47 protein-coding genes and 3 pseudogenes (1 of these 50 running past the window's edge) are annotated in these 57,671 nt (G+C 65.7%); 12 read left to right on the top strand and 38 right to left on the bottom strand.

Annotation, left to right across the window (positions count from 1 at the left end; translation table 11 throughout):
- The 6 genes from truB to rimP all read right to left on the bottom strand — a co-directional run.
- A protein-coding gene (truB, locus tag RX327_RS00255; protein WP_317249103.1) for a tRNA pseudouridine(55) synthase TruB crosses the window boundary here: on the bottom strand, positions 1 to 18 show its 5' end (the start). 1,089 nt of this gene lie to the left of the window's left edge; 18 of the gene's 1,107 nt are visible here — the first part of the coding sequence; the start codon lies at positions 16 to 18; its stop codon lies beyond the left edge, outside the window.
- Positions 18 to 428 (bottom strand): 30S ribosome-binding factor RbfA, encoded by a 411-nt coding sequence (gene rbfA / locus RX327_RS00250; protein ID WP_317249102.1) that lies wholly within the window; start codon positions 426 to 428, stop codon positions 18 to 20. The genes truB and rbfA overlap by 1 nt, the downstream gene beginning before the upstream one ends.
- A 173-nt stretch (positions 429 to 601) precedes the next feature.
- Positions 602 to 3,298, bottom strand: coding sequence for a translation initiation factor IF-2 (infB, locus tag RX327_RS00245; protein ID WP_317249101.1), 2,697 nt, complete (start codon positions 3,296 to 3,298; stop codon positions 602 to 604).
- Between the two features lie 107 nt (positions 3,299 to 3,405).
- On the bottom strand, positions 3,406 to 4,092 hold the full coding sequence (locus RX327_RS00240; protein ID WP_317249100.1) for an RNA-binding protein: 687 nt from the start codon (positions 4,090 to 4,092) through the stop codon (positions 3,406 to 3,408).
- A gap of 15 nt (positions 4,093 to 4,107) precedes the next feature.
- Positions 4,108 to 5,724, bottom strand: coding sequence for a transcription termination factor NusA (gene nusA, locus RX327_RS00235; RefSeq protein ID WP_317249099.1), 1,617 nt, complete (start codon positions 5,722 to 5,724; stop codon positions 4,108 to 4,110).
- A gap of 2 nt (positions 5,725 to 5,726) precedes the next feature.
- The gene (rimP, locus tag RX327_RS00230; protein WP_317249098.1) at positions 5,727 to 6,503 is read right to left on the bottom strand and encodes a ribosome maturation factor RimP; all 777 of its coding nucleotides are present in this window, start codon (positions 6,501 to 6,503) and stop codon (positions 5,727 to 5,729) included.
- Positions 6,504 to 6,851: 348 nt separating this feature from the next.
- Between rimP and RX327_RS00225 the strand changes: the two genes are divergently transcribed.
- Both RX327_RS00225 and RX327_RS00220 read left to right on the top strand, forming a co-directional pair.
- Positions 6,852 to 7,922 carry a DUF2336 domain-containing protein gene (locus tag RX327_RS00225; protein ID WP_317249097.1) on the top strand — a complete coding sequence of 357 codons (1,071 nt, stop codon included), beginning with the start codon at positions 6,852 to 6,854 and terminating at the stop codon, positions 7,920 to 7,922.
- Between the two features lie 205 nt (positions 7,923 to 8,127).
- A complete protein-coding gene (locus RX327_RS00220; RefSeq protein WP_050383426.1) occupies positions 8,128 to 8,973 on the top strand; it encodes a phytanoyl-CoA dioxygenase family protein in 846 nt (281 codons plus the stop codon).
- A gap of 88 nt (positions 8,974 to 9,061) precedes the next feature.
- On the opposite strand, the gene trmB is transcribed toward RX327_RS00220, so the two are convergent.
- The 16 genes from trmB to murJ form a co-directional block, all read right to left on the bottom strand.
- Positions 9,062 to 9,802: a tRNA (guanosine(46)-N7)-methyltransferase TrmB gene (trmB, locus tag RX327_RS00215; RefSeq protein ID WP_410712131.1), complete on the bottom strand. Its 741-nt coding sequence runs from the start codon at positions 9,800 to 9,802 to the stop codon at positions 9,062 to 9,064.
- Positions 9,799 to 10,923 carry a M20 family metallopeptidase gene (locus RX327_RS00210; protein WP_317249096.1) on the bottom strand — a complete coding sequence of 375 codons (1,125 nt, stop codon included), beginning with the start codon at positions 10,921 to 10,923 and terminating at the stop codon, positions 9,799 to 9,801. The genes trmB and RX327_RS00210 overlap by 4 nt, the downstream gene beginning before the upstream one ends.
- A 178-nt stretch (positions 10,924 to 11,101) precedes the next feature.
- Positions 11,102 to 11,518 (bottom strand): helix-turn-helix transcriptional regulator, encoded by a 417-nt coding sequence (locus RX327_RS00205; protein WP_317249095.1) that lies wholly within the window; start codon positions 11,516 to 11,518, stop codon positions 11,102 to 11,104.
- 261 nt (positions 11,519 to 11,779) lie between these two features.
- Positions 11,780 to 13,390, bottom strand: coding sequence for an apolipoprotein N-acyltransferase (lnt, locus tag RX327_RS00200; RefSeq protein WP_317249094.1), 1,611 nt, complete (start codon positions 13,388 to 13,390; stop codon positions 11,780 to 11,782).
- Positions 13,387 to 14,499, bottom strand: a complete 1,113-nt coding sequence (locus RX327_RS00195; protein ID WP_317249093.1) for a hemolysin family protein — start codon at positions 14,497 to 14,499, stop codon at positions 13,387 to 13,389. The genes lnt and RX327_RS00195 overlap by 4 nt, the downstream gene beginning before the upstream one ends.
- A gap of 1 nt (position 14,500) precedes the next feature.
- On the bottom strand, positions 14,501 to 14,998 hold the full coding sequence (gene ybeY, locus RX327_RS00190) for an rRNA maturation RNase YbeY (RefSeq protein ID WP_317249092.1): 498 nt from the start codon (positions 14,996 to 14,998) through the stop codon (positions 14,501 to 14,503).
- Between the two features lie 68 nt (positions 14,999 to 15,066).
- The gene (locus RX327_RS00185) at positions 15,067 to 16,062 is read right to left on the bottom strand and encodes a PhoH family protein (protein ID WP_317249091.1); all 996 of its coding nucleotides are present in this window, start codon (positions 16,060 to 16,062) and stop codon (positions 15,067 to 15,069) included.
- Between the two features lie 64 nt (positions 16,063 to 16,126).
- Positions 16,127 to 17,515, bottom strand: coding sequence for a tRNA (N6-isopentenyl adenosine(37)-C2)-methylthiotransferase MiaB (gene miaB / locus RX327_RS00180; protein ID WP_317249090.1), 1,389 nt, complete (start codon positions 17,513 to 17,515; stop codon positions 16,127 to 16,129).
- A 235-nt stretch (positions 17,516 to 17,750) separates the two neighbouring features.
- Positions 17,751 to 18,431 carry an HAD family hydrolase gene (locus RX327_RS00175; protein ID WP_317249089.1) on the bottom strand — a complete coding sequence of 227 codons (681 nt, stop codon included), beginning with the start codon at positions 18,429 to 18,431 and terminating at the stop codon, positions 17,751 to 17,753.
- Between the two features lie 5 nt (positions 18,432 to 18,436).
- A complete protein-coding gene (locus RX327_RS00170) occupies positions 18,437 to 18,889 on the bottom strand; it encodes a Fur family transcriptional regulator (RefSeq protein ID WP_317249088.1) in 453 nt (150 codons plus the stop codon).
- Positions 18,890 to 18,966: 77 nt separating this feature from the next.
- Positions 18,967 to 19,452 carry a ribosomal protein S18-alanine N-acetyltransferase gene (gene rimI, locus RX327_RS00165; protein ID WP_317249087.1) on the bottom strand — a complete coding sequence of 162 codons (486 nt, stop codon included), beginning with the start codon at positions 19,450 to 19,452 and terminating at the stop codon, positions 18,967 to 18,969.
- On the bottom strand, positions 19,449 to 20,144 hold the full coding sequence (gene tsaB / locus RX327_RS00160) for a tRNA (adenosine(37)-N6)-threonylcarbamoyltransferase complex dimerization subunit type 1 TsaB (RefSeq protein WP_050383418.1): 696 nt from the start codon (positions 20,142 to 20,144) through the stop codon (positions 19,449 to 19,451). The genes rimI and tsaB overlap by 4 nt, the downstream gene beginning before the upstream one ends.
- A gap of 88 nt (positions 20,145 to 20,232) precedes the next feature.
- Entirely contained in the window at positions 20,233 to 20,802 is a 570-nt protein-coding gene (locus tag RX327_RS00155; RefSeq protein WP_317249086.1) for a NifU family protein, read from the bottom strand.
- Between the two features lie 201 nt (positions 20,803 to 21,003).
- Entirely contained in the window at positions 21,004 to 21,498 is a 495-nt protein-coding gene (locus RX327_RS00150; protein ID WP_317249085.1) for a universal stress protein, read from the bottom strand.
- 88 nt (positions 21,499 to 21,586) lie between these two features.
- The gene (gene trpS / locus RX327_RS00145; protein ID WP_317249084.1) at positions 21,587 to 22,639 is read right to left on the bottom strand and encodes a tryptophan--tRNA ligase; all 1,053 of its coding nucleotides are present in this window, start codon (positions 22,637 to 22,639) and stop codon (positions 21,587 to 21,589) included.
- Positions 22,640 to 22,705: 66 nt separating this feature from the next.
- Positions 22,706 to 24,244: a murein biosynthesis integral membrane protein MurJ gene (gene murJ / locus RX327_RS00140; protein ID WP_317249083.1), complete on the bottom strand. Its 1,539-nt coding sequence runs from the start codon at positions 24,242 to 24,244 to the stop codon at positions 22,706 to 22,708.
- 291 nt (positions 24,245 to 24,535) lie between these two features.
- Between murJ and RX327_RS00135 the strand changes: the two genes are divergently transcribed.
- Positions 24,536 to 25,537, top strand: coding sequence for an adenosine kinase (locus RX327_RS00135; protein WP_317249082.1), 1,002 nt, complete (start codon positions 24,536 to 24,538; stop codon positions 25,535 to 25,537).
- Positions 25,538 to 25,709: 172 nt separating this feature from the next.
- Here RX327_RS00135 and RX327_RS00130 read toward each other — a convergent pair whose 3' ends face one another.
- Both RX327_RS00130 and RX327_RS00125 read right to left on the bottom strand, forming a co-directional pair.
- Positions 25,710 to 27,422, bottom strand: coding sequence for an AMP-binding protein (locus RX327_RS00130; protein WP_317249081.1), 1,713 nt, complete (start codon positions 27,420 to 27,422; stop codon positions 25,710 to 25,712).
- A 314-nt stretch (positions 27,423 to 27,736) separates the two neighbouring features.
- Positions 27,737 to 28,930 carry a serine hydrolase domain-containing protein gene (locus RX327_RS00125; protein WP_317249080.1) on the bottom strand — a complete coding sequence of 398 codons (1,194 nt, stop codon included), beginning with the start codon at positions 28,928 to 28,930 and terminating at the stop codon, positions 27,737 to 27,739.
- 346 nt (positions 28,931 to 29,276) lie between these two features.
- Between RX327_RS00125 and RX327_RS00120 the strand changes: the two genes are divergently transcribed.
- Both RX327_RS00120 and RX327_RS00115 read left to right on the top strand, forming a co-directional pair.
- The gene (locus tag RX327_RS00120; protein WP_317249079.1) at positions 29,277 to 29,600 is read left to right on the top strand and encodes a hypothetical protein; all 324 of its coding nucleotides are present in this window, start codon (positions 29,277 to 29,279) and stop codon (positions 29,598 to 29,600) included.
- Between the two features lie 157 nt (positions 29,601 to 29,757).
- Entirely contained in the window at positions 29,758 to 31,254 is a 1,497-nt protein-coding gene (locus tag RX327_RS00115) for an NAD-dependent succinate-semialdehyde dehydrogenase (RefSeq protein ID WP_317249078.1), read from the top strand.
- 64 nt (positions 31,255 to 31,318) lie between these two features.
- On the opposite strand, the pseudogene RX327_RS39190 reads toward RX327_RS00115, so the two are convergent.
- Positions 31,319 to 32,216: pseudogene (locus RX327_RS39190) on the bottom strand (transporter substrate-binding domain-containing protein).
- 140 nt (positions 32,217 to 32,356) lie between these two features.
- Here RX327_RS39190 and RX327_RS00100 point away from each other — a divergent pair.
- Complete coding sequence (locus RX327_RS00100; RefSeq protein ID WP_050383412.1) at positions 32,357 to 33,058, top strand: GntR family transcriptional regulator; 702 nt, start codon at positions 32,357 to 32,359, stop codon at positions 33,056 to 33,058.
- 60 nt (positions 33,059 to 33,118) lie between these two features.
- On the top strand, positions 33,119 to 34,489 hold the full coding sequence (locus RX327_RS00095) for an NAD(P)/FAD-dependent oxidoreductase (protein ID WP_050383608.1): 1,371 nt from the start codon (positions 33,119 to 33,121) through the stop codon (positions 34,487 to 34,489).
- 108 nt (positions 34,490 to 34,597) lie between these two features.
- On the opposite strand, the gene RX327_RS00090 is transcribed toward RX327_RS00095, so the two are convergent.
- The 4 genes from RX327_RS00090 to RX327_RS00075 all read right to left on the bottom strand — a co-directional run bounded on the left by RX327_RS00090 (position 34,598) and on the right by RX327_RS00075 (position 40,153).
- Positions 34,598 to 36,751, bottom strand: coding sequence for a SulP family inorganic anion transporter (locus tag RX327_RS00090; RefSeq protein ID WP_082190483.1), 2,154 nt, complete (start codon positions 36,749 to 36,751; stop codon positions 34,598 to 34,600).
- A 337-nt stretch (positions 36,752 to 37,088) separates the two neighbouring features.
- Positions 37,089 to 37,889, bottom strand: coding sequence for a crotonase/enoyl-CoA hydratase family protein (locus tag RX327_RS00085; RefSeq protein ID WP_050383411.1), 801 nt, complete (start codon positions 37,887 to 37,889; stop codon positions 37,089 to 37,091).
- Positions 37,890 to 38,181: 292 nt separating this feature from the next.
- Positions 38,182 to 39,096, bottom strand: a complete 915-nt coding sequence (locus RX327_RS00080; RefSeq protein WP_317249077.1) for a phosphoribosylaminoimidazolesuccinocarboxamide synthase — start codon at positions 39,094 to 39,096, stop codon at positions 38,182 to 38,184.
- Positions 39,097 to 39,235: 139 nt separating this feature from the next.
- Positions 39,236 to 40,153 (bottom strand): pirin family protein, encoded by a 918-nt coding sequence (locus RX327_RS00075; protein WP_317249076.1) that lies wholly within the window; start codon positions 40,151 to 40,153, stop codon positions 39,236 to 39,238.
- 269 nt (positions 40,154 to 40,422) lie between these two features.
- On the opposite strand from RX327_RS00075, the gene RX327_RS00070 reads away from it, so the two are divergent.
- The 4 genes from RX327_RS00070 (at position 40,423) to RX327_RS00055 (ending at position 44,261) form a co-directional block, all read left to right on the top strand.
- Positions 40,423 to 40,998 (top strand): GNAT family N-acetyltransferase, encoded by a 576-nt coding sequence (locus tag RX327_RS00070; RefSeq protein WP_050383409.1) that lies wholly within the window; start codon positions 40,423 to 40,425, stop codon positions 40,996 to 40,998.
- Positions 40,999 to 41,029: 31 nt separating this feature from the next.
- The gene (locus RX327_RS00065; protein ID WP_317249075.1) at positions 41,030 to 42,103 is read left to right on the top strand and encodes an AraC family transcriptional regulator; all 1,074 of its coding nucleotides are present in this window, start codon (positions 41,030 to 41,032) and stop codon (positions 42,101 to 42,103) included.
- Between the two features lie 299 nt (positions 42,104 to 42,402).
- Positions 42,403 to 43,830, top strand: a complete 1,428-nt coding sequence (locus RX327_RS00060; protein ID WP_317249074.1) for a serine hydrolase — start codon at positions 42,403 to 42,405, stop codon at positions 43,828 to 43,830.
- 140 nt (positions 43,831 to 43,970) lie between these two features.
- Positions 43,971 to 44,261 (top strand): DUF1330 domain-containing protein, encoded by a 291-nt coding sequence (locus tag RX327_RS00055; RefSeq protein WP_050383407.1) that lies wholly within the window; start codon positions 43,971 to 43,973, stop codon positions 44,259 to 44,261.
- A 206-nt stretch (positions 44,262 to 44,467) separates the two neighbouring features.
- On the opposite strand, the pseudogene RX327_RS00050 reads toward RX327_RS00055, so the two are convergent.
- Positions 44,468 to 45,837: pseudogene (locus RX327_RS00050) on the bottom strand (MmgE/PrpD family protein).
- 160 nt (positions 45,838 to 45,997) lie between these two features.
- On the opposite strand from RX327_RS00050, the gene RX327_RS00045 reads away from it, so the two are divergent.
- The gene (locus RX327_RS00045; protein WP_317249073.1) at positions 45,998 to 47,137 is read left to right on the top strand and encodes an FUSC family protein; all 1,140 of its coding nucleotides are present in this window, start codon (positions 45,998 to 46,000) and stop codon (positions 47,135 to 47,137) included.
- 68 nt (positions 47,138 to 47,205) lie between these two features.
- Here RX327_RS00045 and RX327_RS00040 read toward each other — a convergent pair whose 3' ends face one another.
- The 8 genes and pseudogenes from RX327_RS00040 to dnaA form a co-directional block, all read right to left on the bottom strand.
- Positions 47,206 to 47,679: a DUF2867 domain-containing protein gene (locus RX327_RS00040; RefSeq protein WP_050383404.1), complete on the bottom strand. Its 474-nt coding sequence runs from the start codon at positions 47,677 to 47,679 to the stop codon at positions 47,206 to 47,208.
- Entirely contained in the window at positions 47,676 to 49,073 is a 1,398-nt protein-coding gene (locus tag RX327_RS00035) for an MATE family efflux transporter (RefSeq protein WP_317249072.1), read from the bottom strand. Before RX327_RS00035 ends, RX327_RS00040 begins: the two co-directional genes overlap by 4 nt.
- Before the next feature lie 141 nt (positions 49,074 to 49,214).
- A complete protein-coding gene (murA, locus tag RX327_RS00030; RefSeq protein ID WP_317249071.1) occupies positions 49,215 to 50,507 on the bottom strand; it encodes a UDP-N-acetylglucosamine 1-carboxyvinyltransferase in 1,293 nt (430 codons plus the stop codon).
- 165 nt (positions 50,508 to 50,672) lie between these two features.
- Positions 50,673 to 53,108 carry a DNA topoisomerase (ATP-hydrolyzing) subunit B gene (gene gyrB / locus RX327_RS00025; protein WP_317249070.1) on the bottom strand — a complete coding sequence of 812 codons (2,436 nt, stop codon included), beginning with the start codon at positions 53,106 to 53,108 and terminating at the stop codon, positions 50,673 to 50,675.
- 228 nt (positions 53,109 to 53,336) lie between these two features.
- Positions 53,337 to 54,473, bottom strand: a complete 1,137-nt coding sequence (gene recF / locus RX327_RS00020; RefSeq protein WP_317249069.1) for a DNA replication/repair protein RecF — start codon at positions 54,471 to 54,473, stop codon at positions 53,337 to 53,339.
- A gap of 46 nt (positions 54,474 to 54,519) precedes the next feature.
- Positions 54,520 to 54,804 (bottom strand): annotated as a pseudogene (locus tag RX327_RS00015) (GIY-YIG nuclease family protein).
- 52 nt (positions 54,805 to 54,856) lie between these two features.
- A complete protein-coding gene (gene dnaN, locus RX327_RS00010; RefSeq protein ID WP_028178123.1) occupies positions 54,857 to 55,975 on the bottom strand; it encodes a DNA polymerase III subunit beta in 1,119 nt (372 codons plus the stop codon).
- A 265-nt stretch (positions 55,976 to 56,240) separates the two neighbouring features.
- Entirely contained in the window at positions 56,241 to 57,671 is a 1,431-nt protein-coding gene (gene dnaA, locus RX327_RS00005) for a chromosomal replication initiator protein DnaA (RefSeq protein WP_317249068.1), read from the bottom strand.

The following is a 57,671-nucleotide window of genomic DNA, read 5'->3' as shown; positions in this document are numbered from 1 at the left end:
GGTCGTCATCACAGTCATCACTCGTCGTCCGAATCGGGTGCAAGGTCTCGCTGCACCGCAGGTGTTCGCAAAAGCTTCTCGATCCGTTCCGCTTCGTCGAATCGCTCGTCGACGCGGAAGCGAATGTCAGGTGCAAATTTCAGGTTAACGCGCCGCGCGACCTCGCCGCGCAGGAATTTCTTGTTGCGCTCGAGCGCCGCGATCACGATCTCGGTGTCGCGGCCACCGAGCGGCATCACGTAGACCGTCGCGAGCTTCAGGTCGGGCGACATCCGCACCTCCGGCACGGTGATGATGTGACCTTCGAGATCCGCATCGTGGACCTCACCCTGCGACAAAATCTCGGCAACTGCATGGCGAACCGTTTCACCGACGCGCAGCTGACGTTGTGAGCCGCCGGGGCTGGAACTCTTCTTTTGACGGGGCATGACCTTCTTCCAAAACCGTCGCGCCCGCAGGCCTTGGCCGCGGGCATCAATGTCCTAGCTTTGCTTCAATCAGACAATGCGCTGGTGGCCGGACTAAAGTCCGGCCACGCCGTCGCATTTTCAGTCAAATGGACCCAACGCTTAGTAAGATCTGCGCTTCGTAAGATTTGGACTTACAGGGAGCGCTGGATCGTCTCCACGCGATAGCACTCGATCACGTCACCGGCACGCATGTCGTGATAGCTCTCGAAGGCCATGCCGCATTCCTGGCCCGACTGGACTTCCTTCACTTCGTCCTTGAAGCGCTTCAGCGTCGACAGCTTGCCTTCGTGCACCACGACGTTGTCGCGGATCAGGCGCACATTGGCGCCGCGTTCCACGGTGCCGTCGGTGACGCGGCAGCCGGCGACCTTGCCGACCTTGGAGATGTTGAAGATCTCCAGGATCTCGGCATTGCCCAGCATGGTTTCGCGCAAGGTCGGCGCGAGCAGACCGCTCATCGCCTTCTTCACGTCGTCCACGAGGTCGTAGATGATGTTGTAGTAGCGGATCTCGATGCCGTTGCGCTTGGCGGCCGCAGCGGCTTCCTTGTTGGCTCGGACCGAGAAGCCGATGATCGCGGCGTTGAAGCCTTCCGCGAGCGTCACGTCGGATTCCGAGATGCCGCCGACGCCGGCATGCAGGATGCGGGCTGCGACCTCGTCGGTGCCGAGCTTCTCCAGCGAGCCGAGGATGGCTTCCAGCGAGCCCTGCACGTCGGCCTTGACGATCAGCGGGAATTCCTTGCGGCCCGCCGTCTTCAATTGCGACATCATCTGCTCGAGCGAGCCGCGCATGCCGGAGATCGAAGCTGCCGCGTTCTCGCGCTTCTGGTGCGCACGGTAGCTGGTGACCTGACGGGCGCGGGCTTCGTTCTCGACCACCGCGAGACGATCGCCGGCCTCGGGCGGACCGTTGAAGCCGAGCACTTCGACCGGTACCGAGGGACCGGCCTCCTGCACCGTCTCGCCCTGATCCGAGATCAAGGCGCGGACACGGCCCATTTCGGCACCGGCGACGATGATGTCGCCGACGCGGAGCGTGCCGCGCTGCACCAGCACGGTCGCGACCGGACCACGGCCGCGATCGAGCTTGGCCTCGATCACGGTGCCCTCGGCCGGACGCTGCGAATTGGTCTTCAGGTCGAGGATTTCGGCCTGGAGCGCGATCATTTCGAGCAGCTTGTCGAGATTGGTCTTGTTCTTGGCGGACACCTCGACGTCGACGACCTCGCCGCCGAAGGATTCCACCTGCACCTCGTGCTGAAGCAGCTCGGTGCGCACGCGCTCGGGCTTGGCGTCGGGCTTGTCGATCTTGTTGATGGCAACGATGATCGGCACCCGCGCCGCCTTGGCGTGGTTGATGGCCTCGACCGTCTGCGGCATCACGCCGTCATCGGCCGCGACCACCAGCACGACGATGTCGGTGACCTTGGCGCCGCGGGCGCGCATCGCGGTGAACGCGGCGTGGCCGGGCGTATCAATGAAGGTGATCTTCTTGCCGCTTTCGGGCGACACCACCTGATAGGCGCCGATGTGCTGGGTGATGCCGCCGGCCTCGCCGGAGACGACGTTGGCGTGGCGGAGTGCGTCGAGCAGCGAAGTCTTGCCGTGATCGACGTGACCCATCACGGTCACGACGGGCGAGCGCGTTTCGGTATCGGTGGAATCGTCGACGGTGTCGAACAGGCCTTCCTCGACGTCCGACGCGGCAACGCGTTTGACGGTGTGGCCCAGTTCTTCGGCGATCAGCTGCGCGGTGTCGGCGTCGATCACGTCGGTGATCTTGTGCATCGCGCCCTGCTTCATCAGCATGCGGATGACGTCGACCGCGCGCTCGGCCATGCGGTTGGCGAGCTCCTGGATGGTGATCGCTTCCGGAATGACCACCTCGCGGATGAGCTTTTCCTTCGGCTCGTTCGAGGCGTGGCCCTTCAGGCGCTGGGTGCGGCGGCGGAACGAGGCGATCGAGCGCTCGCGCACCTCGTCGGCGTTGAGCGCGGTGACCACGGTGAGGCGGCCGCGCTCCTTCTGCGGGCCGGGCTTGTGGGTGGTCTTCGGGGCCGCGGCGGGGCGCACGGCGCCGCCGGGGCGGCGCACCAGGCGCGGACCTTCATCTTCGTCGGGCCCGGCCGCAACCGCCGCCGGTCTCGGCGCAGAGGCCGGTGTGCGCGCGGTTGTCGTGGTTGTTGGGCGTGCTGCGGGCGCACGGGCGGCCGGAGCAGACGCAGGTGCGGCTCCGGCAGGCTTGGCGGGAGCAGCGACAGGCGCCGCACCGGGCTTGGCCTCGCCTTCGCCAAAGCGGCGCTTGGCCTCGACTTCGGCCTTCCGCTTGGCTTCGTCCTCGTGGCGATGGCGCTCGTCCTCGGCCTTGCGGCGGGCTTCGGCGGCATCGCGCTCGGCGCGTTCCGCGGCCTCGCGGACGGCGCGGCGCTGGGCCTCTTCCTCGGCCTGGCGGCGTTCTTCGACTTCGCGCAGCTTGGCATCGGCCAGCGCGCTGGCGCGGGCCGAACGCTCGTCCTCGGTCAGGGTACGCAGCACCACGCCGGAGCGGGTGTTACGCTGCTGCTGGCCGGGAGGCGGGCCTGACGGGCGGCCGAGCGGCGGCCTGGCGGCCGGCGCCGCCGGCTTTGCAACCACGGGTTCCGGCGCATGCGCCTCGCCGGGGCCATCGCCAATGCGGCGCTTGCCGCGCTTCTCGACCACGACCTGCTTGCTGCGGCCATGGCTAAAGCTCTGGCGCACGGTCCCCGTTTCGACGCGCGGCTTGAGCGATAGCGTCTTGCTCGGAACGCTCAGCTTCTTGTCGCCAGGGGTCTTGGTATCAACCATTCAGCAGTCCTAATCTCGTTTCGCTGTGCGTTTGCCGCACAAATCCTTCAACGTGTCGTCGCTTGCTGAGCATGACCGGTCGGAAAGACGGCGTCCGCCTTCCCGGATCACGCTCTGGAATTTCTGGCCGCTTCGGCAGTCTTGTCATCGTCCGCCATCCGGTATCGGACCAGCATCTGGCTACGTGACAGGAATGACCTGCTCGCCGGGCCCGCGAGCAGCGCAGCATGTATCACATTTGACCGGGTGAGTGCCAAATCCAATTCTACCGACGTCAAAACATTGACGACGGGGATTACCGGCGATTCACCACGTTTTTCGCCCCTTTGCCTCACGATCGCGTCCAATTTGCGGATTCCGTCCGCCGCGCCGTCGGAAGCGTGGATCAGGGCTGCAGTTTCGTTCCGGTTGAGTGCGTCCTCGACCTTGCCGAAGCCCGAAACGACCTGACCGGCCTTGGCGGCCATCGCCAGGGCCTCGGTGACGCTGCGCACCAGGAGGGTGTCGGTGTCGGTGGGGAGGGTCGGCGCGACGCGGACGTCGCGCTTGAATCCCTTGCTAAATTGGTGACGGCGGACCGCTTCCGCAACGCTGCGCCGCGATGCGGAAACCCATAATCCGCGTCCGGGTAGCTTGCGCTTGAGATCGGGAACCACCTCGCCTTGCGGCGATACGACGAAGCGGATCAGCTCGTCGATCGGCCGGACCTCGCGACTGACCGCGCACATGCGCATGGTTGCGGACCTTTCGGTCCGCGGCCCATGATCGAGATCGGGGTCAGCCTGAGCCAGCATCCGTGGGGCATCTCCTTACGAGGCCGTCGTTTCTGCTTCGGCGGCCTCGGCCTCTTCGGCAGGCTTGGCGATATCGGCTTCGGTGATCCAGCCGGCCTTGACGCGGGCCTGCATGATGATCGCTTCGGCATCGTCACGGGAAATGTCGATGCCATCGAGCGCACCGGCGTGCTTGGTCGGCTCGCTGCCTTCCTTGCGCTCGGTCCAGCCGACCAGATCGTCGGTGGCGCAGCCGGCGAGGTCGTCGACCGTCTTGATGTCGTTCTCGCCGAACTTCACCATCATCTTCGAGGTCACGCCGGGCACGTCCTTGAGCGCGTCCTCGACACCGAGCTCCTTGCGCCTGGCCTCGAGCTCGGCTTCCTGCTGCTCCAGATATTCGCGGGCACGGTTCTGGAGCTCTTGCGCGGTCTCCTCGTCAAAGCCTTCGATGCCGGCGAGTTCCTTGACGTCCACCATCGCGAGTTCCTCGACCGAGGTGAAGCCTTCGGACGCCAGCAGCTGGCCGACCACTTCGTCGACATTGAGCGATTCCATGAAGACGCGAGTGGAGTTCTCGAAGTCGGCCTGGCGGCGCTCCGATTCCTCCTGCTCGGTCAGGATGTCGATGTCCCAGCCGGTGAGCTGCGAGGCCAGACGCACGTTCTGGCCGCGGCGGCCGATCGCCAGCGAGAGCTGGTTGTTGGTGTCGGGCACCACGACCTCGATGCGCTCGCGGTCCTCGTCGATGACGACCTTGGAGACTTCGGCCGGCGCCAGCGCGTTGACCACGAAGGTCGCGATGTCGGGCGACCAGGGGATGATGTCGATCTTCTCGCCCTGCAGTTCGTTCACCACGGCCTGCACGCGCGAGCCGCGCATGCCGACGCAGGCGCCGACCGGATCGACCGAGGAATCACGGGAAATCACGCCGATTTTCGCGCGCGAGCCGGGATCGCGGGCAACCGCCTTGATCTCGACGATGCCGTCGTAGATCTCAGGCACTTCCTGCGCGAACAGTTTCGCCATGAACTGCGGATGAGTGCGGGAGAGGAAGATCTGCGGACCTCTCGTCTCGCGGCGGACGTCGAAGATGTAGGCGCGGACGCGGTCGCCGTTGCGGAACACCTCGCGCGGCAGCATCTCGTCGCGGCGGATGATAGCTTCGCCACGGCCGAGATCGACGATCACGCTGCCATATTCGACGCGCTTGACGACGCCGTTGACGATGTCGCCGATACGGTCCTTGAATTCCTGGTATTGCCGGTCGCGCTCGGCCTCGCGCACCTTCTGCACGATCACCTGCTTGGCCGATTGCGCGGCGATGCGGCCATATTCCAGCGGCGGCAGGGTGTCGGCGATGGTGTCGCCGACCTGGGCACCGGGATTGGCGCGCTGCGCGTCCACCAGCGAGATCTGGTTGGAATGATTTTCGACCTTGTCGACCACCAGCATGTGGCGCGACAGCCGCAGCTCGCCCTTTTTCGGGTCGATCTCGGCATGAACGTCAGTTTCGCTGCCGTAACGGGCCCGCGCCGCCTTGGCGATGGCGTCCTCCATCGCGGCGATGACGATGCCGCGGTCGATCGATTTCTCGCGTGCAACGGCGTCCGCGATCTGAAGCAATTCAAGTCGGTTGGCGCTGACTGCCATGGCTAGTCTCCTTCGGATGGATCGATCTCGCCACGGCGCGCGCGCTCGGCCGCCAGGCGGTGCTTTTTGGTGTTGGTCGGAGCCGGCTTCTTGCCGGGCTTGTGAGCAGGCTTGGGTTTCGGCTTCTGGCTCTTCGCCGGATCGCTCTTCTTGGCGTGGGCCGGCTGCGGCGGCGCGAGGCCGAGCTCGCGGCGCAGCTCGCGCTCGGCGGCCTTGCCGCGCCGCATCGATTCCTCGATCAATTCGTCGGTCAGCACCAGCCGCGCGTCCGAGATGTCCTCCATCACCAGGAGAACCTCGACGTCCTCGTCGGGACGCGGATCGTCGCGCCTGATGCGCACCGCATCGCCCTCGACGCCGGCGAGCGTGCCGCGGAAGCGCTTGCGCCCCTCGTGCGCGACCGCCATCTCGATCTTCACCAGATGCCCGGAATAGCGCTCGAAATCGGAGCGGCGCACCAGCGGGCGGTCGATCCCCGGCGAGGAGATCTCCAGCCGGTAGGCGCGATCGATGGGATCGGCGACGTCGAGCACGGGCGACAATGCCCGCGAGATCGCCTCGCAATCCTCGATCTGCATCGAGCCGTCCGGTCGCTCGGCCATGATCTGAACGGTGCAGCCGGCTTCCCCGGAGATGCGGATCCGCACCAGGCGATAGCCCATGCCCTGGAGCACGGGGACCGCGACCGCGGCGACACGCGCCGCGACCCCGGGCTCAACGACGAGACGCGGCTCGGCGAGCAGTTCGGTGTCCACGGACGTGGCGGTCGGTTCGGTCATATCCAGTGTTAAAGGCTGTCTAAGGTCTAAAGGCTGCGGAGGTCTGTTGTGTTGTTCAGGTGGCCTTAAGGGGCCGCTAACGCTACCCAAGCTGGACCCGGCCTCGTTGGGTCCCGTCAGGTAATAAAAAAGAGCGGGTCCTTGCGGGCCCACTCTCACTACGCGGATCGTATGAGATACCATAAGTTGCGTTGGATATAGCTCTTTTGCCTGGGTCCGGCAAGGCCCCCGGGTCCGGCGGGAGGCGATTTTAGGGCTCCCAGGATGCCGGATTGATCTAACCCTCCGTTTACGAACGGGACCATAGATTGCCGAAAATCGGCAGAAGTCGCCGGTCGGACAAGGCTCATGACGACAGCCCCTGCGCTGATCCCGGAACTCGACGACATCGTTCGCCGCGGCGACCCCAAGCGCCGCGCCGAGGCCGCGCGGCGGCTCGGCGAGCTGTTTCTTCAGGGCGCCGCGAGCTTCCGTCCCGACCATATCGACCTGTTCGACGGGGTGCTGACCAGCCTGGTCCCGCATGCCGAGCTTGCTGCGCGGGTCGATCTCGCCGAACGGCTCGCGCTGCTCGCCAACGCGCCGCGGCATCTGGTCGGGCAACTCGCCCGCGAGGACGAGGTCGCGATCGCGGGGCCGCTGCTGCGCCGATCGCCGGTGATTGACGAAAGGGTGCTGGTCGAGATCGCCAATGCCAAGGGCCAGGGCCATCTGCTCGCGATGGCCGAGCGATCGACGCTCTCGACTGCGCTGACCGACGTCCTCGTCCGACGCGGCGATCGCGACGTCATCCGATGCGCGGCCGGCAATGCGGGCGCGGCGTTCTCGGACGCCTCCTTCACGACCTTGGTACAACGAGCCGGCCAGGACGGCGTGCTGACGCTGCGGATCGGCCGCCGCGATGATCTTCCGCCCGAGCATCTGAAGGGCCTGCTCGCCGGCTCGATCGACGTGATCCGCCGCCGTCTGCATGCCGTCGCCAAGCCGGAACGCCAGGCCGAGATCAAGCTGGCGATGAAGGAGATCGAGGGCGTGATCGTTCAGGTCGAGGGCCGCGATTTCACAGCCGCGCAGCGCGCCATCCTGGCGCTGCATCGCGCCGGCGAATTGAACGAGGCCGCGGTGGCCGGCTTCGCAAAGGCCTTCAAATATGAGGAATGCATGGCGGCGCTCGCCGCGATGGCCGGCGTGAAGATCGTCACGCTCGATCGCCTGATCTCCGGCGATCGCTATGATCCGATCCTGATCGCCAGCAAGACGATCGGCTTCGAATGGCCGACCGTGCGCGCCCTGATCCTGATGCGGCTCGGGCCGAACCGCGTGCCGTCTCCTGCCGATATCGAAGGTGCGCGGGTGAATTTCGTGCGCCTGATGCCGTCAACGGCGCAGCGCGTCGTGGAGTTCTGGAAGTCGCGCTAGTTCATGCGGTCGTGGCGGACTCTCTGTCCGTCATTGCGAGGAGCGAAGCGACGAAGCTATCCATATCTCCCCACGCCGAACCATGGATGCTTCGCTTCGCTCGCAATGACGAGCTGAATCAGCTGCGTCATAATACTTCCCAAAAATTGCGTCGGCCCGCTATGCTTTCCGCGAGGCGCGACACAGCGCCAACGGGGAGATTGCCATGCTGACGGACGCCGACATCCAAACGCACGCCGCGCGGATCCGCGACGACGGATACACCGTGATCGAGCGCGCCGCCTCGCCCGATCTGGTCGAGGGGTTGAAGGCGGCGGTGCTGAGAATCGAGCGCGAGCACAGTCTCGCACCTGCCCGAACATCGTTCGAAGGCTTCAAGACGCTGCGCATCAACAACCTCCTGACCTATGACGATCTGTTCTGGGAGGTGCCGCTGCATGACAACGTGCTGCCGGTGGTCGAACGCGTGCTGGACAGGGAATGCCTGCTCTCGTCGTTCTGCTCGCTGGTGCTCGGGCCCGGCCAGGAGGCGCAGCCGGTTCACGAAGACACCCAATTGATCCCGTTGCCGCGGCCGCACATCCCGATCACGATCAATGCGATCTGGGCGCTGTCCGATTTCCGCGACGATAACGGCGCGACGCGGATCATTCCGCGCAGCCACAAATTCGATTCGTCGCCCGAATACGGCAAGGAGTACGATGCGGTCACCGCGACCATGCCGGCCGGCAGCGTGATGCTGTTCGACAGCGCCCTGTGGCATGGCGGCGGCGCAAATAGCAGCGACGCCAGGCGCTTTGCCTTCTCCTGCGCTTATTGCTGGGGCTGGATGCGGCAGCAGGAGAACCTGCAGCTCGGCATTCCGCGCGAGACTGCGGCCCGCTTTCCGCGCCGTTTGCAGGAATTGTGCGGCTACAGCGTCTACAAGGGCCAGTTCGGCCACATCGACAATCACGATCCGATCGAGCTGCTCGGCCGCGAGCGCGGCAAGCGGATGGTGTGGGAGGCGACCGACGTCAGGAAGGCGCGGCTGGCGGAAGCGAAGGGATAGCTATCCGTCATTCCGGGGCTCGCGAAGCGAGAACCCGGAATCTCGAGGTTCCGGGTTCGATGCTCCGCATCGCCCCGGAATGACAGCACTACGGCAACCGCTTGAATCGCAAATACGCCGCCTTGCGCCCTTCGCGCTCGGCCTTGGCGCCGTAGCGCGTCATCGTGTAGTTCGGCCACGGCTGTTGCCAGTCGGTCGCGCGCTCGGCAAGCCAGGCGAAGTCGGGCGAGCGCATCAGATGCGCCAGCGTCCAGGCGCAATAATCATCGATATCGCTGACGAAGCGGAATTCGCCGCCCGGCGGCAGCAATCGTGTCATCGCAGCGACCGTTGCATCCTGGACGAAGCGCCGCTTCCAGTGTCTCCGCTTCGGCCAGGGATCGGGGTGGATCAGGTCGATCCGCGTCAGCGAATCCTTCGGCAACCAGGCCAGGAGCTCGGCGGCATCGCCCGCGAACAGGCGGATGTTGCCGATGTTGGCGGCCTCGATCTGCGCGAGGATTTTCGCCATGCCGTTGACGTAGGGCTCGCAGCCGATGAAGCCCATGGCGGGAAAGTTCTGGGCCTCGGCCGCGAGATGCTCGCCGCCGCCGAAGCCGATCTCGAGCCTGACATTCTCGATGCCGTCATCGAACAACTCGGTCAGCGCCTCGGGCGCGGGCGCCGAGATGTCGACGGCCAGATGCGGCAGCAGAGTGTCGATCAGGTCGGCCTGATGCGGGCGCAGCTTGTGGCCCTTGCGCCGTCCGAAGAACGAGCCGCGCGCATGCGCCATCGCGCCGTCGTCGGGGGAATCGCGATCGCCGCGGTCGCCTGGAGCCGGTGTCATCGCAGCGTCTGATACAGGCGATGGAGCAGCCGCGCGCGCGGCGCGAGCGACGAGACAAAGAGCTGCTCATAATGGGTGTGCGCGCCCTTGCCGTCGACGCCGAGCCCGTCGAGCGTCGCGGTGTAGGCGGCGGTGAAATTGCCGTCCGAGCCGCCGCCTGTGAACACATCCGCCAGCTCGAAGCCGAGCTCGGCGGCCAGCCCCCTGGCGTGCTCGTAGAGTGCGGCGCCGGCATTGCTTTTCTCATAGGGCGGACGGTTCAATTCGCCCGATATCTTCACGCTGACGCCCTCGGTGCGTGAGGTGATCCCGAGGATCTTCGGAACCAGTTCGTCGGCGTCGGCCATGGTCGGCACGCGCATGTCGACTTCCGCATAGGCCTCTTCGGCGATCACGTTCGGCTTGGTGCCGCCGCGGACGATACCGACATTGACGGTGACGCCGCGCGTCAGATCGTTCATTCCTTCCAGCGCCAGGATGATATTGCCGAGCTCGCGGACGGCGCTGCGGCCGTCTTCGGGCCGGGAGCCGGCATGCGCCGGCGTGCCCTTGATGGTGACGTCGAAACGCCCGACGCCCTTGCGTCCGGTGACGATCTTGCCGCCGTCGCGCGCCGGCTCGGTCACCAGCACATATTTGGCCTTGCGTCCTTCCTTCTCAATCAGCGCACGCGAGGTCGGGCTGCCGATCTCCTCGTCGGACACGTAGAGCTGGGTGATGCCGAGCGGCGGGCGCGCGCCGTCGGCGCAGACCTGCCGGAATGCATGATAGGCGATGTAGGCGCCGCCCTTCATGTCGTAGATGCCGGGGCCGAACGCGACGTCGCCTTCGACCTTGAACGGCAGGCGCTCGATGAATCCGATGGGATGAACGGTATCGAGGTGGCTCAGCACCAGGATGCCCGGCGCCTCCTGGCCCCAGGACGAGCGCGTCACCAGGTGATCGCCGCAGCCGTCGCGTCCTGCAATGCGCTCCACCGTGGCCGGCAGGTCGCGATAGCCCGACGCGACGAGATCAGCCAGCTTGTTGACCTGATCGGGCCGCTCGGTCGGAGATTCGATCTCGACCCAGCGGCGGATGCCGTCGAGAATCACGGCGGTTTCGAACGGATTGCTGGACATGCTGTTGTCGTCGCCTGTGAATTCGCTTTGTCATTGCGCGCACGCGCCGAAGCACGATCCGCAATCATGCTCAACGAGGCGCTCAAGCGCGATGATGCTCAAGCTGAGCTCATCGCGTTGGCGCGCGCCGGAATGGCATATTCCAGATTTGACGATCTCTCAAACGGATATGGCTGAATCAGGCCTGCTCGGCTGCCTCGCGCGCCGCAATCTGCTCGACCAGTTCGACGATGCTGCGGCGGAGCTTGGCGTCCGCGATCCGCGTGAAGGCGCGGGTCAGGGCCAGGCCCTCGGCGGTTGCCAGAAAATCGGAGACGTAGGTCGGCGAGGCGCCCTCGCTGAAGCCGTCGGCGGTCTTGACGCCGCTCGGGCCGCCTTCGAACAGGAATGACACCGGCACCTGGAGAATTTCGGCGATCTGCTGGATGCGGCTCGCGCCGACCCGGTTGGTGCCCTTCTCGTATTTCTGGACCTGCTGGAAAGTCAGGCCCAAAGCTTCACCGAGCTTCTCCTGGCTCATGCCCAACATGATGCGGCGCATGCGCACGCGACTGCCGACATATTTGTCAACAGGGTTGGGCGCTTTCGTGGACATCTCCAACTCTCCTAAGGGATTGCGCGCCCGTGGATGAGGCAAGTTGGAAGTGGAGTATGCCTCAGGCGCCGGTGCCGTCAAATCCTGCAAGGAGGATCGGGACGAAATGCGGACAATTTGCGCAAAGGGGCTGACTTGGCTTGTGATTTCGCGTGGACCCGTACAATGCGAAGTGCACGGTCGATCTGTCAACTGGTGGAATCATACTGAGGTAAATTTCGACGTTTTTTCGGGTTCGCGACAACCGGCGATATGCAGCCGTCAGGGTTTTCGCCTCACAAACCGCCGCAACACGAACGCCAAGGCTGTGATCACAATCACAGCGGCGGGGATGTTCCCGACACGCGCATAGATCGTCGGCGCGATGGCCGCCGGCAGGCCGGCATCGAGCACGCCTTCGATGCCGAGCCCGAGTTGTGCGACGATCCGGCCAACCGGGTCGATGACGGCCGAGACGCCCGTATTTGCGGCGCGGACCATCGGCAGGCCTTCCTCGATGGTGCGCAGCCGGGCCTGTTGCAGGTGCTGGTAAGGGCCGGTCGAGATTCCGAACCATCCGTCATTGGTGACATTGACGATCCAGCCGGGACGGTCGTCGCGGCTCACGATATTGCCGGGAAAGATCGCCTCGTAGCAGATCACGGGCAGGGCGCGCGGTGCGTTCGGAATATCGAGCGGCCGTCGGATCGTGCCGGGAATGTAGCCGCCCTGCACCTTGGTGAGCTGCTCGAAACCGAGCTTCTCCATCAACGCCTGGTAGGGGAGGAATTCTCCGAACGGGACCAAATGCACCTTGTCGTACACAGCGAGCACGCTGCCGTCGTGATCGATCACGTAAATCGAGTTATAGGCGCGCGTCACGCGGACGCCGGGCGGCAGGTCGGGCGCGCGGACCGAGCCCGTGATCAGCACGGTACCCTTGGGCAGGAGGTCGGCGATTTGCGCCATCGCGTCGGCTTCGCGGGTCAGGAAGAACGGAAAGGCGGATTCCGGCCAGATCAGGATGGTGGCATCCTTCACGCCCGTGGCGTGCGGCCCTGAGGCGCGATCCGACAGGGTGAGATATTTCTGCATCACCGCCGCCTTGGCGGAGTAGTTGAACTTGGCGTCCTGCTGCAAATCGGGCTGCATGATGCGCAGCTTGACGCCATCGACCATCCTTGTCGGTTGCTGCGCGAGGCGGATCACGCCGAACGCCAGCATTGCCGCCAGCACCAGCACCGCGGCCACCGGCGCGCGCCACGGCTTGCGGCCGCGCGAGCCGCCGTCGATCAACACCGCCGGGCTTGCGAAGATCGCAACCGTCAGGAACGTCATGCCCCACAGGCCGATCAGCGACGCCGTCTGGGCCAGCGGCAGCGGCTCGGACAGCGCGTAGCCGAACGCGTTCCAGGGAAAGCCGCTGAGGAGATGGCCGCGCAGCCATTCCGAAACCGTCAGGCTGACCGCGAGCGCCAGCACGCGCGAAGCGTCGCGCGGCCAGATCAGCCGCGCCAGCGCGAAGCCGAACGCGGTGAACAAAGCCAGATAGGCCGGCAGGCCGAGGACGGCGAACGGCGTCAGCCAGGCGAACACGTCGGCGTCGACAAAGAAGGCGTAGCCGATCCAGTAGAGGCCGGGTACGAAATAGCCGAGCCCGAACCAGTAGCCGGTCAACGCGGCGGCGGGGACGCCGCCATAGCGGCCGGCGCCGGCGCCGTCGATCAGCCAGACCGCGATGGAAAAGGTGAGAAACAGAACCGGCCAGGCGTTGAACGGCGCCATCGCCAGCGCAGACAGCGCGCCGGCCGTGAGCGCGAGGACGGCGCGTTTCCATCCCCAGGTCAGGATGATTGCAAGGCCGATCGATCGGAGCTTGTCGGACAGCCTCACTGCGGACCGGCTCCCTCGCCGGGCGGCGGCATGTTGTCATTCGCCTGCGGGTTTCCGGAGTCCGGCGCCTGCTCGCGGCGCCGCTCGCGCTCCTTGCGCGGCGTCGGCCGTTCCTTGCGCGCGGTGATGCGCACGCGCTTGACCCGGCGCGGATCGGCGTCGAGCACCTCGACCTCGTAGGTGCCCGGACCCGAGATCACTTCGCCGCGCACCGGCAGGCGTCCGACGAAGCTGACGAGAAAGCCGCCCAGCGTCTCCACCTCCTCGCCGGCTTCGCCGGTGACGAAATCGTCGCCGATCACCGAGCGGACGTCGTCGAGGCTGGCGCGGGCGTCGGCGATGAAGGCGTTGTCGGGCAGGCGCACGATCGAGGGTGGCTCGTCGCTGTCGTGCTCGTCGTCGATTTCGCCGACGATCTGCTCGACGATGTCCTCGATCGAGACCAGGCCGTCGCTGCCGCCATATTCGTCGACCACCAGCGCCAGATGGATGCGCGTGGCCTGCATCTGCGCGAGCAGGTCGATCGCCCGCATCGACGGCGGCACGTAGAGCAGCTTGCGGATGATGTGCGCATCATGAAGTGGCAGCGCGAGATCGACGGCGCGCAGGTCGAGCCCGGCCGGCAGCGGCTTCTTGCGCTTGGTCTTGGTGGCTTCCGATACGCGGGCGCGGGCGGTCATGAAGGCGAGCAGGTCGCGGATATGGACGATGCCGACGGGATCGTCGAGCGTCTCGTTGAAGACCACGAGGCGGGAATGGCCGGCACTCTCGAAGCGGTCCATCAATTCGCCGAGCGGGATGTCGCGCTTCACTGCGATGATGTCGGCGCGATGCACCATGACGTCGGCGATACGGCGCTCGTGCAGGCCGAGAATGTTGCGCAGCATGGTGCGCTCGACCGCGGAGAAGCCGGTGTCGTCGGGCGTCGATGCATCGAGCACGACCTGGAGGTCGTGGCGGACCGACCCCGCCTTCCAGCCGAACAGCGTCCGGATGGCGCGCAGGAGCCAGCCTTCGGCGGCCGGGCGCATCACCTCGCCATCGTGCACCACGGCGGGCAGGTTGCTCACGTTGCGCGGGTTGTCGTGGGTCGGTTCGGAATCCGGCATGTCAGGCGATCCGATCCGCATAGGGGTCGGGAATGCCGAGGGAAGAGAGGATCTCGCGCTCGAGCGCCTCCATGTCCTCGGCATCGTCGTCGTTCTCGTGGTCGTAACCGATCAGGTGCAGGAAGCCATGCACCGCGAGATGGCTCAAATGATGGTCGAACGGTTTCTGCTCTTCATCGGCTTCCCGCCGCATGGTCTCGTAGGCGATCGCGATGTCGCCGAGCATGCGCGGCGCATCGCCCGGCTTCCACCCGCCCTCCGGCTGGAGCGCGGGGAACGACAGCACGTTGGTCGGCTTGTCGATGCCGCGCCAGTTGCTGTTGAGCGTGCGGATGCCGGCGTCATCGGTCAGCATCACAGCAAGCTCGGCGTCGGCGACATCGGCATCGGCGATTTCGGCGGCAGCCTCGATGGCGCGGTGGATCACCGCGTCGGCATTGGGCTCGGCCTGCCAGCATTCGGCGGTGACGAGAACCTCGGTTGCAGGAAAAGCAGACACGTTGGTTTCAAAATCTGCGTTATGGCCGGATCCCGCGTCGTGCGGGCTCGCGGCCGAAGCTATTGGTCTCAAGATCTGGCGTTTGCCGGCTTTTGCGGCAATCCCTCATAGGCGGCCACGATGCGCGCCACCAATTCATGGCGGATGACGTCTTCGGCCTTGAAATGCACCTGCGCGATGCCCTCGACGCCGTCGAGCAGCTTCACGGCTTCCGTGAGGCCCGAGGTCTGGCCGTTCGGCAGGTCGATCTGCGAGGGATCGCCCGTCACGATCATGCGGCTGTTCTCGCCGAGACGCGTCAGGAACATCTTCATCTGCATCGACGTCGTGTTCTGGGCCTCGTCCAGGATGATGGCGGCGTTGGTGAGCGTGCGGCCGCGCATGAAGGCGAGCGGCGCGATCTCGATCTCGCCGGTCTGGAGCGCACGCTCGACGATGCGCGCATCCATGAGATCATAGAGCGCATCGTAGATCGGCCGCAGATAAGGATCGACCTTCTCGCGCAGATCGCCGGGCAGGAAGCCGAGTCGCTCGCCGGCTTCCACCGCCGGGCGCGACAGGATGATGCGATCGACCTCCTTGCGCTCGAACAGCTGGGCGGCATGGGCGACCGCGAGCCAGGTCTTGCCGGTGCCGGCGGGGCCGACGCCGAACACCAGCTCGTGCCGCTTCAGCGCGCGGATGTAGGAGTCCTGTGCGGCCGTGCGCGCGCGCACCGGGCGCTTGCGCAAGTTGATGCTGTCGAACGTCGATTTGGCCGATTTGGCGTCGAACTCGAACAGCGAGCCCTGCGCGATCACGGCGCGGATCGCGCCTTCGACCTCGCCCTGGTCGAGATCCTGTCCCTTCACGGCTTGCGTGTAGAGCATCTCCAGCACGCGCCGCGCGGCGTCGCAGCCGTCGCGGCTGCCGCCGATGGTGATGTGGTTGCCTTTGGAATCGACGACGACGCCGAGTCGCCGCTCGATCTGCGCCAGGTGCTGGCCGTAGGGGCCGACCAGCGCGGAAGCGGCGCGGTTGTCGTCGAAGTCGATGACGACCTGGGTCTCGGGCGGAACTTGCATGTCGCGGTCAAATTTGCGGCTGGGAGCGAACGAAGACGAATCCGATGCGCTTTTGGGCAAGGGTTCAGGCTCCAGTGGTCTGCGAAATGAGGCCGGGCGCGGGCCGCGTTACGAGCTCGCCGATCAAGCTGTAGCGTTCGAGGCTGTCGATGCGGACCGGCAGGATTTGTCCGATGATGTCGGGCGAGGCCATCACATGGGCGGGTTGGAGGTACGCGGTGCGGCCAACGATCTGGCCCTCCTTGCGCGCCGGACGCTCGAACAGCACATCGACCGTTGAGCCAATCGCAGCCTTGTTGAAGGCCGATTGCTGGCTGTCGATCAGTTCCTGGAGCCGCTCCAATCGCTGGTCCATCTCGGCGGGGGACACCGTCTCCTGCATATCCGCGGCCGGCGTTCCCGGCCGGGCGGAGTATTTGAACGAATATGCAGCAGCGTAACCGATTTGCGTGACAAGCGCGAGGGTGGCGAGAAAATCTTGCTCGCTTTCGCCCGGGAAGCCGACGATGAAATCTGATGAAAAAGCAATGTCTTGGCGGGCGGCGCGGAAACGGTCGATGACCCCAAGGTAATCATCGGCGGTATGTTTCCGGTTCATGGCGGCCAGAATCCGGTCCGAGCCCGATTGCACCGGCAGGTGCACGAACGGCATCAGGGCACCGAGATCGCGATGGGCCGCAATCAGGCTGTCGTCGACATCGCGCGGATGGCTGGTCGAATAGCGCAGCCGCGCGATGCCGGGAATCGTGGCGAGCCGCTGCAACAATTTGCCGAGCGGCCAGACGCGGCCGTCGGGACCCTCGCCGTGATAGGCGTTGACGTTCTGCCCGATCAGCGTGAGCTCGCGCACGCCGTTGTCGGCGAGCCGCTTCACGTCATCGACGATCTTCGCCACCGGACGCGAGACTTCGGCGCCGCGCGTGTACGGCACGACGCAGAAAGTGCAGAACTTGTCGCAGCCTTCCTGCACCGTGACGAAGGCGGAAATGCCGCGGGCGCGGATCGCATCGGGCTTCGGCTGCGCCAGGAAGCCGAACTTGTCCTCGACCGGGAATTCCGTTTCCAGCGCGCGGCCGTTTGCCTTGGCGCGCTTCAAGAGCTCCGGCAGATGATGATAGCTCTGCGGGCCGACCACGACATCGACCACAGGTGCCCGGCGCACGATCTCCTCGCCCTCGGCCTGCGCCACGCAGCCCGCGACCGCGATCTGCATCGCGCGGCCGCCACGCGCGGCCTCGTCCTTGGCAACGCGCAGCCGGCCGAGCTCGGAATAGACCTTTTCCGAGGCCTTCTCGCGGATATGGCAGGTGTTGAGGATGACGAGGTCGGCGTCCTCAGCGCTGGCCGTCTCCACGAATCCTTCCGGTGCCAGCGTATCCACCATGCGCTGGGCATCGTAGACATTCATCTGGCAGCCATATGATTTGATGTGCAGCTTGCGCGGCGGCGTCATGGAACCCTAAGAGCGAAAAATGGAAACGGCGCCATCGGGGCGCCGGGGCTGAAATATAGCTTAAACCGGGGAAAATCCAGCGGTCCGGGGCTGGTCCTGTCACCTCCCTTGAAAAGGGGGGCTCGCTTTGCTCGCCAGAGCAAAGCGGGTGGGGATCAGCTCCCTCCGCACGCAGCGGCGCCCGCGGCTGGAACCCCATCCCGGCCTTCCCCTTTCAGGGGAAGGAGAAGATTGCTCACACAACCGGGGTTTTGGCCCCCACCCGGGCGATCAAATCGGGCAATTTCCGCATATCGGCGAAGGTGACGGCCGCGCCGGCCTGGCGCAGCATGTCCTCGTGTTCCGCCGTGCAATGGCTGCCGCCGTAAAATCCGAGCACGGTCATCCCGGCGGCGCGGGCGCCGGTGACGCCGGCCACGCTGTCCTCGATCACGACGCAGCGCGCCGGGCTGGCGCCCATCTGCGCCGCCGCGAACAGGAAGAGATCGGGCGCCGGCTTGCCGCGCTTGACCTGGGTGGCGGAGAAAATATGCGGTGCGAGCTGGTCGTAGAGCCCGGCGCAGGTCAGGCCGTGATGGATCTTTTCCGGCGTGCCGCTCGACGCCACGCATTTCGGTAAGCCGAGCGCGGCGATCGCCTCGCCGACATGCGCGATCGCACTGAGATCGTCGGCATAGAAGCTCAGCGTCGCGTGCTTGACCTCGGCCTCGAAGGTCTCGGGCAGCGCGCGGCCGATCTCGCTTTCGACGATCCGCCGCGCCTCGCGGTCGGACACACCGAGGAAGCGCTTCAGCACGCCGTCAGGTGTGATCGGATATCCGTGCCGCGTCAGCACGTCCGCATGCGCGCGGCAGGAGATCACCTCGCTGTCCACGAGCACGCCGTCGCAGTCGAAGATGATGAGGTCGAAACTCACCCGGCTTACGACTTGCTGTCGTCGTCGAGCGGGACGCAATAGAGCTCGAGTCGGTGATCGACCAGACGGTAGCCGAGCTTGCGGGCGATCTCCGCCTGGAGCTTCTCGATCTCCTCGGAGGTGAACTCGATCACCTTGCCGTCGCGCAGATTGATAAGATGGTCGTGATGGCTGTCGCGCATCTGCTCGTAGCGCGCGCGGCCCTCGCGGAAATCGTGGCGTTCGATGATGCCGGCATCCTCGAACAGTTTCACGGTGCGATAGACCGTCGAGATCGAGATCTTATCGTCGACCGCAACGCAACGCCGGTAGAGTTCCTCGACATCGGGATGATCGATCGCTTCCGCGAGCACGCGGGCGATGACGCGGCGCTGCTCGGTCATGCGCATGCCGGTCGCGGCGCAGCGCGCCTCGATGCCGGTATTCTTCTGCGCAGGCGTGATTTTCACCGTCGTCATGGGTCCTTGGCAGGTCCTTGGCCAGTCCTTGGGCCTTGGATGGCAGAGCAGGGCGATGTTCTGCCATCGCGCCGATGTTACGACAAGTCGCGTCGCATCAGAAGGGCGTTCAATTGTTCCCCGTTGGGCTGCTTATAGTAGCGATCGCGGCGCCCGACCACCACGAATCCGCACCCGTCGTAGAGCCGCCGCGCCGGCTGGTTGTTTTCCTCCACCTCGAGGAAGATGGTGCGGACGCCGCGGCCGGCAAGATGGCCGAGATGAGTCAGCAGCAGGTCGCGCGACAGCCCGCGGCCGCGCTGATTGGAATCGATCGCAATCGACAGAATTTCGGCCTCGTCCGCCGCCATCCGCGAGACGGCAAAGCCGATCACCTTGCGTCCTTGCCGCAGCCGGTGCACCAGCGTGTTGCGCTCGGTCAGCATCGCCTCGAATTCGCCCTCGCCCCAGCCGCGATGAAACGACGCGCCGTGCAATTGCGCGAGTCGCGCCGCATCGCGCAGCGATGCGGCCTCGACCGCGGGAGGGCCGCCACCCCACCATCGTGACAGCCAGCCGATCATGTCGATCGCGGCGTGCTGATCTCGAGCCGGTCCTTCGGCGGCTTGGCGTCGGGCGCACGCAGATAGAACGGCCGCGGCGGCGCGGTTTCAGGATCCACGGCCGCGCCGATCCAGGCGACCCAGGTAATATCGGGCGCGGGCTGCCGGTCGACCTTGACCGGCGTTGCCGCGTCGGCGGGCCAGCGCTCGGCGAGGATATTGGCGGCGTTGCCGACCAGATGCAGCGCGCCGTGTTGGGAGGCCTCGAGCGCTTCCGCGATCGGCGCCACCTTCGGCTTGATGATCGGGCTGCCGTCGCCGTCCACCAGCTGGAAATAGACGTGATCATGCCGCGCATCGATCGCCGACAGGATCGCAGACGCGCCATTCTCGGCGACGACAGGCGCGGCGTAGGCGGCGAGCGTCGACAGTCCGACCACCGGCTTTTCCGCGGCCAGCGCCAGGCCGCGCGCCGCCGAGAGGCCGACGCGCAGGCCGGTGAAACTGCCGGGGCCGGTGGTGACGGCGATGCGGTCGAGCCCGGCAAAGCCGATGCCGCTCTCTTTCATCACCCGAGCGATCAGCGGCATCAGCGCCTCGGCATGGCCGCGCTGCATCGCCTGCGATTCAATGGCGATTGTGTTGCCGGAGGTGGTGTCGAGCACCGCCGCGGAGCAGGCGTCGAGCGCCGTATCGATGGCGAGAATCATCATGGGAGGGCGAATGGCAAATGGGGAATGGCGAATAGAGGTCCAGAGGAGAATGCTATTCGCGATCCGCCACGCGCCATTCGCCGCTCCGTCACATCGGCCGGACTTCGACCACGTCGGGCACGAAGTGCTTGAGCAGGTTCTGGATGCCGTGCTGAAGCGTCGCCGTCGATGACGGGCAGCCGGAGCAGGCGCCCTTCATGTTGAGATAGACGATGCCGTCCTTGAAGCCGCGGAAGGTGATGTCGCCGCCGTCGTTGGCGACGGCCGGCCGCACCCGGGTTTCGATCAGATCCTTGATCATGTCGACCGTCTCGGCGTCGGCCTCGTCGAAGAACTCGTCCTCGTCGTCGAGATCGGCATCGCCCTGCGCCGCGCCGTCGGCAAGCAGCGGCGCGCCCGACATGTAGTGCTCCATGATGGCACCCAGGATCGCGGGCTTGAGCTGCTGCCATTCACCGTTCGCCTTGGTCACGGTGATGAAGTCCGATCCGTAGAACACGCCGGTGACGCCGGGCACGTCGAACAGCTTTTCGGCGAGCGGCGAACGCGCTGCGGACTCGGGCGAGGAAAATTCCATCGTCCCGCTGTCGACCACGACGCGGCCGGGAATGAACTTCAGCGTGGCGGGATTGGGGGTGGCTTCGGTTTGAATGAACATGGTTTTCTCCAGACGTCGCCGGTTCAAGGCCGGCGCGTTGGGTTCCATTATAGCGTTTTCGAGCGAAGTGACACCGGTTCGCGAAGAAAACGCGTCAAATCAAGGAGTCAGATGGCAACTAAAAAGCCCGCGATCAAGCCGCAAAACCGCGGTTCCAGGCTCATACCCATGCCCGGAAGCGGGTCCGGGGCCGGTAACGCGCTAGGACAGGGCGTCGATCTCGGCGTCGGTCAGGCCGCCCGGCACGATGGTCACCGGGATCGGGAATGCCCCCATGGTCTTGGCCATGGTGGTGATGATCGGCCCGGGCCCCTCGGCGCCCGGATTGGCGGCCAGCACCAGCGCTGCGATATCGACGTCCTTGTCGATCACGTCGAGGATCTGTTCGATCGGGTCGCCCTCGCGGATCACCCGTTCCGGTGTGATCGCGGCGATGCCGTTGGCGCGGCCGGCGGCGCGGTCGAGCGCGGCTTCCGCCGCTTCCTGGGCCTCGGCGCGCATGATGTCGGCGACGCCGAGCCATTCCTGGCTCTGCTGTTCGGGCTCGATGATGCGCAGCATCACCACGCCGCCGCCGGCGCGGATCGCCCAGCGGCTGGCATAATAGACCGCGCGATCCCATTCCGCGGTGTCGTCGACGACGACGAGGCATTTCGGCTTGTGACCTGACTCGTAGCTTCGTCGCTGGGCGGTCATGCATGTCCCGGTGCTGAACCAAACCAACCCATGGTGCCATACTCCCTCGCCGTTTGGGAGAGGGAGCGCGCAGTTCCTGCCTTGCGCGTCAGCGCGGGCGGATGAAGCCGACGATGTCCTTGGTGATGCGCATGGTCTCGTCGGCGATGCCGCGGGCGCGGTTGGCGCCGTCGGCCAGGATCGCGTCGATATGGCCGGGATCGGCGACGAGGCGCTTCATCTCGCCTGCGATCGGCGCGAGCTTGGTGACGCACAGCTCCGCCAGCGCGTTCTTGAAGCTGGAGAACTGGCCGCCGCCGAACTCACGGAGCACCTCGGCCTTGGAGCGGCCGGAGAGCGCGGCGAAGATGCCGACGAGATTGTCGGCCTCGGGGCGGGCTTCCAGGCCCTTTTCCTCCGTCGGCAGCGGCTCCGGATCGGTCTTCGCCTTGCGGATCTTCTGCGCGATGGTGTCGGCGTCGTCGGTGAGATTGATGCGCGAATTGTCGGAGGCATCCGACTTCGACATCTTCTTGGTGCCGTCGCGCAGGCTCATCACGCGCGTCGCCGGGCCCGTGATCAGGGGTTCCGGCAGCGGGAAGAACAGGCCGTCATTGGCGCCCTGTGCCCGGATCGAGTCGCCGAAATCGTTGTTGAACTTCTGCGCGATGTCGCGCGAGAGCTCGAGGTGCTGCTTCTGGTCCTCGCCGACCGGAACGTGGGTGGCACGGTAGAGCAGAATGTCGGCTGCCATCAGCACGGGGTAGTCGAACAGCCCGACCGATGCGTTCTCGCGGTCCTTGCCGGCCTTCTCCTTGAACTGGGTCATGCGGCCGAGCCAGCCCATGCGCGCGACGCAGTTGAAGATCCAGGCGAGCTCGGCATGGCCCGAGACCTGGCTCTGGTTGAACACGACGTGCTTCTTGGGATCGATGCCGGCCGCGATGAAGGCCGCGGTCACCTCCCGGGTGTTGCGCGTGAGCTCGGCCGGGCCGCCCCAGACGTCGACGCCCTGCGTGATCGCGTGCATGTCGACGACGCAATAGATGCAGTTGTGGGTTTCCTGCATCTTCACGAAGTTGACGATCGCGCCGAGATAATTGCCGAGGTGCAGATTGCCCGTCGGCTGGACGCCCGAAAAGACCCGTTCAACGAATGCCATGGTCACGATTCCCGGAAATGGCTAGTTTTGCCGCGTCGTTTGCCACTTAAGCTCCGCGCACGCAAGTCAGGCGGGGCGCCTTTGCCGGACGGCGTTAACCGCCTCGCGCCAGCCGGTGACGCCGAAAAGCTGCAAGAACAGCCCGTAACCGGCGATACCTGCCGCGATCAACGCGAGCAGGGAGGCTGCTTGCACGAAACCGTGGCTGCCGGCTGACGGCAGCCCGCCCTCCGCAAGCCAGAGCAGGGCGCCCATCGCGAGCGCCGCGGCCAGGATGCGCGGCAGCCGGCGGCGCGCTGCGGCGTCGATCGAAAAGCCGAAGGTTGCGGCACCCTTGCGGATCAGCGCCAGCGCATTGCTCCAGGAGCCGAGCGCAATGCCTGCGGCGATTCCGCTCGCGCCGAAGATCTGGCCGAGCAGGAAGGACGCCGCGATCGCCACCACGACCGCCTTCAGCGTCGCGAGCAGCGGCGTCAGCGTGTCCTCGCGCGCAAAGAATGCCGGCGACAGCGCCTTCACCAGCACATGCGCCGGCAAGGCCAGCGTCAGCCAGATCAAGGCTTGCGCGGTTGCCGCGCTATCCTGGGCTGTGAACGCGCCGTGCTCGAACAGCATCCGCACGATCGGCTCGCTCAGCACCATCAGGCCGAGCGTCGCCGGCAGCGCCAGCCCGACCGCAAGCTCGAGAGCACGTGATTCCGCATGCGCGATCGCGCTGGATTCGCCGCTGCTCACTGCGCGCGTCAGCTCCGGCACCAGCACCGTGCCCATGGCGACGCCGACGATGCCGAGCGGCAACTCGATCAGGCGGTTGGCGAAATAGAGCCAGGACACCGCCGATGGTGAGGTCGACGCGATCACCGCGCCTGCCACCATCAGCCATTGCGGCGCGCTGCTCGCGACCATGCCGGGGATCGCGCGGCCGAGAAAGCCGCCCATGTCAGGATCGAAGGACACGCGGAGCGGCGAGGCGAGCCTTGCGCCGCGCAGCGCCAGCATCGACAGTTGCAGGAAGCCGGCGGCGCCGATCGTTGCCGCCATCACCAGCGCGGCCTGCGCCGGCTCCTGCTGCCGCACCAGCAGCACGGCCATCACCGATATCAGCGCGATGTTGAACAACAGGGGGGAGAACGCCGTCAGCGCGAAACGGCCCTGCGCATTGAGCAATCCCATCAGCACGGTGACCGGGCCGGCAAAGGCGAGATAGGGCAGCATCAGCCGCGCGTAGTCGACGGCGAATTGCAGCGTGTCGCGGCCGACGAACCCCGGCGCGATCGCCGCGATCACCAGCGGCATCAGCACGCCGATGACGAGCGCCGCTGCGATCACCGCGGCGCTGACGGTGCCGAGCACGCGGCCGGCAAAGGCGGTTGCCGCGTCCATGCCGCCGGCATCGCGCGCCTTCAGCCAGGCCGGCACCAGAGCGGCATTCAGCCCGCCCTCGGACAACAGCCGTCGCACAACATTCACAAGCTGGAATGCCGCCAGGAATGCATCCGCCACCGGTCCCGCGCCGAGCAGCGCCGCAATCATGGAATCGCGGGCAAAACCCAGCAGCCGCGAGGCCAGCGTTCCCGTCGAGACGGTGAGGAAGGAGCGGATCATGGGGTCTGTATAGCAGTAGCAGGTATTGCTTCCAGTGGTGCCGTCTTAAACCCGTCATCCCCGCGCAAAGGCTCCGCCTTTGTCGCTGGAGGTGCGAGCGAAGCGAGCCTCGAAGGATGAATCGGCCTGAGCCGGGCCTTTCATCCTTCGAGACGCGCTACGCGCTCAGGATGACGGGTTGGCAGAGCGCAATGCTGACAGGGTTTCGCCCAAATAGCTTCCCTTGCTGCCCCGAGGCGTAACGTGATAGGTCGCGGCTCTTGTTGGGTGGCGTTAACACAGGGCAGGTCTATGGCTGACGCAAAATACGACGTTCTTGGAATCGGCAACGCGATCTTCGACGTGCTGGTGCAGACCGACGAGGCATTCCTTGCCCGTCACGGCATGACCAAGGGCTCGATGCAGCTGATCGATGAGGCGCGCGCCACCGCGATCTACGGCGACATGGGGGTGGCGACCGAAATCTCGGGCGGTTCGGCTGCCAACACCATCGTCGGCATCGGCAGCCTGGGCGCCCGCGCCGCCTATGTCGGCAAGGTCAAGGACGACCAGATCGGCAAGCTCTATGTCCATGACATCCGCGCCGCCGGCGTCGCCTTCAACACGCCGGCCGCCAAGGACGGCCCCGCCACCGGCTGCTCCTACATCCTGGTCACCGGCGACGGCGAGCGCACCATGAACACCTATCTCGGCGCGGCGCAGGACCTGTCGCCCGCCGATATCGACCCGGCCGAGGTCGCTGCTGCCGGCATCGTCTATCTCGAGGGCTATCTCTGGGACCCCAAGAACGCCAAGGATGCCTTCGTCAAGGCGGCCCAGATCGCCCATGACGCCAGGCGCAAGGTGGCGCTGACGCTGTCGGATTCCTTCTGCGTCGACCGCTATCGCGACGAGTTCCTCGATCTGATGCGCAAGGGCGTGGTGGATCTGGTATTCGCCAACGAGTCCGAGCTGCATTCGCTCTACATGACCTCGGACTTCGACACCGCGTTGAAGCAGCTGCGCAACGACGTCAATCTCGGCGTCGTCACCCGCAGCGAGAAGGGGTGCGTCGTGATCTCCGGCGACAGTGTCGTCGCGCCGCCCGCCTCGCCCATCGACAAGGTGGTCGACACCACCGGCGCCGGCGATCTCTTCGCTGCCGGCTTTCTCGTCGGTCTCGTGCGCAAGGTCGGCCATGAGAATGCCGGCCGGCTCGGCGCGCTCGCCGCGGCCGAAGTGATCCAGCACATCGGCGCCCGGCCGCTGGTGTCGCTGCAGGATCTGGCGAAGCAGCAGGGGCTGCTGGTTTAGGCGGGGCTTTTCTCCTTCGCCTCTCCCCGCTTGCGGGGAGAGGCCGGATCGCATCGTCAGATGCGTTCCGGGTGAGAGGGAGTCTCCGCGTATTCACTGCTTTCGAATTTGCGGAGGCGGTCTCTCACCCCGACCCTCTCCCCGCAAAGAGCGGGGCGAGGGAGAAGAGAGATCACGCCGTCTTCGCAGCCTTCAGTCCCAGCCGCTGCTCGACTTCCTCGCGCATCAAGAACTTCTGGATCTTGCCCGTCACCGTCATCGGGAATTCGTCGACGAACTCGACGTAGCGAGGGATCTTGTTGTGGGCGATCTGGCCCTCGCAGAACGCCCGCACCTCGTCGGCGGTGAGCGTTTCGCCCTGCCTGATTCTGACCCAGGCGCACAGCTCTTCGCCATAGCGCTCGTCGGCGACGCCGAAGATCTGAACGTCCTGGATCTTGGGGTGACGATAGAGAAACTCCTCGATCTCGCGCGGATAGAGGTTTTCGCCGCCGCGGATCACCATGTCCTTGATGCGGCCGACGATGTTGCAATAGCCCTCGTCGTCGATGGTGGCGAGGTCGCCGGTGTGCATCCAGCCGTTCGCATCGAGCACGTCGGCGGTCTTCTCGCTCTCCTCCCAATAGCCCAGCATGACGCTGTAGCCGCGGGTACACAGCTCGCCCCGCTCGCCGCGCTTGACGATCTTGCCCTCGAGATCGACGACCTTGACCTCGACATGCGGATGGATCCGTCCGACCGTGGAGACGCGGCGCTCCAGCGGATCGTCCACCGCGCTCTGGAAGCTCACCGGGCTGGTCTCGGTCATGCCGTAGGCGATCGTGACCTCGCGCATATTCATCTCGTTGTTGACGCGCTTCATCACCTCGATCGGGCAGGGGGCGCCGGCCATGATGCCGGTGCGCAGCGACTTCAGGTTGAAGCGGGCGAATTCGGGGTGATCGAGCTCGGCGATGAACATGGTCGGCACGCCGTAGAGCGCGGAGCATTTCTCCTGTTCAATCGTACGCAGCGTCGTGAGTGGGTCAAACCCCTCGCCGGGATAGACCATCGCGGCGCCGAGCGTGACGGAGGCGAGGTTGCCCATCACCATGCCGAAGCAATGATAGAGCGGCACCGGAATGCAGATGCGGTCCTGCTCGGTGAGGCGCATGGCCCGGCCGGTGAAGTAGCCGTTGTTGAGGATGTTGTGATGGGTCAGCGTCACCCCCTTGGGCGATCCCGTCGTGCCACTGGTGAACTGGATGTTGACGGGATCGTCGAATTGCAGGCTCTCGCCGAGCGCCGCAAGCTGCTCGCGATGGCGCTCGCCGCCCATCTGCGATACCGCATCGAATGGAATGGTGCCCGGCGCCGCCGGTCCGCCGATCTGGATCACGGCGCGCAGTTGCGGCAGCCGCGCCGACCGCAAGTGACCGGGCTCCGAGCTTGCGAGCTCGGGCAGCAGCGTGTTCAGCATCTCCATATAGGCCGAGGTCTTGAATGCGGTCGCCGTCACGATCGCGGCGCAGCCGACCTTGCCGAGCGCGAATTCCAGCTCGCTCAGCCGATAGGCCGGATTGATGGTGACGAGGATCAGTCCGGCTTTCGCGGCGGCGAATTGCGTCAGCGTCCATTCCGGGCGGTTCAGCGACCAGATCCCGATCCGCTCGCCGCGTTGCAGCCCGAGCGCGATGAAGCCCGCCGCCAGCGCCTCGGCGCGCTCGGCGAATTCGTTCCAGGTCCAGCGCACATTGTGGCTGGGCGAGACCAGCGCCTCGCGCTCGCCCCAGCGTGTGCGAGCACGGTCGAGGCTGCGGCCGATGGTTTCACCGAGCAACGGCGTATCGGAAATGCCGCAGACATAGCTGTCTGCCTTGCTGTCTCCCTTGGGTGTGGGTGCCAAGCTCGTCCTCCTCGTGGTCGTGTTCGTGTCGCCGCGCTTTTTTGCGCGATCTTAGTCGTTTGGCGCAGATGGGACAGGCCCGACCAATGGCGGGTATGGTTTTCGATTGTAGCGGCGACGGGTTCCGCTTCACCTCGCCCCGCGTGCGGGGAGAGGTCGGATCGCATCGAAGATGCGATCCGGGTGAGGGGATCTCTGCGAGTCCAATTGCGACCGTCTGCGCGGGAATAGCCCCCACCCCAACCCTCTCCCCGTAAGAACGGGGAGAGGGAGAGAAGTCCCATAACGGCTGGTACGACTTATCTCATCGAGCCTTACGCCGCCCTTTGCCCGCTGCCGGCGTCCAGCCCGGCATAGATGCCCTTCTCGAAACCTGCGAAGGCCTCCAGGCATTTCGCATCCGCGAACGGCAACAGCTGCATCAGGATCACGCCGGTGACGTCGCGGGCCGGGTCGATCCAGTAATAGGTGTTGGCGAGGCCCGCCCAGGCGAGGCTGCCGGCGCTACGCCCCTCGGCGGTCTTGGCGGTGTTGATCATGAAGCTGAGGCCCCACTTCTTCACCTGTTCCGGATAGAGATCGACGTCGTTTGTGTACATCGGCGCCGCCGTCGTCATCTTGCCCATGGCGAGATCGCCGATGTGGTTCTGGCCCATCGTCGCGACGGTCTCGGCCTTCAGCACCTGGTTGCCGTTGCCGCGGCCCTTGTTGAGGATCATCTGGGTGAACTTGATGTAGTCGGCCGCGGTCGAGTAGAGGCCGCCGCCACCCATGTGGAATTCCGGCTCCTGCTCGAGCTCGAACGGGATGGCAGCCAGCTGGCCGTCCTCACCTCGCGCGTGCATGCCGACCAGGCGCTTGCGCATGTCGTCGGTGATCTTGAAGGCCGTGTCGTTCATGCCAAGCGGGTTGAACAGATTGTCGCGCAAGTAGGTATCCAACCGCTTGCCGCTGGCGGCTTCGACGGCCTTGCCGACGAAATCGATGTTGGTGCCGTATTCCCAGCGCGTGCCGGGGTCGCTCATGATCGGCGTCTTCAGTGCCGCATTCTGGCAGGTGGTGATGGCGGGGATGCCGTTCTTGTCCAGGTAGACCGCGAGATCGCCGTTCCACATATTGTAGCAGAAGCCGGCGGTGTGGGTCATGAGCTGGCGCAGCGTGATCGGCTTTTTCGCCGGCCGCAACTGCGGTTCGCCCTTGGCATCGAAGCCGTCGAGCACCTGCACCGCAGTGAGATCGGGCAACAGCTCGCCGATCGGCGTATCCAGCGACAGCTTGCCCTGCTCGACCAGCTGCATTGCGCCCGCTGACGTCACCGCCTTCGTCATCGATGCGATCCAGAACACGCTGTCCGCCGTCATGGGATCGCTCTTGGAGAGGTCGCGCTTGCCGAACGCGCCTTCGTAAATCACGTCCTTGCCGGTGGCCGCGATGGCGACCACGCCGGGAATTTCCTTTGCCTCGCTCTTCTGGCGCAATACCTGATCGATCTGAGCCTTGCTCTGCATTGGGGGCTTCCTCCGGTGGGGTTTATTGTTTTGAAGTGGGCGGATCATCCTCCCGCTTTTCCGCTCCCGCAAGGCGGGCGCGATGCGACCACGTCGCGATGTCGTGAAGGCCGGCTGCTAGGAACGGCCTTGGTCGGGAGGCGTTCACCACGCGCGCAGATTTTGCAGGGGACGCCGCGCAAGTCCCGGTGACCTTCGCGGGCGGCCACGGTAACGTGATCAAGGAATGATTTTCGCACCTGATTATTTGCATTAACGCATTCAGATCGCTGCACAAACGGTGCGGCGGATTGGACCGGATTTGACGAAAAGATTCGTCATTTCCCGCCTTGCGGGGGGCGCAGCAATGATTTCGACATGGAGTGAATGGAAGCGCTATCCGCGGCCGGGCCGCGGCGAGAATATCGAAGCGCCGATCAGCCCAGGTCTCTACGAAGTTCGCTACGCAGGTACCGGCGCACTGCACTCGTTCGAGGCCGTCGAGAATGTCGCGCGGGCGCTGGCGCTGCTGCAGACCGGCGCCAAATCCTGGTTCGGCCGCCGCGATGCGCAGGCGCAGCCCGATCTCGAATACCGGACCTGTGCGACGTCCACCAAGGCCGATGCCAAGGCCGCGGCCGAGCGCATGATCGGCCGGCGCGAGACCTATATGTCTGGCGGGGCGGTCTGAGCGCCGCTGCACGACGGCGCGTAAAAAAAAGATCGCGCGCGAGCCCTCAATATTGCTTGAGGCAGGGTCGCGCCCGGCGCCGGTGCATCGCAGCGGCTTTCCGCTTATATAGGCGCGAACACCCCCAAGAAATTCCAGAAATGACAGGAGTAACGCCATGACCCCGCCCGTTGCCGCACGCGCCACCCAATCCGCAGCATCCTCCCTGCAAAGCCGCCTGAAGGACCCCTCGCTGCTGCGCGACCGCTGCTACATCGACGGCGCCTGGGTCGGCACGCCGGTCTTTGCGGTCAACAATCCCGCGACCGGCGTCGAGCTCGCCAAGGTTCCGCAGCTTGGTGCCGAGGAGACGACCAGGGCGGTCGAAGCCGCCGAGCGCGCCTTTCCGGCCTGGGCCAAGCACACCGCCAAGCAGCGCTCCAACATCCTGCGCAAATGGTTCGAGCTGATCGTCGCCAATCGCGAGGACCTCGCGCTGATCCTTACCTCCGAGCAGGGCAAGCCGCTCACCGAGGCACTCGGCGAGGTCGACATCGGCGGCGCCTATGTCGAGTTCTTCGCCGAGGAGGCGAGGCGCGTCTATGGCGAGACCATCCCGACGCAGCGGCCCGATGCGCGGCTGCTTGCGATCAAGCAGCCGATCGGCGTCTGCGGCGCCATCACGCCGTGGAATTTCCCGAACTCGATGATCACGCGCAAGGTGTCCCCGGCGCTCGCCGCCGGCTGCACCGTGGTGCTGAAGCCCGCCAACGAGACGCCGCTGTCGGCGCTCGCGCTTGCCGCGCTCGCCGAGAAGGCCGGCGTGCCCAAGGGCGTCTTCAACATCGTCACCGGCGACGCGCCGCCGATCGGCAAGGTGTTGTGCGAGCATCCTGCCGTGCGCTTCGTCGGCTTCACCGGCTCGACCGCGGTCGGCAAGATCCTGTATCAGCAGGCTTCGGTCGGCGTGAAGCGGCTCGGCCTCGAGCTCGGCGGCAATGCGCCGTTCGTGGTGTTCGACGACGCCGACATCGATGCGGCGGTCGAAGGCGCCATCGTCTCGAAATACCGCAACATGGGCCAGACCTGCGTCTGCGCCAACCGCCTCTACGCCCAGGACAAGATCTACGACGAGTTCGTGCAGAAGCTCTCGAAGAAGGTCGCGGCGATGAAGATCGGCGACGGCACCGAGAGCGGCGTCACCCAGGGGCCGCTGATCAACATGAAGGCCGTCGACAAGGTCGAGCGCCACATCGCCGATGCCGTGAAGCGCGGCGCCAAGGTCGTCACCGGCGGCAAGCGCTCGTCGCTCGGCCGCAGCTTCTTCGAGCCGACGGTGCTGGCCGACGTCAAGCCGGACTCCCTGGTGGCGCAGGAGGAAACCTTCGGCCCGCTCGCACCTGTCATCCGCTTCAAGGACGAAGCCGATGTGATTGCGATGTGCAACGCCTCGCCGTTCGGCCTGGCCTCCTACTTCTATTCCCGCGATCTCGGCCGCGTCTGGCGCGTCGCCGAGGCGCTGGAGTCGGGCATGGTCGGCGTCAACACCGGCCTCATCACGACGGAGGTCGCGCCCTTCGGCGGCGTCAAGGAGAGCGGCCTCGGGCGCGAAGGCTCGCATCACGGCATGGAAGAATATGTCGAGATCAAATACGTGATGATGGCGGGCGTCTGATCGCCGTCATTGTCGTCGCGCTTCAGCCCGGCTCCGATTGAATCGGAGCCGGGCTTTCGGTTGATCACACGCCCTTGTCGTTCGGGTTGGCGACGGCATCCTTCAGCGGCGCCGTCATCGGAAAATTCAGGTTCACGTTCTTCGGCGGGATCGGCCGCGTGAACCATTTTGCGTAGAGCTCCTGGAATTCGCCGTTCTTCATCATAGCGACCAGCGTCTTGTCGACCAGCGCCTTGAACTCCGGGTCGCCCTTGCGGATGATCAGCCCGTAGGGTTCGGTGCGCAGGCTGTCGTCGATGATGCGCCAGTCCGCCGGGTTGCGGCTGCCCGCGATCAGGCTCGCCAGCAGAATGTCGTCCATCACGAAGGCTTCGCTGCGCCCGGTGGTCAGCGCGAGGAATGATGCGGCGTGGTCCGCCGTCAGGATGTTTCTGGTCTGAAAGTTCTTCTCCTGGGCCCGTGCTCAACAGTCCGATCGAGGTCGAGCCCGAGGTCAGCGAGACCGGCCGGCCGCCGAGATCCTCAAAGGTCTTGATCGGCGCGTCCTTATGCACCACCGCGCGGATGCTCGACACGAAGATCGTGTTGCTGAAGGCGACGACCTTCTGCCGCTCCAGCGTATTGGTGGCGGGACCGCAGACGATGTCGATGGTGCCGTTCTCGATCAGTGGGATCTGGGTGGAGAGCTGGATCGGCTGCAGCCTAATCTGCAGCGCCGGTAGCTTGAGCTCGGCCTTCACCGCATCGACGATCCGCGCGCAGAGGTCCATCGCGAAGCCGACCGGCTGCTGGTTGTCGTCGAGATAGGAGAACGGGACCGAGACGTCGCGGTGGCCGAGCCGGATTTCGCCGGCATCGCGGATCTTGGCCAGGGTGCCGCCGGACGATTGGGCCTGTGCCGGGGCGGACACCGTCGCCGCAAGAAAAGCTAGGCAGATCAACCGCTTGGTGGTTTGACGCATCAGGTGCTCGCGAGCGCTGGCAATGTTGGATACGATGAGGCCAGATTTTATACATAGCATTGCATAAATTGGAAACCGATTTTATACAATATGGACCATGGCGGATATCCTGATGCCCGCCGCACAGAGAGAGAAGCCGGATGGAACCCGCAACCGTCATCAGCCATCGAGGGGCCGGACCCCACGGTTCAGCACCGGACGCCGTGCGCGAGGCATTGCGGGCCGCGATCAGCTCGGGCGAGCTCGCGCCCGGATTGCAGCTGCGTCAGGACGAGCTTGCCGCGCGGTTCGGGACCAGCCGCATCCCGGTGCGCGAGGCGTTGCGCCAGCTCGAGGCCGAGGGTTTTGTGACCTTCCTGCCGAACCGCGGCGCGGTGGTCTCGGATCTGTCGATCGACGAGGTGATCGAGCTGCTCGAGATCCGGATCGCGCTCGAATGCCACGCGCTGCGCCTGGCGATCCCGGCCATCGGCGAGATCGATCTCGAGGAGGCGACGAAAATCCTCCGCGCCTATGATGCCGAGCCCGATCCGGCGCAATGGGGCGCCTTCAACTGGAAATTCCACGCCACGCTCTACGCGCCGTGCAATCGCCCGCGCCTGCTCAGCATGATCGAGGCGAATTACGGCCATGTCGGCCGCTTCACCCGGGCGCTGGTGTCGCAGGCGACCGGCAAGGAGCGGCCGCAGCGCGAGCACTACCGGCTGCTCGAATTCTGCCGCGACGGCGAGGTCAAGAAGGCGGTCCGGCTGCTGCGCGACCATATCGAGGAGACGCAGAAGACGCTGCGCTCGGCGCAGCGCCAGGCGCTGCGCGATGCAGGCGAAGGGCGCCCTGCCTGATCGTCGCTCAGACAATGTGAATGATCGCGGGCCGCGCTGCGCGGCCGCAGGAGAGTGCGCGTGAAGACCAATGATGTCGAAATCCTGGTGATCGGTGCGGGCATCGTCGGCATCGCCACGGCCTATTACCTCGCCATACAGCACAAGCGTTCGCGCCTGCTGATCGTCGACGAAGGCCAGCCGATGGCATTGACCTCGGCGCAGTCGGGCGAGAACTACCGCAACTGGTGGCCGCATCCGACGATGGCCGATTTCACCAATCATTCCACCGACCTGATGGAGGAGATCGCGCGCCGCAGCGACAACCGCATCCACATGACGCGGCGCGGCTATCTTCTGGTCACCCGCGAGGAGAAGCCCGAGGAACTGCTGCAGCAGCTGCATGCCGGTTACGGCGCGAAGGCCGAACAGTTGATCCGCATGCATGAGGGCGACGGCCGAGGCTATCTGCCGCCGCATTCGGCGGACTGGCAGAGCGCGCCTGACGGGGTCGACGTCCTGCTCGGCCGCGACCTGATCCAGGCCCATTACCCGAGCTTCGACAAGGAGGTCGCGACGGCGCTGCATATCCGCCGCGCCGGCGATATCAGCGGCCAGCAGCTCGGCCAGTACATGCTGGAGACCGTGCGTCCGCTCGGCGCGCAATTCCAGCGGGCCAAGGTGCTCGGCATCGCGAAGACTGGTCGCTTCACCGTCGATGTACTCGCCGATGGCGCGAGGCAGACCATCAAGGCCGACATCATCGTCAACGCCGCGGGCCCGTTCGCGGCGCATGTCGCGGCGATGCATGGCGAAGAGCTGCCGATCGTCAATGTGCTGCAACAGAAGATCGCGTTCGCCGACCGCAACCGCGCGGTCGATCGCAAAATGCCGTTCGCGATCGATCTCGACGGCCAGACGCTGGCCTGGTCCGATGACGAGCGCGAGGCGCTGTCAGCGGCGCCGGAATTTTCGCGTCTGCTGGCGCCGATGCCGGGCAGCATCCATTGCCGGCCCGACGGCGGCGATCACGGCGAGTGGATCAAGCTCGGCTGGGCGTTCAACGCGGAACAGACCACCGAGCCGGTTCGCGAGCCGGAGCTGAATCCCTATTTCCCCGAAGTGGTGCTGCGCGCGGCGAGCCGGCTGCAGCCAAAGCTCGCGCACTATCTCGGCGCGCTGCCGCGCGCCCGCGTGCATTACGGCGGCTACTATCCGATGACGAGAGAGAACTGGCCGCTGATCGGGGCTGCGAAGACACCGGGCGTGTTCCTCGCCACCGCGCTCTCCGGCTACGGCACGATGGGCGCCTGCGCCACCGGCGATCTATGCGCCCGCGCCATCGTCGGCGCGCCGGCTCCCGCATTCGCCCGCAGCCTTTCGTTGGCGCGCTATGACGACAAGGCGCTGATGGCCGAGCTCGCGGCGAGCGAAAGCCGGGGGTTGCTGTAGCTCGACCTCACCTTCGTAGCCCGGATGGAGCGAAGCGAAATCCGGGGCCGATGCTGCCGCGCGGCTAAACCCTGGATTGCGCTGCGCTCCATCCGGGCTACGCCTTGTCTACCGCCGCAGCACCGCAATGGTGCGATTGGCAAACGTCAGCCGCTCCGCCATCACCGACACGAAATAGGTCAGCAGCTTGTGGCTGAGCTCGGGGTCCTCGTCGCGGATCGCGGTGAACTGGTGGGTGTTCAGCACATAGAGCACGCTCGCCATCTCGGCCTGGATGGTCGCGCTGCGCGGGGCCTGTGAGACGAGGCCCATCTCGCCGATCGTGGTGTAGCGGCCGAGGCTGCGCACCCGGGTGGAGCGGCCGTCCTCGGCGGGCACCATGATGCCGACCCGGCCGTCGAGGATGAAGTGCATGGAATCGGCGGCGTCGCCGGCATGCACGATGACCTCGCCGGCGTCGACCTCGATGCGCTGGCAGCGCCGGATCAGTGCGTCGGCGTCGTTCTCGCTGTCGAGCATCCCCGCGAACCAGCCGCGCAGGTCAGCTTCCTCCTGCGCGAGCTCCTGGTGCTGCGCGATGATCTGGTTCTCGCACCATTCAAGCGCGCGATCGAGCTCGTCGATCACGGTGACACCCTCGGTGATGAAATCGCCGGAGCGCAGCACCTGCTCGGCCTTGGCCGACAGATGCACCAGGACCAGCTCGACGCCGACCTCGTGCGCGCTGCGCTTGATCTGCGCAAAGCTGTAGGCCGCCGATGAATCGACGCCGGTAACGAGCTTGAAGTCGAACAGCAGATAGCGGCACTCCGGGTGCTCGCGCAGCAGCGCCTTGACGTGCTGGTACAGGCGGTTGGCGGAGCCGAAGAACAGATAGCTTTGCAGGGTCAGCCCCTGGATCTTGCCGCCATGCGCCGACAACACCTCGCGGTCGTCGCGCGAGCGATCCAGCGAGCTGCGATATTCCGAGCCGTCGAAACCGTATTTGATCGCCTCGACCCGCGCCGCGCTGAGCGCAAAGGTGGCGCAGCCGATGATGACGCCGATCAGGATGCCGGGCACGAAGCCCCAGGTCACGATAATGGCGATGATCGCGAGCAGCGACACATATTCGGTCTTCGACAGCCGCTTGCGCGATTCGATCATCCATTTGTGCAGCTGGTCGGCGCCGAGATAGAGCAGAAGGCCGCCGAGCACGAATTTCGGCATGTAGCCGAGCAGCTGCGGAGCCACCGCCAGCATCAGCAGCGAGATCGCGGCGACTGTCAGCCCCGACAGCCGGCCGCGCCCGCCGCTTGAGAAATTAAGGATCGAGCGGCTGACCGAGATGCAGCCGGCATAGCCGGCCAGAGCGCCGGTCACGATGTTGGCGAGGCCGGTGATGTTGAGTTCGCGCTCGAGATTGGCCTCGCGATGCACCGCGACCTCGATGCCGGTGGTGTTGAACAGCGTGCTCGCCGCCGTGACGAACACGACGGCGATCATGTTGCCGAGCAGGTCCGGCACCGCCGACCACGGATATTGCGCAAGCTCGGCCATGTGCCACGGCAGCATGAAGGTCGATGCCGGCGGCGGCTCGAAGGTCCAGCCGGTCAGATGCGCTTCCTCGGGCGCGATGCCGATGATCCAGAATACGAGGTGCGCCACGATCACGCCGCCGATCAGGATGATCGGCAGACCGAACGGGGTGCGCGAGCGATGCCAGGTCAGATACAGCACCAGCGCCATCGCGCAGGCGGCACTGAGCTCGGAGATCGTGATGATGTTGGTGAAGTAGAAGAGGGTGCTGAGCTGCACGGGGTAGCCGGTGATCACCCTGATCGCGCCCAGCACGATCAACAGGCCGGTTGCCCCGAGGAATCCGCCGACCACAGGGTAAGGCACGTAGCGGATGGCACGGCCGAACCGTGTCAGCCCGAGACAGCACAGCACGATGCCGGTGACGATGGTCGAGAGCCCGAGCGTGATCAGGACCGGCGCGAGCAGCGGCGCCGTCGGATTGGCGGCAGCGATGCGCTCGACCAGCGAGGCCATCAGGATGCCCGTCACCGCCGCGGTGGAGGTGTCGGGGCCGGCGACCGCGAAGGGCAGCGAGCTACCGAGCGCGATGAAGGTCGCGAGCACTGCCGAGGAAATGAATGTCGCCGCCACGCCGTATGACAGATAGGGCGACAATGGCCCGGCGAAGATCAAGAGCGCGTAGGACAGGCCGAACGTGATGCCGAGCACACTGGCAGCACCGCCGCCGAGCACGTCGTGCATCGCCCGCCGCGCTTGCGAGCCGAAATAAAGCGATCGACTAATCACGTTAAAAAATGTCCTGAACTTTCGCCGCCAGTCGTAGACGAGCCCGGCGCAGGACGACAACAGGATTCTTGTGACAACCAATTCTCAGCGCGCGCATTTTGCTTCTCGCGCAAAGCCCAACGAAACCCAGGGCCGCGGAATTGGCGTCAACCTCTCCTTGAAGAGGGGAGGTCGCTTTGCTCGTCAGAGCAAAGCGGGTGGGGATTTGCTTTCCCGCATCAAGCGTCGCCTGCGGCTGACCCCCATCCCGACCTTCCCCCTTTCAGGGGGAAGGAGAAGGCAGGCGTGATCTTCAGCCGTGGCCGCCCTCATTGCCGAAGGCGCCGTGACGGCCGACGCCGGAGGCAAAGCGCGCCGCGCCCGACAGCGTTTCGCCCGAGGCGATCACCTCGAGCCCGCCGCGCATCTCGTTCCTGATCGCCTCTTCCTCGTCGAGGTCCCACTGCCGCAGCGCCGACAGCCGGTCGGCGCGCAGGCAGTTCTGCGGGAATTTCGCGATGTCCCTGGCGAGCGCGATGGCGTGGGCGCGGGTCTCGCCCTTCGGCACCAATCGGTTCGCGAGCCCCATGCGGTGGGCTTCAGCGCCGCCGACCGGGCGTCCGGTGAGGATCAGGTCGATCGCCTGCGAATGGCCGATCAGTCGCGGCAGGCGGATGGTGCCGAGATCGATCAGTGGCACGCCAAAGCGGCGGCAGAACACGCCGAAGGTTGCGTCCTCGGCCACAACACGCATGTCGGCCCACAGCGCGAGCTCCATGCCGCCGGCGACCGCAAAGCCTTCGATCGCGGCGATCACCGGCTTCGACAACCGCAGCCGGCTCGGTCCCATCGGCGCGATCGTGTCGTGGCCGCCGACCTCGCGCTTCTTCTCGGGATCGCCCGCCGCCGCCGCCTTCAGATCGGCGCCAGCGCAGAAATAGCCGCCGGTGCCGGTGAACACCGCGACGGATGCGCTCGCGTCCGCATCGAAGGTGAGAAACGCGTCATACAGCTTGCGCGCGGTGGCGCCATCGACGGCGTTGCGGTTGTGCGGACGGTTGATGGAGATGATGGTGACGGGACCATCGCGTTCGACGAGCACGGTATCGGACATGGGGCGCTCCCTGGGCTGTTCTTGTTTGTGCCCGGAGAGTGACATCAGAGGCGACTACGGTGCAATCCCGCGACGAAAGGCGCAATTCCGCAGGGTGGGCAAAGCGAAGCGCGCCCACCATCACGAGCACGGCCACAATGGCGGGCACGACGCTGCGCGCCTTCGCGGGGTTGGCGGTGATATTTCGTAGCAACCATTAAGACGCGGATGGGTAGAGCGTAGCGAAACCCATCACCATCGTGCCACGGATAGAGGTCGTGGGGTTCGCTGCGCTCTACCCACGGACGACCGATCAGATCTTCAGCTCTGTCCCCGTCACGCGCCGATACGCTTCCAGATATCGTTTGCTGGTTGCATCGACGACGCTGGCCGGCAGCGGCGGCGGCGGGGCGTCGCCGTTCCAGCGGCCGGCGCGGCGTTCGACGTCGAGATAGTCGCGGAGCGGCTGCTTGTCGAAGCTCGCCTGCGGCTGGCCGGGCTTGTAGGCGTCCACCGCCCAGAAGCGCGAGGAATCCGGCGTCATCACCTCGTCGATCAGGATGATGCGGCCGTCCTTGTCGCGGCCGAACTCGAACTTGGTGTCGGCGACGATGATGCCGCGGGCGCGGCTGGTCTGCTCGCCATAGCCGTAGACGTCGCGCGCCATCTTCTCCAGCGTCGCGGCGACGTCGGCACCGACGATCTCGCGCACCCGCGCGACCGTGATGTTCTCGTCATGGCCGCTCTCGGCCTTGGTCGCCGGGCTGAAGATCGCGGGCTCCAGCTTCTCGCTCTCGACGAGACCGGCTTTCAGTTTTTCGCCTGCCAGCGTGCCGCTCGCGGCATATTCCTTCCAGGCGGAGCCCGAGAGATAGCCGCGGATCACGCATTCGATCGGGAATACGGTGGTCCGCTTGCACAGCATGGCGCGGCCGAGGATCTCGGCGCGATGGTTCTTCAGTTCAGGCACGGCGCGAATGATCTCGTCGGCATCGGTGCTGATCATGTGATGCGGCACGGTGCCCTCGAGCTGCCGGAACCACCAGGCGCTGATCTGCGTCAGCACGGCGCCCTTCATCGGGATGGTCTCGGCCATCACCACGTCGAAGGCGCTGATGCGGTCGGTGGTGACGAGCAGCAGACGATCATCGTCGACGGCGTAGATATCGCGCACCTTGCCGCGTCCGATCTTGGGCAGGGGCAGGTCGCTGGAGAGCATGGCGGTCATGGCGTGATCTTTCTAGAGCCTTCAATGACGAGCGCCCGCACGAGGCGCGCGGGCGCCGCAGACTAGAGCATGATCCGGAAAGGTGTGCAGCGGTTTTCCGAAAAGATCATGCTCAAACCAAAGAGCCACAGGAATTAGCTCACTCCGGCAGCGGAATGAACTCGTGTTCCTGCGGAACTGCGGCGAAGCGGCCGGTTTTCCAGTCCTGCTTGGCCTGCTCGATCCGCTCCTTGCTGGAGGAGACGAAATTCCACCAGATGTGGCGCGGGCCTTCCAGCGCGTCGCCGCCGAGAAACATCATCCGCGTCGCCTTGAGCGCCTTCACGGTGATGCGGTCGCCGGGCCGGAAGATCAGGAGCCGCGGCCCCTCGTAACGTTCGTTCGCGATCTCGACCTCGCCCTCGACGAGATAGATCGCGCGCTCCTCGTGGTCGGGGTCGAGCGGCACCGAGGTGCCGGCCTTCGCGGTCACCTCGGTGTAGAACCAGGGCGACACCATCGTGACGGGCGAGGCGATGCCGAAGGACGAGCCCGCGATCACGCGTGCGGTAAAATCACGCTCGGAGATCATCGGCAGTTCGCCCGCGGCGTAGTGCTGGAACGACGGCGCGATCTCTTCCGATCCGGCCGGCAGCGCGATCCAGCTCTGCAATCCCAGCATCTTCTGGCCCGAGGCGCGCTGCGCATCCGGCGTGCGTTCGGAATGGGCGATGCCGCGGCCGGCCGTCATCAGATTCATCGCCCCCGGCGCGATCTCCTGGACGTTGCCCTCGCTGTCGCGATGCATGATCGCGCCGTCGAACAGATAGGTGACGGTGGCAAGCCCGATATGCGGATGCGGCCGCACGTCCATGCCCTTGCCCGAGACGAACTGCACCGGGCCGAAATGGTCGAAGAAGATGAAGGGCCCGACCATCTGCCGCTTGCCGTGCGGCAGCGCCCGTCGCACCGCGAATCCGTCGCCGAGATCGCGTGTCCGCGGCACGATGACGAGATCGAGCGCATCGCAGGACATGGGATCGCCGAGCACGGGATCGTTCGAGGGTTGCCAGCTCATGGCGGACTCCTTACGGTGGTGTAGCAATCATACTCCAATCGTCGTCCCGGCCAAGCCAACGGGTCGGCGCGAAGCGCCGCCCGATGACAGGCTCCGCGCGAGCCGAGACCCATAACCACAGGGCGCGGTGATGGAGCAGGCTGTGGCCACGGCTTCGTCAAACAACGAAGCCCTGTGGTTATGGGTCCCTGCTTTCGCAGGGACGACGACATACTTCTGACGCGTGCGCGCGCGTGATAACAGCATAATCTTGGAAACCGGAGGCAGTCATGGTTTCTCTGATCAAGCCAGGCGCAAGACTGCTGCAAGTCGACGGTCCCGTGATCGAGACCGCCCGGCTGATCCTGCGGCCGTGGCGCGCATCGGATATCGCTGAGAACACGCGGATGCTGTCCGATCCCGAGACCGCGCGCTTCATCACGCCGGATCACCAGCCGGTCACCTCGGAGCTGAAGGGCTGGCGCAATGCCGCCGTCATCTCCGGCCATTGGGCGCTGCACGGCTTCGGCATGTTCGCGGTGGAGGAGAAATCCTCCAGCCGCTACATCGGCCGCGTCGGCCCGTACTGTCCGCCGGAATGGCCCGGCTTCGAGGTCGGCTGGGGCATCGCCAAAGAGCATCGCGGCAAGGGCTATGCGGTGGAAGCGGCGCATGCGGCGATCGACTTTGTGTTCGCGAACTTCACGGTCGACCGCATCATCCATTGCATCGATCCGGTCAACGCAGCTTCACAGGCCGTGGCGCGGCGGCTCGGTGCCGTGAACGAGGGGCCGGGCAAGCTCGAGGGCGACGTCGTCGATATCTGGGTGACGTCGCGTCAACGTTGGCAGCGCCAGCCATCTTGAAAAACCACCTCCGACCGACGATTGTTCGGCGATGACATCGGCTGCTTCACACTGGGCCGCACTTGAACTCTGCCTGCGCAGCGCCAGCGTGGCGCTGCTGCTGGTGCTTGCCGCCTTGCTGCTCACCGATTTTCGCAAGGCGCTTTCCGGGCGCCTTGCGGCCGCCTTCGCGCTCGGTTCGGCCGCACATGCGGTGACCGCGTCGATCGGTGCCGGGCCGCCGGTCTCGGACTGGCATGCACCGCTGATTGCGCTCTCGACTGGCAGCATCGTGGTGTTCTGGTTGTTCACGCGCGCGCTGTTCGATGACGCGTTTCAGCTGCGCTGGTGGCACGGCCTGATCTGGGCCACGGTCGTGGCCTACAGCTTCGTCAATTGCATGTGGATTGCACCCGCCGGTCACGCGCGGATCGCGATCATCATGGTCAATTCGCTCACGCTCGTCTTCGTTGCGCTTGCGGTGGCGCAAACCATCGGATCGTGGTCGGCGGATCTGGTCGAGCGTCGCCGACGTGTCCGCGTCTTCATCGTCGCCGCGTCTGCGCTGTACGGCGGATTGAACGCGCTGCTTCAGATTGCCTATGCCGGCAGCCGCGTGACAGTGGAATGGGCCAACCTGGCGAACGCGGCCGTGCTCGCCGCCATCGTGGCCGCAATCACCTGGGCGATGATGCGCGTCGATGGTGCCGACCTGTTCACGGTGCCGGCGGAGGCCGTCGTGCTGACGAAGCCGGCCGCGGCCGAGGAGGCGGCCGATCGCAAGCTCATCGATGCCCTGATGCGCCTGATGGCGGACGAGCGCATCTATCGCCAGGAGAACATCACCATCGGCGTGCTGGCGGGCCGGCTCAAGATTCCCGAGTACCGCCTGCGCCGGCTGATCAACCAGCAGCTCGGCTATCGCAACTTCAATGTGTTTCTGAACAATCACCGGATCGAGGAGGCCAAGGCCGCGCTCGCCGATCCCGCCCAGGCTGCGGTCCCCGTCATCACCATCGCCATGGACGCGGGCTTCCAGTCGCTCGGACCGTTCAACCGCGCCTTCAAGGCCGTGACCGGCGTGACGCCGACGGAATATCGGCGGCTGAAGGCAAGTGCGGTGTGAACCTCCCTCTCCCGCTTGCGGGGGAGGGCTGGGGTGGGGGTGTTTCCGCAAAGTACGCCCTTTCATTTTGGGGGAAAGCCCCCACCCGCATCGCATCTTTCGATGCGATGCGACCTCCCCCGCAAGCGGGAGAGGTGAAGCGAGCCCGCTGCCAAAGTCATTGTAATCACGTCACAATTCCAGAATCGACCAGTCGCCTCCAATCCTCGGCTAGCCCGACTTCCAAATCCGGCAAGCGTTCTTCCGTCCCCCGCGGCCTGATCCGGCCACGCACCTATCGCGCCATGCCGGAGGATCCCGTGACCCGTCGAAAGCTCTTTCTCATTCTCGCCGCCAGCACCGCCTTCGGTGCGCTGGCACTGTCCGCCGCCCGCGCCCGCGATGTGCCTGAGGTCGCGACCGGCTTTGTGGCCAACGTGATCTGCTCGGAGACCTTCGTCAGCGGGCTCGACCCCAGGCAAAACCTGACCGAGACCAACGATGCCATGCCCGGGACCGGCCTGATCACCTGGGCGATGGACTACCGGGTCGACCGCGTCCGCAAGGATGTCACGGTGACGTTGTTCGGCATCGGCCGCAGCCACGCTGTCTATCGCGAGGGCCTGGGCTGCACGCTCGATCACGGCGACACGCTGGGCGATACCGCGCTTCAGCCGGAGAAGCCGCAGGCCGTGCTGCTGCCCGAGATCGCGGGTCCGGAACTCGTCCCGCCGCAGACCCCGCAGCTTGCGGCTGCGCTCGATCGCGCCTTTGCCGAGCCCGCGCAGCCGCCCCACCGCCGCACCCGCGCTATCGTCGTGATGAAGGCCGGTCGCATCATCGCCGAGCGCTACGCCGACGGCATTGGACCTGAGACGCCGCTGCTCGGCTTCTCCATGACGAAGTCGGTGATCTCGGCCTTGATCGGAATCCTGGTCCGCCAGGGCAGGCTGACGCGCGACCGGCCGGTCCCGATCGCGGCCTGGCAGGATCCGAACGATCCGCGGCACGCGATCACGGTCGATCAACTCCTGCGCCACACCGCGGGCCTCGCGCTCGGCAGCTCGCTGCAGGCGTCGCTGGCATCCGTGCTCGAGCCGGTCAACCGCATGAAGTACATGGAATCGGATATGGCCGCCTTCGCCGAGAGCGCTCCGCTGGAGAGCGCGCCCGGCCGGGTCTGGAACTATCACGACGGCAACTACCTGATCCTCTCGCACCTGGTCCGCAACGCCGCCGGCGGGCATGCGGCTGATGTGATGCGCTTCGCGCGTGAGGAGCTGTTCGGACCGCTCGGCATGCGCAATGTCGTGATGCAGTTCGACGCTGCGGGTACGCCGGAAGGATCGGGCGCGATGATGGCGAGCGCACGCGACTGGGCGCGCTTCGGCCAGCTTTATCTCAATGACGGCGTCGCCGGCGGCAAGCGCATTCTCCCCGAGGGCTGGGTGAATTACTCGGCCTCGCCGACACCAAACGCCTGGGTCGGCATCGGCGCCGGCTTCTGGACCAACCACGGCGACAGTTTTGGCGCGAAGTTTCGCGTGGAGCACGGCTGGCCGCGCGATGCCTTCTTCGCCAAGGGCACGATCGGGCAATACGTGATCATCGTGCCGTCGCAGCGGCTCGTCATTGTGCGCCTCGGCCGCTCGCCGAACATGCCGCCCGAGGCCGACGGCGTGTTCGATCTGGTCCGTGACGTCGTCACCGTGACGTCCGCAAGCCCGCGGCTCGCGGGCGGCAATTGACCGGCACGTCACACAACACCCGCGCAACACCCGCGCGATCGTGAATTGAATCTCGGCCTCCGGAATTTTCTGATGCTGTGGCGCATCTCGTGAGGAGGTGCGTCACAGTTTCTTGAAGCACGCGTCAGCCGGAGACCATCATGCCGAAGGCCTACTGGATCGTCCACGTCACGGTTCACGATGAAGCCCGCTATCCCGAATATCTCGCCGCCGCGATGCCGGTGTTCGAGAAGTACGGTGCCAACTTCATCGTGCGCAATGGCCCCTATGACGTGATGGAAGGCGCAACGCGCCAGCGCAACTTTGTCATCGAATTCAGGGACCGCGCCACCGCGATGGAATGCTACACCTGCCCGGAATATCAGGCCGCGAAGGCGATCCGACAGAAATATTCGGACGGGGATTTCGTGATCATCGACGGAGCGGAGTAGGACGCGCCGTCATTCCAGGGCGCGACACCGCATCCTCATCGTCGTCCCGGCGCAGGCCGGGACCCATAACCACCATTGCTGCTGGTTGCGCGATGGTGGAACGACGAGTCCCGTTCACAACAGAAGCCGCGGAGTATGGGTCCCGGCCTTCGCCGGGACGACAGCAGTAGTTGCAGCTCGCGACGTGAGCCGCCTCGACCGCCTGCTTACTGCCGCCCCAGCTGCGTCGCCTTCTCCACGCGATCGAAGCGCTCCAGCGTCAGGATGGCGTCGGCGAGTTGGTCGGCGCGCTTGTCGAGCACCGGGCGGGCCAGCGTCAGGAATTTCTGCTGCATGGCCTGCGTGTCCGGGAACGAATTTGGCTCGCCGGACGGATCGGCATAGAGCCGCTCATGCACGCCGTCGTCCGTGGTGATGCTGACGCGCGCGCCGAACGGGTGGGTGCGGCCGATCTCGAGCCGGTCGTCCTGCACCACGTCGAACTTGTCGGCGAGCGCGTCGATCGCGGCGTCGCCGAGCCGGTTATAATCGTCCCAGCCGAACGAGCCCTGGTCGAGCGCGAGCGCGCCGGTGAAGAACATCGAGAACTGGCCGCCGACGATCGAGCGCGGGTGGCGCTTGGTCGCTGCATCCCCGGTCAGCGTGATGCCGTTGCGGTGCAGGCCGATCTCGACGCGCTTGACCTGGTCCGGCGTCAGATTGTGCTCGCGCCGCATCGCGATCAGCGCGTCGATCGCGGCATGGGTGTAGCGGCAGCTCGGATAGGGCTTCACGCCGATCTTCATGGTCTCGTAGGTCTTGCCGAGCTCGGCGACCGCCTTGTCCGGATGCGCGTCGTCGGTGTAGCCGGCGAGCAGGCCGTGCTTGCCCTCGACCGATTCCGTCGCGCCGACGAAATCGTTGCGCGCCAGCGTCGCGGCGATCACGCCGTTCATCGCGGCGGCGCCGACCTGGTAGCGCTTGTTCCAGGCGCCGTTGACCAGAAATTGCAGCGAGCCCGCGGCCTGGCTGCCGGAGACGCCGAACGCGGCGATGAGCTGCTTCTCGACAGGCCGAACAGCTTGCCGGCCGCCGCGGCCGCGCCATAGGTGCCGGCCGTCGCGGTCGGGTGGAAGCCGCGCGCATAATGCGAGGTCGGGTCGAGCGCGTTGCCGAGCCGGCAGCAGACCTCATAACCCGCAACGATCGCGGTCAGCACGTCGCGGCCGGACGCGCCGACCATCTCGCCGACGGCGAAGGCGGCAGGAACCACCGGCGCGCTCGGATGCAGCGAGGAATCGGCGTGGGTGTCGTCGAAGTCGAGGGAATGGCCGAGCGCGCCGTTGAGCAGCGCCGCGACCGCCGGCGTCCAGGTCTTGCTGTCGCCGAACACGGTGGATTCGCCCTTGGTGTCGAGCGCCAGCGCCTCCAGCATTTTCAGCATCGACGGGGTCGATTCGGCCTCGCGTCTCGCCCGGATCGCGCTGCCGAGGAAGTCCAGCGTGAGCACTTTTGCGCGATCCAGCACCTCCGCCGGAATATCCTGGTATTTCAGGTTGAAGACATAGGCGGCGAGCGTTGCGGTTTCGTGGGCCATCGTGTTTCCTCGATTTTGCGGCGCAGGGTAGGCGGGCAGGACAGGCCTTTCAAGCCACCCTGCCGCCGCGGGCAGCTGCCATGCTCCAAGTCCTGACGGTCAGTCGGTTAGCTTCAAGTCATGTAACACGGGCCTTTCCTTTGATTGCGGATCACGGTGCATGAGGACCTTCGCAAAACGCATGTTCGACCAGCTCTGGACCCGCAAGACGCAGCTGGCGCTGGCGGTCCGGATCGCGTCCGCCGGCGTGGCGGCCTATACCATCGCGCTGGCGCTCAATCTGTTGCTGCCGCTCTGGGCAGTGCTGACCTCCCTGATCGTGACCCAGATGAGCGTCGGCCGCTCGCTGAAGGCAACGCGCGACTACATGCTCGGCACCATCGGCGGCGCCGTCTATGGCGGCGCCATCGCGGTTCTGATCCCGCATTCCGGCGAGGGCAGCCTGCTGGCGCTGCTGGTGCTGGCGATTGTGCCGCTGGCCTTCATCGCCGCGCTCAATCCGAGCCTGAACTCTGCGACGGTGACGGCGGTGATCGTGCTGCTGCTGCCGACGATGCATCACTCCAACCCGCTGGACTCCGCGATCGACCGCGTCCTCGAGGTGACGGTCGGCGCGCTCACGGGGCTTCTGATTTCGTTCCTGGTGCTGCCGTCGCGCGCGGTCAGCCAGATCAGGGTCAATGGATCGAAGCTGCTGGAACTGCTGTCAGCGGCGTTCGCCGAATTGCTCGCGGGCCTCACGCGCGGCCGCGACAACGACGCGCTGCACCGGATCCAGGACGGCATCGGCACCGCCGTGACCAATCTGCACGCGACCGGTCTCGAGGCCGAGCGCGAGCGCTCGATGCATCTGTCATCGGGGCCGGACACCGGCCCGTTGCTGCGGACAATCCAGCGGCTGCGGCACGACGTCGTGATGATCGGGCGGGCCTGCGTGGTGCCGCTACCGGCCGATATCCAGGCGAGGCTGGCGCGGCCATTGGCCGACGTCAGCAAGGCGATCGTGACTTACATGGTGGCGGTCGCGACCGCGTTGCGCGCCGGTAGCGGCCCGGCCGACATGGCGCCGGTCGATGCGGCGCTGCACGCCTATGGCGAGGAGGTCGCCGCGGTCCGCAGGGATGGCCTGATCCGCGGCCTGCCGGTCGATGCCGCCGAGCGCTTCTACGCGCTCGGCTTCTCGCTCGACCAGATGCGGCAGAATCTCAACGACCTCAAGCGCTGCCACGGCAATTGGTGCACCAACGCCGACGCCTCCGAGAAGATCGTCGCCGACACGCCGGAGAAGAGCGCGGCTTGAGACGAGAGCGTTTTCGAGCGAAGTGGGTACCGGTTCGCGCGAAGAAAACGCGTCTGGAGACCCGGAACTCAGCCTCCGGCCTTGCGCAGCATCGCGGGTACGATCAGGCGGTGGAACGGCATGATCACCGCGAGATAGGCGCGCCCGAACCAGTTGTGGGTGAGCACCAGCGTGGTCGCGGTGATGCTGCGCACAGCTCCCGCGGAGGCGACGTCGACGACGAGCCGGAAGTCGAGATGCTTGTCGTTGAACCCCGCGACCAGTCGCTCCGGCGTCTCGCTGACCACCGGAAAGATCCCGATCATGTCGCGCGCCGCGCCGTCGGCTGCGCCCGAGGTTTTCAGGCCAAGCGGCGCGACGATGAAATTACGCAGGGCAAGCAGCCATTCGATCCAGCGCGGCTGCCGCGCCACCATCGCCTCGGCGGCGTGCCGCGCATCGATGTCGGGGCGCGCAGTCGCGACGCGGAACGCGTCGATGAACTGCGCGCCGGCGAGCAGCGCGGCGGAATCCACGTTCGGCGTGACCTCGTCGACCTTCATTTGCCCAGTCTGCGTGCCAGCAGGCGGAAACGCAAGACAAGGAGGGTCGCATAGACCGCCGTCCCGAGCGATAGCCCGATCCAGACACCGGCGGCGTCGAGCTTGGCCCAGAAGGCGAGCGCTGAGGCCGACGCGAAGCCGATCAGCCAATAGCTGATGATGGCGAACAGCAGCGGCACCTGGGTGTCGTTCATGCCGCGCAGCGCGCCCGCGGTCGTGGTCTGGATGCCGTCGGCGATGAAGAAGGTCGCGCCAATCAACAGCAGCGCCGCGGTGAGCTGCGCGGTGGTGTCGGAGGCCTCGCCGAGGAACAGCGCCGCGATCTCGAAGCGGGCCAGGATCACCGCGAGCGTCATGATGCTCATGAAGATCCCGCTAAGCGCGATCGCGACAAAGCCGGCGCGCTGCACCGCGTCGGTATCGCGGCGGCCGACGGCCTGACCGACCCGCACGGTAGCGGCCATGCTGACGCCGAACGGCACCATGAACAGGATCGCCGCGATCTGCAGCGCGATCTGGTGCGCGGCCAGCGCCGTGGTGCTGATCAGCCCCATCAGCAGACCGGCCGCACCGAACAGGCCGTACTCCAGTAGGAAGGCGATCGAGATCGGCGCGCCGACGGCGACCAGCTTGCCCATCAGCGGCCAGTCGATGCGCCAGAGCCGGCTGAAGACATGGTACTTGCGGAACGGACGGCGGCGCACCGCGAACCACACGCCGGCAAGGAAGGTTCCGAGGTTGACGATCGTGGTCGCAAGTCCCGCGCCAAACAGGCCGAGCTCGGGCAGGCCCCATTTGCCGTAGAGCAACAGGTAGACCATCAGCGCATTGGCCGGGATCGCCGCGAGCGTGATCCACAGCACCGCCTCCGGCCGGTTCACCGCGCTCATGAAGCCGCGGAGTGCGATGAACCACAGCGCCGGCAGGATGCCCCAAGCGAGCCCGAACAGATATTGCTGCGCCAGATGCGCGGTGGCCTGGGTCTGGCCGAGCGCGATGAGGATGCGCTCGCCCTGGAACGGCAGCGCCATCAGCGGCAGCACCATGAAGAAGCCGGCCCACAGGCCGACGCGGAGCGCGCGCCGCATCACGCGCGGGTTGCGCGCGCCGAACGCCTGCGCGGCCAGCGGCGAGACCGCCGACATCATGCCCATGCCGAAGGTGAAGCTGACGAAATAGACCGTATGGGCCAGCGCCGCCGCGGCCACCGCATCCTCGCCGAGCCGCCCGATCATCGCGAGATCGGTGGTGATCATCGCGATCTGCCCGAGCTGCGTCAGCGCGAGCGGCACCGCGAGCTTCAGCGTTTCCGCGAGCTCGGCCGTGAGCAGGTTGCGAGGGACACCGACGGCCGCGTTCGGCGCGGCCGGGTCGATCTTGTCGATGCAGGTCATGACGGCACGCTTAGCACGGCAAACCGGCCGGAAGGATGGCCAAGTCGCGCAAACGCGACGATCTCACGCAGAGGTCGTCGCGCCCCAGATTGTCGATTGAGACCGGAGGACCGCTTTACACTTTTCCGGATCGTGCCCGGATCACGATCGCGCGGGTATCCGCTTGATCTTGGCGCCGAGCGCGTTTAGCCGTTCCTCGATGCGCTCATAGCCGCGCTCGATCTGGTCGGCGTTGTTGATGGTCGAGGTGCCCTCGGCGCACACCGCGGCGAGCAGCATCGCCATGCCGGCGCGAATGTCCGGCGACGTCATCGTCGCGCCGTGCAGGCGGCTGGGGCCGGCGATGATGGCGCGGTGCGGGTCGCACAATACGATGCGGGCGCCCATCGCGATCAGCTTGTCGACGAAGAACATTCGCGATTCGAACATCTTCTCGAACATCAGGATCACGCCCTCGCATTGCGTGGCGGTGACGATCGCGATCGACATCAGGTCGGCCGGGAACGCCGGCCAGGGCTGGTCCTCCAGCTTGGGCACATGGCCGCCGAAATCGTCCTGGATCTTCAGCGTCTGGTTCGAGGGCACGATGAGATCGTCGCCCTCGACGCGGCAGACCATGCCGAGCCGCTCGAAACCCATGCGGATCGAGCGCAGATGCTCGATGCCGGCGCGCGTGATGCGCAGCGGCGAGCGCGTCACCGCGGCAAGGCCGATCAGCGAGCCGACCTCGATGTGGTCGGGCTGGATCCGGTAAGTCGTTTCCCCCAGCGTCGCCGGCCCGTGCACGATCATGGTGTTGGTGCCGATGCCTTCGATCCTGGCGCCGAGCGCGACCAGGAAATTGGCGAGGTCCTGCACATGCGGCTCGGAGGCCGCGTTGCGCAAATAGGTGACGCCGTCGGCGGCGACGGCCGCGACCAGCGCATTCTCGGTCGCGGTGACGCTGGGCTCGTCCAGGAACACGTCGGCGCCCTTCAGGCGCGAGGCGCGGAATTCGAGCCGATGCGTCGCGGTGACCGTGGCGCCGAGTTGCTCGAAGGCCAGGAAGTGGGTGTCGAGCCGGCGCCGGCCGATGACGTCACCGCCGGGCGGCGGCAGCATCAGCTCGCCGCAGCGCGCGAGCAGGGGCCCCGCGAGCAGGATCGAGGCGCGAATGCGCACGCAGAGCTCGGGGTCGAGATCGGCGGCGCGGATGCTCTTGGCGTGAATCACCAGCGTATTGCGGGCGGTCCATTCCGCCGACGCGCCGACCGAGCGGATCAGCTCGACCAGCGTCTCGGTGTCGCGGATACGTGGCACGTTGGTCAGCGTGACCGGGTGCTCGGTGAGCAGTGCCGCGGCGATGATCGGCAGCGCGGAGTTCTTGTTGCCCGACGGCTCGATGGTGCCCGAAAGGCGGCGGCCGCCTTCGACGATGTATTGGATCGGCGGCACGCGGAATGTCCCCTAACGCATCATTCAGACTTGGCCATTGGAAATTCCACAACGGAATCAATGGCCGTCCAGCACCGTAACACAACTCCCGGCGCACCTTCCACACGAAAGGTAGCGCCGCCACCGCGCCGAAAAGCGCCCGCCCGCCTCGCCGTGCGCAGAACCCTAGATATCGATCGTCGCGCTGAGCGAATGCTCCTGGATGAAGTCGCGGCGCGGCTCGACCACGTCGCCCATCAGCTTGGTGAAGATGTCGTCGGCCTCGTCGACCTCCTTGACCTTCACCTGGAGCAGCGAACGCGCGTCGGTGTTGAGCGTGGTCTCCCAGAGCTGCTCCGGGTTCATCTCGCCGAGACCTTTGTAGCGTTGCAGCGTGACGCCCTTGCGGCCGGCGTCGGTGACGGCCTCGAACAGATCGACCGGACCGTGGATGATCTGCTCGGTATCCTTGCGCCGCAGTTTGCCCGCCCGCACATAGATCTCCTGCAGCTTGGTCGCGTATTCATCGAGCTTGCGAGCATCGGCCGAGCCGAGGAAAGCGTCGTCGATCACCGCCGCTTCCTTGACGCCGCGCACGGTGCGTTCGAACTGGAAGCCCTGGCCTTCCGTGAAGGTGCCGATCCAGCCGCGCTCGACCTCTTCGGCCACGGCGTCCAGCCGCTTGGCGATGTATTCCGCCGCCGAGTTGGCGGTGGCGATCTCGGCGGTGATCCTCGGGCTCAGCACGCCCGCGATCGCGGCCTGCTCGATGACCGCGCGATTGTAGCGGCTGTGCAGGTTGCGCAGTACCGAGCGGATGACCCGGGCGTCTTCGACCAGCGACAGCAGATCACGGCCCGAGCGGTCGTCGCCGGAGGCCGGCTTGAAGACGCATTCGTCGAGTCCGGTGTCGATCAGATAGTCTTCCAGTGCCCGTTCGTCCTTCAGGTACTGCTCGGACTTGCCTCTGCTGACCTTGTAGAGCGGCGGCTGGGCGATATAGAGATAGCCGCCGTCGATGATTTCGCGCATCTGGCGATAGAAGAAGGTGAGCAGCAGCGTGCGGATGTGGGCGCCGTCGACGTCGGCGTCCGTCATCACGATGATCTTGTGGTAGCGCAGCTTCTCGATCGAGAATTCGTCGCTGATGCCGGTGCCGAGCGCGGTGATCAACGTGCCGATCTGCTCCGATGAGAGCATCTTGTCGGGACGGACGCGTTCGACGTTGAGGATCTTGCCGCGCAGCGGCAGCACCGCCTGGAATTCGCGGTTGCGGCCCTGCTTGGCGCTGCCGCCTGCCGAGTCGCCCTCGACGATGAAGAGTTCGGACTTGGCCGGATCCTTTTCCTGGCAGTCGGCGAGCTTGCCGGGCAGCGAGGAGACGGAAAGCGGGCTCTTGCGCGTCAGCTCGCGCGCCTTTCGCGCGGCTTCGCGGGCCGCGGCTGCCTGGATCACCTTGCCGACGATCATCTTGGCTTCGGAGGGGTGCTCTTCGAACCAGGCCTGAAGCGCCTCGTTGAGGACGTTCTCGACCACGGGACGCACTTCCGAGGACACCAGCTTGTCCTTGGTCTGCGACGAGAATTTCGGATCGGGCACCTTCACCGACAGAACGGCGGTGAGACCTTCGCGGCAGTCATCGCCAGTCAGCGCGATCTTTTCCTTCTTGGCGTTGGCCTCGGCATAGCCGTTGACCTGGCGCGTCAGCGCGCCGCGGAAGCCGGCGAGATGGGTGCCGCCGTCCCGCTGCGGGATGTTGTTGGTGAAGCACAGCACGTTCTCGTGGTAGCTGTCGTTCCACCACAGCGCGGCCTCGACGCCGATGCCGTTGGCTTCCGAGCGCACTATGATCGGCGCCGGCACGATCGCCTTCTTGTTGCGGTCGAGATATTTGACGAACTCCTCGACGCCGCCGGAATAGTGCATCTCCTCGCGCTTCTCGACCGCATGACGCATGTCGGAGAGGACGATGTTGACGCCGGAATTGAGGAAGGCGAGCTCGCGCAGGCGGTGCTCGAGCGTGGCAAAATCGTATTCGATGTTCTTGAACGTCTCAGTCGAGGCCAGGAACGTCACCTCGGTGCCGCGCCTGCCCGGCGCGTCGCCGACCACCTTCAGCGGTGCGACGGCATCGCCATGGGCGAACTCGATATAGTGCTCCTTGTTGTCGCGCCAGATGCGCAGGCCGAGCTTGCTCGACAGCGCGTTGACGACGGAGACGCCGACGCCGTGCAGACCGCCGGAGACCTTGTAGGAGTTCTGGTCGAACTTACCGCCGGCGTGCAGCTGGGTCATGATGACCTCGGCCGCCGAGATGCCTTCACCCTTGTGGATGTCGACGGGAATGCCGCGGCCGTCATCGCGCACGGTGACGGAATTGTCGGAATTGAGGATCACTTCGACTCGCGTGGCATGGCCCGCGAGCGCTTCGTCGATCGCGTTGTCGACGACCTCATAGACCATGTGGTGCAGGCCCGAGCCGTCGTCGGTGTCACCGATATACATGCCCGGGCGCTTGCGGACGGCGTCCAGACCCTTGAGCACGCGGATCGATTCCGCCCCGTATTCGGCCGGAACGGGATGCTCAGATTCGGCAGGGGTCTGCCGGGCAGGTTCAGTCATGTGAGGCCTTCGAGGATGTCCGAATCAGCTGCGCAATATGAGGCGCTGATTCCGCTATTTGTGCCATGAAAGAGGGGTTGCGCCTAGCGCAAAGTCTCCATCTACAAACTATTGAATAAATAGGATTTTTTAGGCCTGTTTCAAGGCTTTCAAAGGCCGATTCCGGCGGTCTCGAAAAGCCCGATTCGAAGGCGGATTCGAGGCCCTCTCGGAGCAGATTCCGCACCCTCAGCCGCGCCGTGCGGCTCGGCCGGATTCGACGTCGAAAATCTCCCCCCGAGGGCCGATGTCGAGGAACGCCGCGGGATCGGCGCCGGTCATCCAGACCTGGGCGCCGAGCTTGGCCAGCTCCTCGAACAGCGCCGCACGGCGGTTCGGATCGAGATGCGCCACGACCTCGTCGAGCAGCAGCAGCGGCACGATGCCGGTCATCTCGGCGACCAGCGTCGCATGTGCCAGCACGAGACCGATCAGGAGCGCCTTCTGCTCGCCGGTGGAGGCATCGCGCGCCGGCATGCTCTTCGGCGCATAGATCACCTGCAGGTCGGTGAGATGCGGGCCGTCGGTGGTGCGGCCGGCGATGGCATCGCGCGGGCGGTTGTCGCGCAGGATCTGGCGGTAGCGATCCTCGACCGAGGTCGCGGTCTCCGTCAGCAGCGCGTTCTCCATCCAGCCGTCGAGCATGATCTCGGCGGAGGGGAAGGCCGAGGCCGCGCCGCGCTCGCGCAGCATCACGGCGAGCTTGGCCGCGGTCTGGCCGCGCGTTGCCGCCACTGCGACCGCGAGCTCCGCGGTCTCGCGCTCGATCGCGTCACACCAATGGTCGTCGTAATTGCGCGTCTCCAGCAGGCGGTTGCGCGAGCGCAGCGAGCGCTCGAGTGCGTTGATGCGGCTGGAATGCTCGCTGTCGATCGCGAGCACGAGGCGGTCGAAGAAGCGCCGCCGTTCGGAGGCTGCGCCCATGAACAGGCCGTCCATCGCCGGCGTCAGCCACACCATGCGGATGTGGTCGCCGAAGGCGCTGGCAGAACCCACCGGCTCGCGGTCGATGCGGCAGCGCCGCGTGCTGCCGGCGTCGCCGGTCGGCGGATCGATGCCGGTGCCGAGCGTCGCAAGTCCCAGCGCGCCCTCGACCTGCGCCGACACCGCCCATGAGCCGTCGCCCTGGTTGTCGGCGACGTCTTCCAGCGTCGCGCGGCGCAGGCCCCGCCCCGGCGACAGGAACGAGATCGCCTCGATGCAATTGGTCTTGCCTGCCCCGTTCGGTCCGACCAGCGCCACCATGTCAGCCGCCGTCTCGAGCCCCGCCGCCCGATAATTGCGAAAATGCGTCAGCGTCAGGCGATGAATGCGGGAGGGGGTCATGTTACCTTGTCATTGCCGGGCTTGACCCGGCAATCCATCGTCCGCGTCAGCGGACAATTTCATCACATAAGTCTCGCCAGTCGGGATTGCCGGCAACGATCAGATCGATCTTCCACTCACGCAGTGCTTGATATTCTTCTCGCGCTGAAGTGCGACGGCAATCGTCTCGTGTGCCTCAAAATAGACGAGCGTCTTGATGCCGTACTTCTTGGTAAAGCCCTCGGCCAGACCTTCGCGATGCTCGTAGACGCGCCGCACCAGATTATTGGTTACACCGAGTTAAAGAGGTTCCACCGGGCTTGCTCGCGAGAATGTACACCCAATAGGTCATCTCTTGCTCGATGGATGGCCGGGTCAAGCCCGGCCATGACGAGAAGGAGGAATCACACCCGCATCGGCATCAGCACGTACAGGGCGCTCTTGTCGTCGCGGTCCTGCACCAGGGTGGGCGAGCCGGGGTCGGCGAGCCTCAAGGTTGCGACGTCGCCTTCGATCTGGGCGGCGATGTCGAGGAGGTAGCGGGAGTTGAAGCCGATATCGAGGGCATCGGAGGCGTATTCGACCTCGAGCTCCTCGGTCGCGCTGCCGGAATCCGGGTTGGTCACCGACAGCACCAGCTTGCCCGGCGACAGCGACAGTTTCACCGCCCGCCCGCGCTCGCTGGAGATCGTCGAGACGCGGTCGACCGCATTCTCGAAATCCTTCTTGTCGACGACGAGCTCCTTGTCGTTGTTCTGCGGGATGACGCGGCCGTAATCGGGGAAGGTGCCGTCGATCAGCTTCGAGGTCAGCACGACGTTACCGATGGTGAAGCGGATCTTGGCCTGCGACAGCTCGATCGTCATCTCGGCGTCGGTATCCTCGATCAGGCGCTGCACCTCGCCGACGGTCTTGCGCGGCACGATCACGCCGGGCATGCCCTCGGCGCCCTTGGGCTGCACCAGGTCGAGCTGGGCGAGGCGGTGGCCGTCGGTGGCGACGCCGCGCAGGGTGGCGGCCTTCGGCGTGCCGGCGGCGTGCAGATAGATGCCGTTGAGGTAGTAGCGCGTCTCCTCGGTGGAGATCGCGAACTGGGTGCGGTCGATCAGCCGCTTGACGTCCTTGGCGGCGAGCGAGAACGAGTGCGACATGTCGCCTGCGGCGAGATCCGGGAAATCGTTCTCCGGCAGCGTCTGCAGCGTGAAGCGCGAGCGGCCGGCGCGGATCGCCAGCACGGCGCGGTCGCCGTCTGCTTCCAGCACGATCTGCGAGCCATCGGGCAGCTTGCGCACGATGTCGTAGAACATGTGCGCCGGCACGGTGGTGGAACCGGCGGTCGCGGTTTCCGCCGGCAGCGTCTCCGTCACCTCGAGGTCGAGGTCGGTCGCCTTCAGCGACAATTTCGCGTTCTCGGCGCGAACCAGCACGTTGCCGAGGATGGGAATCGTGTTGCGGCGCTCGACCACGCGGTGGACATGGCCCAGCGACTTCAGGAGTTGCGCGCGTTCGACCGTAACCTTCATTGCACTACTCGCCCGATCCCTCAGATGGAAAAGCCGGGCGGCCGTTCAGGGCAGCACCGCGGCATTGGAAACCCGAAAAGCCGGATCAATACCGGATTTGATCAAACCCACGGGGGGACCGCAAGGTGGCGCGGATGGGCGGCCGGTGCAAGGGATACGGGCGTGAAACGAGCCCCGTTCCCCACGTTTTGGGTCGGAAAAAAGTTTAGCCCTCCCCTTTGGCAAAGGGGAGGGCGATGGAACGAGCCGGCCGGATGAAGCGGCCCTATTCCTGCAGCTGGCGCTTCAGCGACTCGACCTCTTCCGACAGCGCGGTGTCCTTGGAGACCAGCGCCTCGATCTTGCGCACCGCGTGCAGCACGGTGGTGTGGTCGCGTCCGCCGAAGCGTCGGCCGATCTCGGGCAGCGAGCGCAAGGTCAGCGTCTTGGCGAGATACATCGCCACCTGGCGCGGGCGGACCACGTTGGCGGTGCGGCGCGAGGACAGCAGGTCGGAGCGGCTGACATTGTACTGCCGCGCCACCACGCGCTGAATGTCCTCGATCTTGATCCGCTTCGGCTCCTGCGGCCGGACCAGGTCGCGCACCTCGTGCTCCGCCATCTCCAGCGTCACCGGCCGGTTGTTGAGCTTGGAATGCGCGAGCAGACGGTTGATCGCCCCTTCGAGGTCGCGGCCGTTGTGAGTGATGGTGCGCGCCAGATAGTGCAGCACCTCCTCGGGCACTTCGAATGTCGCATGGTGGGCGCGGGCAGCTGCGACGCGCGACTTGAGGATGCCATGGCGCAGCTCCTCGCCGAGCGAGCCCATCTCGACCACGAGCCCGCCTGCGAGACGCGAGCGCACGCGGTCATCGAGGCTTTCGAGGTCGGACGGCGGACGGTCGGCAGCGATCACGACCTGGCGGCCGGCGTCGATCAGCGCGTTCAGGGTGTGGCAGAATTCGGCCTGTGTCGACTTGCCCTGCAGGAACTGCAGATCGTCGATCACGAGCACGTCGATGCCGCGCAGCGCTTCCTTGAAGGCCAGCGCCGTCTGCGTCTTCAGCGCGGCGACGAAGCCGTACATGAATTTCTCGGCGGTGAGATAAAGCACCTTGCGCTCGTTGCCGGAATTGCCGGCCCAGGTTACCGCCTGGAGCAGGTGCGTCTTGCCGAGGCCGACGCCGGCATGGATGTAGAGCGGGTTGAACATCACGGGGTCGCCGCGGCGACCTTCGGCGACCTGACGCGCGGCCGCATGCGCGAGCGTGTTGGAGCGGCCGACGACGAAGCTCGCAAAGGTCAGGCGCGGATCGAGCGGCGAGCCGCCGAGCGCGTCGTGACTCGCGGACACCGGCGCGGTCGCAACCGAGCGCAGTTCAGGCACGAGCCGGCCGTCGGTGCGCTCGATGCGGCGCACTTCGACGGGCGCAACCGTTTCCTTCACCGGAGCCGTCGCGCGGATCGCGGAGCGAACGGTGAGATCGATGCGATGCACCTCCGGCATCTCGGCCTGCCAGCACGACAGCACGCGCTCGGCATAGTGGGCCTGGATCCAGCTCTTCAGGAAACGCGTCGGCACCGAGAGCCGCACGCTCTCCTCCTGCACGCCTTCCAGATCCATGCGTGCAAACCAGCTCGTGTAAACGTCCTCGCCAACGCTCGTCCGCAAACGTCCCTTCACCCGCGACCAGCGATCCTGTTCCGTGTTCGTCAT

It is taken from the genome of Bradyrhizobium sp. BEA-2-5, from assembly GCF_032918025.1.
Taxonomy (GTDB): Bacteria; Pseudomonadota; Alphaproteobacteria; order Rhizobiales; family Xanthobacteraceae; genus Bradyrhizobium; species Bradyrhizobium pachyrhizi.
Note: the sequence above shows the minus strand (reverse complement) of the source record. Positions and strands in the feature narration are given on the sequence as shown.

What these genes read in the sequence shown, in the direction of transcription:
- rbfA (WP_317249102.1), bottom strand. Translation starts at nt 428, where the DNA reads ATGCCCCGTCAAAAGAAGAGTTCCAGCCCCGGCGGCTCACAACGTCAG.
- infB (WP_317249101.1), bottom strand. Translation starts at nt 3,298, where the DNA reads ATGGTTGATACCAAGACCCCTGGCGACAAGAAGCTGAGCGTTCCGAGC.
- RX327_RS00240 (WP_317249100.1), bottom strand. Translation starts at nt 4,092, where the DNA reads ATGCTGGCTCAGGCTGACCCCGATCTCGATCATGGGCCGCGGACCGAA.
- nusA (WP_317249099.1), bottom strand. Translation starts at nt 5,724, where the DNA reads ATGGCAGTCAGCGCCAACCGACTTGAATTGCTTCAGATCGCGGACGCC.
- rimP (WP_317249098.1), bottom strand. Translation starts at nt 6,503, where the DNA reads ATGACCGAACCGACCGCCACGTCCGTGGACACCGAACTGCTCGCCGAG.
- RX327_RS00225 (WP_317249097.1), top strand. Translation starts at nt 6,852, where the DNA reads ATGACGACAGCCCCTGCGCTGATCCCGGAACTCGACGACATCGTTCGC.
- RX327_RS00220 (WP_050383426.1), top strand. Translation starts at nt 8,128, where the DNA reads ATGCTGACGGACGCCGACATCCAAACGCACGCCGCGCGGATCCGCGAC.
- trmB (WP_410712131.1), bottom strand. Translation starts at nt 9,802, where the DNA reads ATGACACCGGCTCCAGGCGACCGCGGCGATCGCGATTCCCCCGACGAC.
- RX327_RS00210 (WP_317249096.1), bottom strand. Translation starts at nt 10,923, where the DNA reads ATGTCCAGCAATCCGTTCGAAACCGCCGTGATTCTCGACGGCATCCGC.
- RX327_RS00205 (WP_317249095.1), bottom strand. Translation starts at nt 11,518, where the DNA reads ATGTCCACGAAAGCGCCCAACCCTGTTGACAAATATGTCGGCAGTCGC.
- RX327_RS00195 (WP_317249093.1), bottom strand. Translation starts at nt 14,499, where the DNA reads ATGCCGGATTCCGAACCGACCCACGACAACCCGCGCAACGTGAGCAAC.
- RX327_RS00185 (WP_317249091.1), bottom strand. Translation starts at nt 16,062, where the DNA reads ATGCAAGTTCCGCCCGAGACCCAGGTCGTCATCGACTTCGACGACAAC.
- miaB (WP_317249090.1), bottom strand. Translation starts at nt 17,515, where the DNA reads ATGACGCCGCCGCGCAAGCTGCACATCAAATCATATGGCTGCCAGATG.
- RX327_RS00170 (WP_317249088.1), bottom strand. Translation starts at nt 18,889, where the DNA reads ATGACGACGGTGAAAATCACGCCTGCGCAGAAGAATACCGGCATCGAG.
- rimI (WP_317249087.1), bottom strand. Translation starts at nt 19,452, where the DNA reads ATGATCGGCTGGCTGTCACGATGGTGGGGTGGCGGCCCTCCCGCGGTC.
- tsaB (WP_050383418.1), bottom strand. Translation starts at nt 20,144, where the DNA reads ATGATGATTCTCGCCATCGATACGGCGCTCGACGCCTGCTCCGCGGCG.
- RX327_RS00155 (WP_317249086.1), bottom strand. Translation starts at nt 20,802, where the DNA reads ATGTTCATTCAAACCGAAGCCACCCCCAATCCCGCCACGCTGAAGTTC.
- RX327_RS00150 (WP_317249085.1), bottom strand. Translation starts at nt 21,498, where the DNA reads ATGACCGCCCAGCGACGAAGCTACGAGTCAGGTCACAAGCCGAAATGC.
- trpS (WP_317249084.1), bottom strand. Translation starts at nt 22,639, where the DNA reads ATGGCATTCGTTGAACGGGTCTTTTCGGGCGTCCAGCCGACGGGCAAT.
- murJ (WP_317249083.1), bottom strand. Translation starts at nt 24,244, where the DNA reads ATGATCCGCTCCTTCCTCACCGTCTCGACGGGAACGCTGGCCTCGCGG.
- RX327_RS00135 (WP_317249082.1), top strand. Translation starts at nt 24,536, where the DNA reads ATGGCTGACGCAAAATACGACGTTCTTGGAATCGGCAACGCGATCTTC.
- RX327_RS00125 (WP_317249080.1), bottom strand. Translation starts at nt 28,930, where the DNA reads ATGCAGAGCAAGGCTCAGATCGATCAGGTATTGCGCCAGAAGAGCGAG.
- RX327_RS00120 (WP_317249079.1), top strand. Translation starts at nt 29,277, where the DNA reads ATGATTTCGACATGGAGTGAATGGAAGCGCTATCCGCGGCCGGGCCGC.
- RX327_RS00115 (WP_317249078.1), top strand. Translation starts at nt 29,758, where the DNA reads ATGACCCCGCCCGTTGCCGCACGCGCCACCCAATCCGCAGCATCCTCC.
- RX327_RS00100 (WP_050383412.1), top strand. Translation starts at nt 32,357, where the DNA reads ATGGAACCCGCAACCGTCATCAGCCATCGAGGGGCCGGACCCCACGGT.
- RX327_RS00090 (WP_082190483.1), bottom strand. Translation starts at nt 36,751, where the DNA reads ATGCACGACGTGCTCGGCGGCGGTGCTGCCAGTGTGCTCGGCATCACG.
- RX327_RS00085 (WP_050383411.1), bottom strand. Translation starts at nt 37,889, where the DNA reads ATGTCCGATACCGTGCTCGTCGAACGCGATGGTCCCGTCACCATCATC.
- RX327_RS00080 (WP_317249077.1), bottom strand. Translation starts at nt 39,096, where the DNA reads ATGACCGCCATGCTCTCCAGCGACCTGCCCCTGCCCAAGATCGGACGC.
- RX327_RS00075 (WP_317249076.1), bottom strand. Translation starts at nt 40,153, where the DNA reads ATGAGCTGGCAACCCTCGAACGATCCCGTGCTCGGCGATCCCATGTCC.
- RX327_RS00070 (WP_050383409.1), top strand. Translation starts at nt 40,423, where the DNA reads ATGGTTTCTCTGATCAAGCCAGGCGCAAGACTGCTGCAAGTCGACGGT.
- RX327_RS00065 (WP_317249075.1), top strand. Translation starts at nt 41,030, where the DNA reads ATGACATCGGCTGCTTCACACTGGGCCGCACTTGAACTCTGCCTGCGC.
- RX327_RS00055 (WP_050383407.1), top strand. Translation starts at nt 43,971, where the DNA reads ATGCCGAAGGCCTACTGGATCGTCCACGTCACGGTTCACGATGAAGCC.
- RX327_RS00045 (WP_317249073.1), top strand. Translation starts at nt 45,998, where the DNA reads ATGAGGACCTTCGCAAAACGCATGTTCGACCAGCTCTGGACCCGCAAG.
- RX327_RS00040 (WP_050383404.1), bottom strand. Translation starts at nt 47,679, where the DNA reads ATGAAGGTCGACGAGGTCACGCCGAACGTGGATTCCGCCGCGCTGCTC.
- RX327_RS00035 (WP_317249072.1), bottom strand. Translation starts at nt 49,073, where the DNA reads ATGACCTGCATCGACAAGATCGACCCGGCCGCGCCGAACGCGGCCGTC.
- gyrB (WP_317249070.1), bottom strand. Translation starts at nt 53,108, where the DNA reads ATGACTGAACCTGCCCGGCAGACCCCTGCCGAATCTGAGCATCCCGTT.
- recF (WP_317249069.1), bottom strand. Translation starts at nt 54,473, where the DNA reads ATGACCCCCTCCCGCATTCATCGCCTGACGCTGACGCATTTTCGCAAT.
- dnaN (WP_028178123.1), bottom strand. Translation starts at nt 55,975, where the DNA reads ATGAAGGTTACGGTCGAACGCGCGCAACTCCTGAAGTCGCTGGGCCAT.
- dnaA (WP_317249068.1), bottom strand. Translation starts at nt 57,671, where the DNA reads ATGACGAACACGGAACAGGATCGCTGGTCGCGGGTGAAGGGACGTTTG.